Raw genomic sequence first — 56,402 nt, 5'->3', positions numbered from 1 at the left:
AATTCAGTTGCCAAAAATCCTCTGTACACTAGACGACCATTTTCTCCATCAACCATACTAATATCCGTTTTCAATATTTCTAAATCATTATTATTGGTTAATTTATTCACCACTAAATACCCCTTTGATTTTTATATAAAAATTATACATTTACACTTTTTGGTTCTCGTACTCTGCCAAGCATATGGTTATAAATTTCTTTCCCAAGTAATTCTCTTCCTATAAGTGATTTTAATGTATCTGTTGTTCCATCAGCAATCATCAAACCTCTGACGTCTCTAAGTCTTTGTTCCAATCCATATTCCCGAACATATCCTCTTGCACCATGAATTTGCATTGCATCATCAATAGCATGATAAGCAACAGTAGTTCCAAGCCACTTTGCCATTGCACTTTCTTTTACATCGGGTTTTCCTTTATCTATTAAATCAAGTGCTTTAAAACAAAGTAATCGAGCTGCTTCTATCAATGTAGCATGATCAGAAATCTTATGCATAACTGATTGGAATCTTCCTATTGGGCCACCGAAAGCGAAACGATTCTGAGCATATTCTATCGCTTGTTCAATGGCTTTTTGTGCTGCACCGAGACATATTATCCCCATTAACACTCGCCAATAAGTAAAATGTTCATTAAATATTTTAAAACCTTCACCTTCTTCACCTAATCGATTTTCTACAGGTATAACCACGTCATGCAGTTTAAAGCCACCGTAAGACCAACCTTTCATGCCCATAGGTTCAATTAAAAATTTCTCAATATTTGGATTGTCCATTTCAACAATAAAAGGTGTTAACCCTTTAACTCCAGAGCCAGGTTTTGTTTGAGCAAAGACAATAAAAATCCCAGATTCTTCTACTCTACTAACCCATTGTTTGATACCACGCAAGATATAATTAGAACCAACCCGTTCCGCTGTAGTTTCAGTTGCGGCAAGATCTGAACCACAATCAGGTTCTGTAAGCCCGACACCAACCAACAAATCTCCTTTAAGAAGAGGAGGTAAATACTTTTTCTTTTGTTCAAGGCTTCCATATTGTGCAATAAGCCTTCCATGTCCAGCTCCAAAAAGCTCTCTAGTATTTACGCTAATTTTCCCACATTCATGGTAAATATACCCCATAGTTAATGCAGAAACTCCCATGCCGCCATCTGCTTTGTTAACATCAAGTCCTATTAGATTTAACTTACCAGCTTCCTGTCTAATATGCCATGGAAACTTTTCTGAATTACTTTCGAGTAACTCTTTTTCAATGTTAGTCCTTTCAAAAAAATCCCGAATCTTGTGTAATAATTCCTCTCCTTCCTGATTTAATTCAAAACTCAATGCTAACCCCTCCTTAATTATTATCAGAATATTGTATTCAAATTAAATATAACCCTGATATTTTTGAATGTCAATATATTCAAAATATATTAAAAATTTAATTTTTTGTAAAAAAATCAACTTTTAAAAGATGATTCAAAAATATAGTTTCTTTTCCTTTTTAATATCTGCTCTACATCCACAATCGGATTAGAATCAAAATAGGTAGACTAAAATTCTCTATTTTTCTGCTAAAATATAAAAACACTGCCGCAATATTGTTACAGCCGATGATAAATCCGGAATAAAATTCCCCACTTACAATAGAACCATAGTGTCAATGAGAGGAGCTATGGTTCGTGATTACGAAGGGGTAATTTTTTATGATCAAAGAGATGTATGAAAGGGGAATGAGTATTTCCGATATTGCGAGGGAATTGGGGATCGATCGAAAAACTGTCCGAAAATAATTCACTCCCCCAATCCCCCTTCTAAATCCAAGCGAAAACAAAGAAAAAGCAAGTTAGATCCATTTAAACCGTATCTTCAAAAACGAATGTTAGAGGATGGGGTATTTAATAGCGAAAAGTTGTTTTTCGAAATTCGACAACAGGGATACACAGGAGGAAGGACGATCTTAAAGGACTATATGCAGCCCTTCCGAGAGACCGCGAAAAAGAAATACACCGTTCGCTATGAAACGCTTCCTGGCGAACAAATGCAAGTCGATTGGAAAGAAGTTGGGGAGGTCGTGATTGAATGGAGAAAATTCAAGTTATCGCTATTTGTGGCTGCGTTAGGCTATTCGCGGATGAAATACGCGGTATTTACGACCAGCCAGGACCAGGAGCACTTAATGGAATGCCTGATTCAAAGTTTCCAGTACTTTGGCGGGGTTCCGAAGAAGGTGTTATTGGACAATATGAAGACCGTTACAGACGGGCGAGAACAAGGAGTCGTGAAATGGAATAAGCGATTTTCCGAATTTGCGGATTACTGCGGATTTATTCCAAAAGTATGCCGGCCCTACCGGGCCCAGACAAAAGGAAAAGTTGAACGAGCCATTCAGTATATCATGGATCACTTCTATGTAGGAACATCGTTTGAAAGCATCGAAGAATTAAATTTCCTTTTGCATCGCTAGCTGGATCAAGTGGCGAATCGGAAGCCAAACGCCACTACCGGCATTCCTCCACAAGAACGTTGGGCCGAGGAGTCACTCAAACCTCTTCCCATCCATGATTACGATACGAGCTATCTTTCCTATCGGAAAGTGCATTGGGATGGCAGTTTCTCCTATAAAGGGAACAATGGCTTCTATCGCCAGAGTATGTGGGGAAAGAAATTCTGGTGAAGAAGCGATTGAATGGCGATATTCGATTGTACTATCGAGGGAAGGAGATTTCTAGCTTGAACCAACAGAAAAAAGTAATGGCATTTGCCGAAAAAATAAAAAAGAAACAGGCGGAAATGGCCGTCACCATTTCGCCTGTTTCGGTGGAAGTGGATACTCGTCCATTGTCCGTTTATGACGCATTCCTGCGAGGGGAAAGCTCATGAAAGAACAAATACACGAGTATTGCCACCGACTTCATTTGCCTGTCATGGCGGACCGATGGTCTGCCATGGCAGAATACGCATCTACTCATAATATACCATATTCGGAGTTTTTATTCCGCTTATTAGAGGCGGAAATCGTCGAAAAACAGGAACGATCGATCCAAACGCTCATCAAGCTGTCCAAGCTACCGTATCGCAAGACGATCGATACGTTTGATTTGACCGCACAGCCTTCGGTGGATGAACTCGGATTCGAGAGCTGCTTACCTTGTCGTTTATTGATCGCAAGGAGAATATTCTTTTTCTCGGTCCGCCGGGGATTAGAAAGACACACTTGGCGATTTCGATTGGAATGGAGGCGATCGCAGGAGGATATAAAACGTATTTTATTACCGCCCATGATTTGGTCACTCAGTTAAGAAGAGCCGACCAGGAAGGTAAGTTGGAAAAAAAGCTTCGGGTCTTTGTAAAACCAACGATTCTGATTATTGATGAAATGGGGTACTTAAAACTGAACCCGAACAGCGCTCATTACTTATTTCAAGTGATCGCCCGACGGTATGAACATGCCCCGATTATCCTCACCTCCAATAAAAGCTTTGGGGAATGGGGAGAAATCATGGGAGATTCGGTTCTAGCGACAGCGATGTTAGATCGATTACTGCATCATTCCATCATTTTCAACTTAAAGGGGGAAAGCTATCGATTACGGGAAAAAAGGCTCCAACAAGAAAAACAGAAGGATTTAATGAGGTCCTTCTGGGGAATTTTAAACCGGCGATTTTGGGGAGAAAATAGGTTCTTACGCTAATTTGGGGAGATGACTTTCTATTAACTACACTGATATAATAAAAAGAAAAGGAGTGTATGATGATGGCTCACCTTTCTTGGTCTCCTCTCAGTTCAACTATCGAACTGCTGGATATATCTGATGTCGGTAATAGTTTGCGTTTAACGGTAAAAAGCATCCGTGAGTCTTCTCCCTGTCCTGCCTGTCATCATGTTTCCTGCCGCCCGCATAGTCGGTATACACGCGTGATTCAAGATCTTCCTATCGCCGATCAGCCTGTTTCTCTTCTGCTTATTTCTCGAAAATGGTTTTGTGATTCTCCTGCTTGTCCCGTTAAAGTGTTTACAGAGCGTTATGATTGGCTGGCGCCGCATGGCCGCCGTACCCTTCGGGCAGAACACACCTTACAGCAAATTGCTTTTTCTACCAGCTGTCTCTCTGCACAAAAGGTGGCGCAATCGATCCATCTTCCTGTCAGTCATGATACGTTGTTAACCCTCATTCGGAAAACCCCTATTCCCGTAGAGGTGTCTCCCTTTCCTTGGAGTCGATGATTTTGCTTTTCGAAAAGGACATACGTATGGAACCATCATTTGCGACTTAGACAACCATCATCCTGTTGCGCTTTTACCTGATCGGCTGCCACCAACACTGACCGAATGGCTGAAACCATATTCTCATGTACAAGTGATGAGCAGGGATGGATTTACGGGATTTCGTCAGGGGATTACGAATGCCAACCCTTCCATCCTTCATGTATATGATCGGTGGCATTTTATCGGGAATGCGAAGAAGAGACTGGATTTCCTTCTTTTATCCCTCGTTCCCTCTTTGATGACATGGAGTGAACCTAACCCCTTTGTTCGTGAAATCGAAATGACCAAGGAAGAAAAAAGGAAAAAGCAGCGTCAGGCACAAAAATGGGCACTCATTCAAGAAATCCAAACAGCTCATCAATCAGGAAAGAACATTTCTAGGCTTGCGAGGGAATATGAGCTGGATCGGAAAACGGTGAAAAAATATCTCCAGATGACTACCCCGCCACTGATTCATCGGCGAAAAAGAAAAACACCGGTTTCCCCATTTTTGGACCGTGTCATCGAGTTAGAAGCAAAAGGCCAAACCGTCTCATCCATCGATTCCCTTCTTCGCAAAGAAGGATATGCCGGTACGTTTTCGGCGGTGCGAACCGCCATAGAAACGATTCGACGGAATCGGAAGAGGAATGATCCATCGACGTTGGAACATCGTATCACAAGAAAACAGTTGTCTTATTGGATATGGTCGCCGTATCATCGACTTTCAGAAAAAGAGAAAATGAATCTGGAACAATGCCTAAAAAGGTATCCAGTTGTCCGTCCTGTCTATGAAGTGGTGCAAGAATATCGGGAGGTCGTGGATCAAAGAGATTATGACCGTTTTCTTGTTTGGCTGCGTGGTCAGCTTTCAGATTCAAAACAGCCATTTTATTCTTATGCGAAACGCTTGCGAAGCGATTTGCAGGCAGTAAAACACGCTTTTCTTCTCCCATACAGCAATCGGGTACTAGAAGGACAAATAAACCGGTTAAAAACCATTAAACGAATGATGTATGGCCGTGCTGGATTAGACTTGTTAGAAAAAAGGGTTCTCTATAGACTTTAATTATTATTTTAATAAAACAATAAAAATCTCCAACAGGGATGATAGGAAGGCATTCACCAAATATACGTAAGAGCCAGAAAATAATCGGCCTTGACAGCGTACGCTCGTCATTGTTTCTGACTTCCAGTTGCTTTTTCACTATACGTATGCAGCTAATAGAAAGGATAGAAGAAAAACAACTATGTTCTCTCTAAAAAAGACACGCTCCGCCGGTTCATGTTCTTTTGTTCCCCACAATATTGCGCGGCGAGTCATTTCGGTAAAAATCACGTCTGAAAAGATAGAGATTTTAGACAATATTAGCCAAAAAATAGCCAAGACGCATAAACCATGTGTTCTTACAATCTAAAATTTTTCCAACGACAACTTTTTGTTTATAGTTAAAAAAGCTAAGATGGTTATTGATATTCCATACATCAAAGTTATAAATGACTTATCTACCAAATGTATAGCAGATAAAGAGTTATTAGTAAAAAAGAATATTTTGTGAACGCGTATTAAGTCTAATATACCTAATAAAGCAGCTGATAAATATAAAAAAGGAGTCAACAAAGTTAGCTCTAGGTTTCCAAAGATAGCATGAACAAGAAGAACCATACCGTTAAGAAAAATAACTTGTGGTATTACTTGAATGGAAAAGTTTATCCACTGCTTTTCAGCCAGAATCGGATAAAATAATAGCGCAATAAATACAATATAAAGAAACATGTTAATGAAATAGTTTTTCGAAATATATTTAATTAGTTTTTTTGGATAACTACGAAAAAGAATAATGTTAGACTGTTGAAATATCTCATTAAATAACCACACCTGCCACCAACAAGAGAGAGGTATGATGATAATCTCAATCAAAGTCATATTTATACTCGTAATCAGTGCATGCAACCATACTAAGACTGTGAATATAATAGGTATTAGCAAATTCTTTCCCATAATTCGGCAATTTATATAGAGTACCTTGATTATATACAAATAATCACCACCCAATTTTTTAACTAATGATTGATATATAACATTCCTCTAGAGTTGGAGTAACTGCTACGCCGCCATCTAATGATTCATCAGTTAGCACCCTTAACTCAAAGCTTGTTGCATTTATTTTTTTAAAAGAAGTAACCTGATATTTCTCAAAGTAATCATTTAACTCTTCACTTTTTACCCTAACTAATAAAACATTTGGTTTTGCTTTCATTATCCCTTTTAAATCACCATGCAAAAGAATTTTACCATCTTTTAAAATGGCAAAATGATCACTTACAGATTCCAATTCATTTAAATCATGGGAAGATAATATAATAGTTCTATCATCAACCAAACTCTTTATTAAATTTCTAAAACGAATCTTCTCCTCAACGTCTAAACCACTAGTTGGTTCATCGATAATTAATATTTCTGGATCACCTAAAATGGCTTGAGCTATTCCTAGTCTTCTTAACATCCCTCCGGAAATATGAGCGATTCTTTGGTTTATATGCTGATCCAGATTTACTTTACTTAATACATGGATCAGTTCCTTAGTAGAATATCTAACGCCTTTTAAAAAACTTAGATGTTTCAAAGCTTCGAGAACAGTTAACTGACTGTACATTGAAAAATGCTGAGGTAAATACCCTACTAGATTTCTCAGTCTATCCTTATTTGCTGAAACACCATTATATTTAATCTCGCCTGAAGAGAATGTATCGGCCGAAGCAAGAATACTCAAAAGAGTTGTCTTCCCAGCACCATTTGGACCTGTAATACCATAAATACCTTTAGGAATCTTTAAATTGATATCATCTAAAATTTTACGTCTTCGCTTCCATTTACTAAGATTGATAATTTCTAACAATTTATTCCCCCCTTTTCTTGTGATTATTATTATATTTGTCAATAAGTTCTTCCAATACTATCCAATCGTTTTGCTCTGTTTTTAGCATGTCATACCAATTTGTAAAAAATATTCTGTCAACTTGTTTAAATTCTTCCTTTTTTAATGCTTTTAACTTATAAAGAACTTGTGTTACTTCTTTTCGATTTTTGTAATACGAACTAAGACTGTCTAATGTATAGTTTAGATAGTCGTCATTATGAAATCCTATTTGATGCCCTAGCCAGTTAGAAAAACATGCATCAAACAAAGTCACCATTAATAAATTCTCTCTATAAATTCCATCGTTCTTCCAAGTCAGAGCAGGTACCAGAGAGTTTATTAGGTGTTCCTTATTTAATAAAGACTTATCATGAAAAGAAGTATATAAAGGATAACCAATAAGCCAATGATCAGAAAATGTCCAAATATCTTCGATGAAAGCTTCATCATAAATTCCAGTCGTAGGTATGATAAAAATTTTTTTAGGAATTTCAATTTTCTTATTAAAAGTCATATTTACTTCTTGTACGACTTTATTTAAAAACTTACGGAATGAACTATACTCCTTTAATCCTCTTTCCCAAGTTCGAGCGATATAGATGGTACTGCTAGACAAATTAACTTCCATTATATCACCAGAGATAATCGAGACTCCTTCAGTAGTTGATTTTCGATAAGTATTCGAGTCCTTCTTATCGAGGTTCGTAAATATCTTCATACTACCTAAATATTCAATTTCGTATTCTACATTTCCAGTATTCTGAGAATAATTCCGATGAAAATATCCTTCATGAATTTGAAGGGAAGGAGTTAAATTGAAAGAAGGTATCCATGCAAAATTACTTGGAAGAAAAATTGCCCTGCTATTTGCATAAAATAAAGGAGAACTTTTTCCTTCATAATCAATCATTAACTCGTTTATGTCTTTATGCTTATCAATTGGTATACTTATAATATCTCCTTTTCTTGTGAAGTTAACTTTTGTATTATTTAAGGTAATAGTGTTAATTCTAAATCCATGGTAAAGATTAATTTTTAACTCTTCTTTTACTTTTTCAATCTGAAATTTGATGCTCACCTTTGACTGTAAAAAACCTTTATCTGTATTAAACCTAATTTTATAATTTAATGGAGTAAAATATTCCCTTTGATTATTTAACTTCTTTATATTCGCATTTACATGTGATTCATAGAACCTATAGTCTTTAATAACTTCCCCATTCGGATCAAGCCCAAGATTAATCTTTTGTTCGTGTTGATTGTTTATTAGAAATTGATGAGACGTAACAACCGTGAACCCTAAACTAAATAGTAGTGGGATTACGATAGCTTTATACATTTTTTTATGATGATAAAGTTGAATTAATAAAAAAATAACAATTAAGAAACATAGAATAAACAATCTTTTGGAAATTTCCTCATTCTCAATTAAGTATCCATATAAAGGATGATAGAATTGGTCATTCTCTCTTTGGCCTAAATTAAGCAGCTCTGCTATTCTGTTATCGAGCAGTCTGTAGTTAACAGGACCAATAAAAAAACAAATGAATATTGAAATAAAATAGACTATTAAGCTGGGTATAAGCATTGAAAGAATGATGCCGATAAGAAATGCAATTAAGAATACTACTACCCAATAAACTAAAATATACATAAAGCTATCAATATAGAAAGGACTGACAGTCAATCCTTTAATCCTTATCAAGATAAAAAACAAAATCGCTAGGAATGAACAAAAAGTAATAATGACTAAGCTGATAAAACTTATTTTCCCTAAATATAGATAAACTGTATTCCTATAAAGAATAAATTCATGTTTCTTATGATTTCTATCTAGGTAAATCCCTAAAAGACCAAAAGTAAAAATACCACATTGAATAAAAAAACTAGACAAAGTCAGTGCACTCCCGGGATGAAAATAACGGTCATCTAAAATATACGAATAGAAAAGTATACAAACATAAAAAATAGAAATAGCTAACATTAATAATATAAATGGATTTCTAGAAAGAATTTTTTTATAAAGTGATATTGGTCTAATAAATTTATTCATTATACTCATCCCTTTATTATGTGGAGCCCTTAAGGGAACCTTAAGGGCTCCTTTTTAATTAAAATTAATAGTTTGAGATTTTTGTTGACCCAGTTGTATACCCTGTGCCAGTTACAGGATCAATGAAATAAGGTCTTGCTTCAGGGTAATATGAAGAGTGTGGGACTCCCGATTCGTAACCTATTTGGGTAGTTCCTGGAGTTACCACCATTTCTCCATATGCAACATCCCATAGAGGAAATCTTGCTTGCATCGCACGCGATACTAGCGCATATCTTCCCGTATTAGTACCTTCAACCTTTAAATAACCAGTAATAGTCATTGTATCTCCCTCAGCTTCTTTTTGGCCGTATTTTAAATAAACGATTCTAAAAGGCTCTGCGGCCAATGCATTACTTGAAAGTATCCCCATAGCAAGTGTTATGCCTAATAGAACTTTTCCGAAAAATTTCATATTTCATCCTCCTTTGCTTTTAGTAGACATTAATCGCAGAAATAAAGCTGAATGAATAGTGCTGCCCAATAAGAATATGGTTTTACGCATTCGCATAAGGAATCATCGCATCCATCTACAGTATTCCAATCATATCGATAGCAGTAATCATGTAGCATGCAGCATGCATCTACTTCATTAATTACTGAACCATCTCCACCACTATCTGGGTAATTATGACATTTTCCGCCGCACCATTTATAGCCACCTGGGAGACATCCATCTTTCCAAGAAATATGGGCCTCAACTTCGTTTTCATTATCTAGAATCCCATACTTAAAGTTTTCGTCATATTTAAATAACTTTTGATCAAAATTACTCAAATATTGTTCTTTAATCTTCCCATCAAATTCTGTTGCTAATACCAATTTAATATCCTGACCTTTAGCTTGAAATTTGTAAAAATACTGTTTATCGTTATCTTCCTGAATCACAAAACCGGTAATATGAACCTGTTTTTCTTGTCCCGATTCTGCAAAAAGAATATTCAATGAAACACTTTGATCTTTAAGGGCTAAAACAGCCCCTTCACCTCTTTTTAAAGAATTTTCTCGATCTTTAATCTTTCCTTCAAATTGATAAGCATCAAATACTTCTAATTCATGATCTGCAAAGTCACGATATTGCTTAATCTTCTTCACCATATTAGCTACAGTAGGGTTTTCTAAAAGTGTTTGTACTTTTACACTCTCTGGCTTAATGGCACTACCAACTAAAACTAATCCTTGCATAATCTCATTACCCCTTTTTTTAATATTTTTTTGATTCGCGAATCTACTTAGTAAAGAATTACAAAGCATTATAATAACAACCTAGACATAAAAAAATAAGAGCGTTTAAGCCCTTATTTTACAATAATTTTTCCGACATATTGGACATGACCTCGGTTACTTTTGATATTTAGTTCTAATACATAATTTCCTGGATTATTTGGCAGAATGAAAGTATGATTTCTCTTTACCTTTAACTTCTCTTTTTGATTTTCATTTCTCCACAAATAGGCTATTATTTGTTCAAGCTTAAATTCTTGATGCTTAATAAACTGAAGTTTCGCCATCTGCTTTTTATTTACTTCTATAGGGCTTTTCTTTTGCCCCAAAGCATAAACACTTATATTTTCTTCCATCTTATTTCCAGAGACACTATTCCCTACTTCCCATGTGTAAGCTTCTAAACTTAAAATGTATTCTTGGTTATTTGTAATTAATTTGGCTTCAGGTGGAAAAGTACTGTAGTCATCTGATATTAATCCATCTTTTTGAAATATGTATATTGCTCCAATAGTTATAATCGCCAAAATGATAAATATGGTAATAACAGCACCAAATAATATTTTTGATAATTTATCCATAACTGTCTCCCTCTATAAATGTTGATATGTCAAAGATGGTGGCCTTTATGTAGGGGGCAAAAAGATATTTTTCCTTTATTTCTAAATATGTGTATATATAATAGTGAATGTGTATGTTTCGTTGCCACTACTGGTTAAAGTAGATTGTAGTAAAAGGAAAGAGTATGGGATGCACGTTGGATCTCTGTACAACTTATAATGCCCCCAAGTCTTTTGGCATCTGTGTGACGACATTCCTTCGTTCGGTCTAGTCATAAAGGCTGGCGAAGCTCCTTTGGGGACTCAATATCAAATAAAATGACATTGTGCCAGCTTCTCCGTGTCATTTTTGTTGTCTAGGAAATCGGCTGTCTTATAGGCCTCAAGCTGCCTGTTTGAGACCGAAAACGTCCTTGATTATTCAATTTGCATTAAACGCTTGGTGCTTTGTACTTAACACATGCAGTACCTTTAGTAAATTCCTACATAGCTCAACAATCGATTGTTTCTCCGAAATAAGTTATTTGTCGTGTAATGGTTTTGCAACTGTCGAACCACTTCGTTGTGACGGATATCGGCATCATGACACGGAAAAGGAGAGGGGGCGAAATCTCCTTCTTCTACTTTTCTTGTTTCCGACTTTTGTGATGATTATAATCCCTCGCTTTGCCGGCAAGTACAAGGGCCTTCTCGATCTCTTTCCTGTTAAAATCAGACGGGTACGGTGTATATTTCAACGTAGCAAGCGCTATTTTTCTAAAATAAAGAAATTTTTACCATAACTCCTGATAATACCGATCGAACCAGCGAATCAACTGATTCGGAACCGCTCCTACTCTTTCGCGAGTCTGGATCGAAACGTTGCCTTACACGAAGCTCCACCTCCATCCCTTTAAAAATGCATGGATAGCTAAATCGGCTATCTTTCATGAGTTGGACAATGACGAGTACATCTTTCGCATCGTGCATGGTCGGAAAATTGTCGTCTAGTCTTTTTGAGCGCTTGACGTGCATTGGATTCGTCTTGACGAGAGGATTGTCCCTTTGTCTCAAGATAATTTCCTTATCCAGAGATACCCTTCCTACCTACATTTTAACATAAGAATATTTCTTGTCCATTATTACATTTTATTTACATTTTATTTAATTAGGCTCTGTTAACGTGAATATTGATTTTATTGTTTTTCCTTATTCGACCTAGTAGGAAGTTGTTAAACGAGGTGAAATATTGAAGCATAAAGATAATGCTACTATGTACGAAAAATGTTTTTGGCAATTAAAAAATGCATGAAATGGCAAATAAGAATATTCAATGATCTGTATAAAATTTCATACCTGTTGTCGCTTGACATGGAGCCTCTGCGGGCATGCTTTCTGGCAAAGGGGGCAAGCCACAGGACTTTGCAAGGCATATAAGCCTATCATACCCGCCACTCCATGTAAAGCGGTGAATATGCAATAAATTATGCATATCCTTAATTGCCAAACACTACAATTCTTAATTGCCACTAACAATGAAAAAAGAGGATATATGGGTCTTGAATCAACAACAAAGGATTAAGGAGCTTTTAAAAAAAGAAGAGGTTGACCGTTTAAAGGAATTTTTTGCTTCCTTTTGGTATTATCCCCTTATAGTAGACAGCGCAAAAAAAGGCTATACTGTCTAACTGATATTATCCCTCTTGTGTAGACAGTGTAGAAAAAGGACACACTGCTATGCAGGAGGGATTTTTTTGGATAAATCAGATGCAAAATACACAAGCTATAGTTTTGAATTTAAATTACGTGCAGTGACGATGTATTTGAATGAACAATTAGGGTATCGAAAAGTAGCCAAGAGAATGGGGATCAAAGATCCTAAAAGGGTACGCATTTGGGTAAAGAACTATCAACAGTATGGAGAAGAAGGACTAAAAGAACGTAGAGGAAAAACCATTTCCTCTAAACGGGGCCGCCCAAGAAAGAAGCCATTAACAGTAGAAGAAGAAAATCGAAAACTCAAAGCAGAAAATGAATTCTTAAAAAAGCTTATTGCCTTGAAAAGGAGGTGAAAACCAGAGACAAAACCGTCTTCTATTCCATCATTCATGATCTTAGTAGTTCCTATCCTATTTCTTTGTTATGCAAGATAGCTTGTGTTTCCAGAAGCGGTTATTATAAGTGGCTGAAACGAAAAAATGTAACAACAGTGAGGGATTTAAGAAATCAAGGCATCATGAATTTGATCGTGGAAGCCTATGAAGTATCCAATGGAACCTATGGTTATCCAAGAGTAAAGGCATACATTTTGCGGGAATACGGGTGGAGAATCAATCACAAATGTATTTATCGCTTAATGAAGCTAATGAATCTTCAGGCGAAAATTCGCAGAAAAAAGCAGGCCTACCGAAAAGGTTCAGAAAGAATGAAGGTACCGAACGTATTAAATAGACAATTTACAGCGAGTAAACCGAATGAGAAATGGGTGACAGATATTACCTATCTCCTTTGGGACAACCAGCGTCTATACTTATCCGTTATCTATGATCTCTTTAACGGAAGTGATTTCATACCGAATCAGTAAAAGAAATGATGTTCCACTGGTTCTTGATACCTTAGACGAAGCAATAAAAAAACGAGATGTGAATGGAACCATTTTACACAGTGACCAAGGGTTCCAGTACACATCCCATGAATACCACGCAACTCTCAAACAACATGGTATGATTCCAAGTATGTCCAGAAAAGCAGACTGTTTAGACAATGCTTGTATAGAAAGCTTTTTTAGCCATCTAAAAACAGAATGTATATATCTTAAGGAATTTCACTCCGTGGATGACCTGGAAGCAGCTGTTCATAAATATATGGAGTTTTATAATGATAGGCGCATTCAAAGGAAACTTACATACCTTAGCCCTGTACAATACAGAAAGAAGGTATGTGCATAACACAAGGAATCACGGATGACTAGAGTAGCTCCTCCATCAGCTTGTCTGCCAATTAGTTGATGGGCTGTCAGTGTCAAGTGATTTCCTTGACACTGACAAAGCCCAATCAACTATGATGGATGAAGCTGATGAGAGGGTCTTTTTAAACACTGTCTACTTGACAGGGGTAAGTTCAAAATAAGTTGCATAGCTTCCTTTTTATATTTTGGGGGGACAATAGAATATTCTTTAACTTTCTTTTTAGCTGGTAAGCAACATTTATTTAGTAGCAAAAATCTTAACCATATTTAACCTGTATACGTTTCTCCAAATTTCCCTTATGCTCCTAATAGCTTCTCGTATAAACGCCATTCTTTCTAATAAATCATCTACATACTCATCTTAACAGAGAATTAAAAAACTTTTCTTTATTCGATTTAGACCTTTCTCCTAAAAAATATAGCCTCTAACGCTAAAACGTTAGAGGCATAACTTTGCTCAAATCGTCGCCCTAAAATATTTAATTAATCAAAAGCGAGTATACAACTTTTTTGTCGAGTATACGACTTTTTTGTTCAGTATACAACTTTTTTGTAACTCGACAAAAACGGGACACATGTTTTCATCTTTTATTCGACCGTTACGCTCTTCGCCAAGTTGCGCGGTTTGTCGACATCGCAGCCGCGATGCAGTGCCGCGTAGTAGGCGATGAGCTGCAACGGCACGACGGAAACGAGCGGTGTAAGCATCGGATGAACCGCCGGGATGACGTAGCGGTCTTCGTCTGTTTCCAAGCCTCTCATCGAAATAATGCATGGATTGGCGCCGCGGGCGACAACTTCTTTGACATTGCCACGGATGCTTAAGTTGACGTGCTCTTGCGTCGACAAGGCAACGACTGGAGTGCCGTCTTCGATCAGAGCGATCGTTCCATGCTTCAATTCTCCGCCAGCGAATCCTTCCGCTTGAATGTAAGAAATCTCTTTTAATTTCAACGCACCTTCAAGACATACATAATAGTCAACGGCGCGGCCGATGAAGAAGCAGTTGCGCGTCGTTGATAAATATTCGCGGGCGATTTTTTCCATTTCTTCTTTCGCGTCGCACAACATTTCCATCACATTGGCGATAATGCCAAGCTCTTTTTTCAAGTCGAAGTCCAGCGCAATGCCTTTCGCTTTCGCCGCAGCTGTCGCTAAAATCGCAAGCACGGCGATTTGCGCTGTATATGCTTTCGTCGATGCGACGGCGATTTCCGGGCCGGCATGTAACAATAGCGTATAATCTGCCTCACGGGAAAGAGTAGAGCCCGGTACGTTTGTAATCGTAATCGCTTTATGGCCGAGTTTCTTCGTTTGAACAAGCACCGCACGGCTGTCCGCCGTTTCCCCGCTTTGAGAAATGTAAATGAATAGCGGTTTTTCAGACAACAGCGGCATATTGTACGAAAACTCGCTGGCAACATGCACTTCGACAGGGATTTTCGCCCATTTCTCGATCAGCTGTTTTCCGACTAATCCCGCATGATAACTTGTACCACAAGCGATAATATATAAACGATCCGCATTGACCACTTCCGCGACCACTTCTGGTGCAATCGTAAGCTGGCCGTTTTCATCTTGATATTTTTGAATGATGCGGCGCATGACAAACGGCTGCTCATCGATTTCTTTCAACATGTAATGCGGATATGTCCCTTTTTCGATGTCACTCGCGTCTAACTCCGCGGTATATGGAGCGCGTTCAATGATATCGCCGTTCAAATTTTTAATCGTAATGCTTTCTCTCGTCACTATGACCATTTCTTTATCCATCAATTCGACAAATTGGTTTGTCACTTGCAGCATCGCCATCGCGTCGCTCGCCACAACATTGAAGCCATTGCCAATTCCGACAAGCAACGGGCTTTTATTTTTTGCGACATAAATAACTTCTTGATTTTCCGCATCAATCATCGCGATCGCATAAGAACCTTTCAGCAAGGTTAACGTTTTGCGGAACGCTTCTTCAACAGAAAGGCCGTCATTCACAAACTTTTCAACAAGCTGCACGACAATTTCCGTATCCGTGTCGCTTTTCAGCGCCACATCTTGTAAATACTCCTGTTGCAAAATCGCATAGTTCTCAATAACCCCGTTATGCACGAGCGTAAAGCGGCCAGAAGCGCTTTGGTGCGGGTGCGCATTGATGCGGCTCGGAGCACCGTGTGTCGCCCAGCGCGTATGGCCGATTCCAAGAGTGGCGCTGACTTTCGGATCAACGACAGCCCGCAAATCGGCAATCCGTCCTTTTTCTTTAAAAAGATGAATTCCTTCTTCGTTCAACATCGCGATGCCTGCGGAGTCATACCCGCGATACTCCAATTTTTCTAATCCGCGCAATAAAATTTCCTTGACGTCATGTTGACCGATGTAACCGACAATTCCGCACATAACCGTTTTCCTCCCTTATGATTTGGGGAGGCTGCCGCACAAAAGATCCTTCACTATATTCTTTTTTCAAGGAACGACGCCAGGGGTCTAGTCCTTTTGCGCAGACAGACTCCCCCGTTTCCGTGCTTTTGCGATTATGTCCTTCCCTTTGTCCAAAGGGTCACCCCTTTGTTTTAAGAAAGGACTTGCGGCTGTAATCGCAACAACCGGGAGGCATCCGCCGAAACCTCGATAAACCTCCTCCTCGTCAACTAAGCGTTCTTCCGTCCACGCTTAGTCCAGGCGCTTTGCAAATAAATGACAGAATAAAACCCTCTACCCACCTTTCTTTTTTAAAATAATAACAAAATAATATTACAGTACGTTTCTTAAAACGTCAACTGCCATATTATTTCATAAAATAACCTATGCATAAACAGAATAGAATGTTCCATTTATGCATAGGCTGGTGATGAGCTTTCATTCTTAATTTGATTCTATTCGATTCCCATTTCCTCGCGAATGACAGAGGCAATCCGTTCAACATAGTTCCGGCATGATTCTTCCGTCGGCGCCTCTACCATCACGCGCACAAGCGGTTCCGTTCCGGACGGCCGGACAAGAACACGGCCGTTTTCGCTCATTTCTTTTTCCACTTCTTGAATTACGGCTTTCACTTTTTCGTTTTCCATCACTTTATGTTTATCGGCAACTTTTACATTCATGAGCTGTTGCGGATATTTCTTCACTTCACTCGCGAGCTCAGAAAGTGGTTTTTCTTTGATTTTCATAATATTTACAAGCTGCAGCGCTGTCAGCAGCCCATCTCCCGTCGTATTGTAATCAAGGAAAATAATATGTCCCGATTGTTCTCCACCTAAGTTATATCCATTTTTCCTCATTTCCTCTACGACGTAACGATCGCCGACAGCCGTTTGCACACTTTGAATTCCTTGCGCTTCAAGTGCTTTGTAAAATCCGAGATTGCTCATCACAGTGGAAACGACCGTTTGCTGTTTAAGACGGCCAATTTCTTTTAAATATTTCGCGCAAATGTACATAATTTGGTCGCCATCCACAATATTTCCGTATTCATCCACCGCAATCAAGCGATCCCCGTCGCCGTCAAAGGCGAGCCCGACGTCCGCGCCTTTTTCTTTTACAAACGACGCTAACGCTTCCGGATGGGTCGAGCCAACCCCTTCATTAATGTTAATGCCATTCGGCGATGCCCCCATTGTCACAACATCCGCTTCCAAATCAGCGAATAAATGGGTGGCAAGGGACGAGGTGGCCCCATGCGCACAATCGAGCGCAATCTTCATTCCGGAAAAATCTTCGTCAATGGTCTGTTTTAAATACTGCAAATACTTTTGACCACCTTCAAAATAATCGTTCACTTGTCCTAACGCTTTTCCGATCGGTCTTGGCAACATATCTTCCGGGCTATCAATCAGCGCTTCAATTTCTTGTTCTTGTTCATCGGAAAGCTTAAAACCGTCCGGGCCAAAAAACTTAATTCCATTGTCTTGAACAGGGTTATGTGATGCGGAAATCATAATTCCCGCTTGCGCTCCTAACGCTTTTGTCAAATAAGCAACGCCTGGGGTGGAAATAACACCAAGGCGCATTACTTCCGCCCCGATCGAAAGTAATCCGGCGACAAGCGCTCCTTCAAGCATATGTCCAGAAATGCGTGTATCGCGGCCAATCAATACTTTTGGCCGTTCTTCGCTTTTTGTTAATACATAGCCTCCGCAGCGGCCAATTTTAAATGCTAGTTCCGGTGTCAACTCGCGATTCGCAACTCCGCGAACGCCATCAGTACCAAAATATTTACCCATTATGTCAATCTCTCCTTACGTAAATGAAATTATCGTTCATTAATTTTAATTTTTACGTTTTTTTTCGGCAATTCCCATTTGATATTTTGCGGACCATTTAATTCCGCTTTTACTTCATGCTCACCAACGCCTAAATCACTGACATCGACATACAACTTAACATCGTTCGTTTGAATATTGTCTAATACGTCTGGCGCTCCATATAGTTGAACATCCATCGCTCCTTTTTGTGGATCGATAAAATCAACTGTATATTGATCTCCTAATCCTACTACATGAATTGGCACTTCCTTTAATATTTTCGTTTTTTCTTCTTGCACGTCAACCACTACTTTTATTTTTGAAGGATCAACGCTTTTTACTCCTTCGGGCAATGGAACATCCATTTCCAACGTTGTATCTTTTGTAATTTCGTCCAAATTAATCGTAATGCCGTCAATAAATTCAATGGAATCGATTTTTTCTTTTTCACCAAAAATCGTCACTTGATTTGGGATCGTTTCTATTTTGACAATGCTTAATCCTTTTCGCAGCGATCCTGTCCGATTAATTTTCAGCGGAACCGTTTTGCTTGGGCTTTTAATCGGAACAGTTACTTCCACTACGGAAGGCTGCACATCTAAATTTAGCACGTTCCCGCGACTGTCGTAAACGGTTACCCTTGATTCTTGTGTTACAGTATCTGTTGCTCCACCTAAATCAATTCTCGCTCTTACGGATGATATGCTATCAATCAACTGTTTGGCACCAGTGATGGTGACAGAGTTCGGTTTGACAAGCGGCTGTTCAATCATATAGCCTTCCGGCACTTTATTTTTATTGATCAAATCAACCCCAACAGAGAAATTTTTAGAAACTTTCTCCTGAATTGTTACTCTTGCTGTTGAAGGGTGAATTTGAACCTTTAGTTTATCAGAGATGTCTTTATATTTTATTGGAACGGTATACGTTCCTAACGGTAAGTCTGTTAAATCAATATACACTTCAAAGTCGCGCTGCAAAGCAGTCGGCTTTACGATGCTTGCAGGCCCTTGCAAAGTGATATTCACATATTTCGGAATACCAGAGACAATTAAATTTTCCTCATCATAATAAACGACGACAGGAACATTCGTCAGCGTTTCTGTATCCTCCTGCCCCACCGTATTGCGGGTAATCACTCCCGATTTTGTTTCTTTTTCAATATTCGCTGACATATAAAGCATAATCGCTAACAGCAAAGAAAATATTTTAATAAACCAATGGTTATTCATTAACCTATCCATCATGTTTCTTCCCCCTCCATTGCCAACGGGATGAGGAAGTCGCCTTTGTGGCTGGCACTAGCTCCTTTGTAAGCAACTCCCGAAACTGTTCCGGAGTCAAATCTCGGTGCAGCTCCCCGTTTTTGGTGATCGATACCGCGCCGGTCTCTTCTGATACAACGACCGTTATACTATCTGTCACTTCGCTGATCCCTAACGCAGCACGATGCCGAGTCCCGAGCTCTTTTGAAATAAATGGGCTTTCGGAAAGCGGCAAATAGCAGGCAGCCGCTGCAACATGGTTTTTCTGAATGATGACGGCCCCGTCGTGCAACGGAGTGTTAGGGATAAAAATATTAATTAATAGTTCAGAAGAAACACGGGCATTCAAAATAATGCCTGTTTCAATATAATCTCCCATTCCCGTTTCCCGTTCAATGGAAATTAACGCGCCAATCCGCCGTTTTGCCATATATTCTGTCGCTTTAATAATCGCCTCAACCATTTTCGTTTGTTCTTCGTCATCATTTGCGCTGCTTCGCGAAAACAGCCTTCCCCGCCCTAACTGCTCAAGCGCGCGCCGTAATTCCGGCTGGAAGATAATAATAAGCGCGAGAAACCCCCATGTGATTGCCCGATCCATTAACCATTGCAATGTGCTAAGGCCGAGAAAGTTACTAACGAGATGCACGAGCATAATAAGAATAATTCCTTTTAAAAGCTGGACCGCCTTCGTCCCGCGAATCATCATAATGAATTTATATATGACATACCAAACAACTAGAATATCAACGATCTTGCCTAAATAGCTTAAAATCGGGAGCTCTCCGAAAGGCATTTTCACACTTCCTTTATTATCTAATTCCAACATATTGTATTTAAACAGCTCTTTTATTATAACATATCATACAAAAAAGCCATCGAAAAAGATGGCCCTCTATTCGAACGCTTCCACAGCATCCTTTACTCGCTCCTTAATATTATACCAAATCCATTCAAATACTTGGTTAATTTCTTCCAATTCTCCTGTTACTTGCCCCGCGGAAGCTAAATATTTTTCACCATGAATGACGGTAACATTGCCCTCGACTTTCCCTTCGATCTTTATAGAACCGTTGCGAACGACGATGTCTCCTTGGACAACTTCTCCTTTCGGAACAATAACCGTATGGCCACGAATGATGACATTTTCACGTGTCGAAACAGAAAACTGTTTTTGTTCATTCCATGTGGTAAATAGGCTTCCGATCGTCAAAATAACAAATAAAGACGCGGCGGTAATGAACGGATGGTTTTGCAGCCACCTTCTCATACGAATTATCTTCTTCTCTTTCGGCAGCTTTGCCATCACACGCGCCGTAAAGTCAGAAGGAGGGATGAGGTGGGACGCATGCTGAATAAACGCCACTGTTTTCTTTAATCCATTAAAATGGTCAGCGCATGCCGAACATTGCTGCAAATGCTCCCTTAATATTTTCGCATCATGCGGCTCAATATCACCATCTAAGTAATCGTGCATAAGGTTTATAATGTTATGTGGACATTTCATGTTCTTCCCTCCTCTCATAAATGGCCCAAATGCTTTCGTAACGCTTCTCTGCCACGGTGAATTCTTGTTTTTACGGTGCCGAGCGGCAAATCCAAAATTTCGCTAATCTCCTGTAACGATAAATCTTCTATATACTTTAACACAATAACGCTGCGATACTTTTCTGGAAGTTTTTCAATCGCTTTCTGTACGGTTTCCTGTAGCTCCATGCTTTCTAATGTTTCTTCCGGAGAAGCTTCATTAGAGGAAAGCTGCGAATACATCGTAAGTCCGTCCGTGCCGCTTATCTCTTCGTCTAAATAGGCGTCGGGTTTTTTCTTCCGGATTTTATCAATTGCTAAATTGGTGGCAATTCGGTAAAGCCACGAAGAAAACTTCATGTTTGGATTATACGTATGAATATTAACATAAGCGCGAATAAATGCCTCTTGGGCGGTATCTTCCGCCTCGTGACGGTTTCCGAGCATACGGTAACATAAGCGGTATATTTTGTCTTTATAAAGGTCTACAATATCTGCATAGGCATTTTGATCCCCTTTTTTGATCGCTTTGATGCGTTTTTTCACGAATATCTCCATATAATACGATACCTCCGCACACTGCGGCTACAGTGTATTACGTTCATGCATAAAAAAAGTTTCAGGCAAGCACGTACAATTATTTTACCATATCTGCTTAATCTTTCACTAAACAAAAATAAAACAGCAGATTCTATAAAATCTGCCGTTTTCTGCCTCTACACTAACTTTTCTCCAAAAAGGGACCCTATCAATCCTACCGCGACGGAGGCAGTCTTATTGCGTTCATCTAAAATCGGATTGACTTCTACAAATTCCGCTGATGTAATTAGTTGCGCTTCTGCAAGCATTTCCATTGCCAAATGGCTTTCGCGATAAGTAAGCCCCCCGATAACCGGCGTGCCCACTCCCGGAGCATCGTGCGGATCCATCCCATCTAAATCGAGTGATAAATGCACGCCGTCCGTCTGTCCCTTCAAATAAGCAATCGTTTCTTGCATCACTGTCGTCATGCCGAGGCGATCTACTTCATGCATTGTATATACCTTAATTCCCTTGTCATGGATTAATCGCTTTTCCCCCTCATCAAGAGAGCGGACACCAATAAGAACAATATTTTCCGGTTTCACTTTTGGGCTGTAACCACCGATATTCGTCAAATGTGGATGCCCCAAGCCAAGACTCACAGCGAGCGACATCCCATGAATGTTCCCAGACGGAGAAGTTTCCGCCGTATTTAAATCGCCATGGGCATCATACCAAATAACTCCCAAATTTTGATAATGCTTTGCGACACCTGCTAATGTTCCAATGGCAATGCTATGGTCGCCGCCTAATACAAGAGGAAAGCGCCCTCTTTGGACTACATCGTCCACCATCTCGGCTAATTTTTCATTTATTTCTGCAATCGCTTTCAAATTACGTAAGTTAAGTCGTAACTCTTCATCATCAGACCGTTCCGCTTTTCCAATTGAAATATCGCCTAAATCTTCAATTTCATAATGAAGGCGTTCTAGCCTTTCGATTATTCCCGCATAACGCATGGCACTCGGTCCCATATCCACACCGCGGCGTGTCTGCCCTAAATCCATTGGCACCCCAATAATCGATATCTTCTTCATGCTGCCTCCCCTTTCCATCGTACTACTTCACTATTGTAGACGAAAATATCATATTGACTCAACTTAACAATTTTTTGAATATTTATTCTTGACAGACAAAAAATCTGAGATCAGCACAAACAAAAAACATCCCATTTCGGAATGAAACGAAATGGGATGTTAGTCAATGGAGCCTATCGGGATCGAACCGATGACCTCCTGCGTGCAAAGCAGGCGCTCTCCCAGCTGAGCTAAGGCCCCATATTTATTTGTAAAAAAGCGGAAGACGGGACTTGAACCCGCGACCCCCACCTTGGCAAGGTGGTGTTCTGCCACTGAACTACTTCCGCATGTCGATGAGCCATGGAGGATTCGAACCTCCGACCCTCTGATTAAAAGTCAGATGCTCTACCAACTGAGCTAATGGCTCATATAGCTAAATGAAGACACTCATGATTTTCGATGCCTCTTCCCCTGTCAGCAAACTCAAAGATGTTAAATGCGTTGGACAACATATCGGAATTTTCCGGCCCGTTGCCTCTTCCTCTACTAGCTATTCAAAGATGTTAAATGCGTCGAGGCAACTCGGAGCGGATCCATAGAAGCTTAGGCTCGTTGCTTCCTGCCAATTCTAACTAATGAGTGATGGCTGGGCTAGCTGGATTCGAACCAGCGCATCACGGAGTCAAAGTCCGTTGCCTTACCGCTTGGCTATAGCCCAACAATCCAGAAGTACCAACCGAAAATATTATCACACATAACATAAAAATTTATACTTGTTTAACTACGAAGATGGAGGGGGACGGATTCGAACCGCCGAACCCAAAGGGAGCGGATTTACAGTCCGCCGCGTTTGGCCACTTCGCTACCCCTCCACATTGCGATGCCGGCTGCAGGACTTGAACCCGCAACCTACTGATTACAAGTCAGTTGCTCTACCAATTGAGCTAAGCCGGCATAAAAAAGATCGACATATACGCTAAGTTCCTTTGTTTTCCTTCTTCTAGCTGATCAACGATGTTAGATAAATGGGAACGAACCCATGGATGTAATGCTTGCCTTTACCAACAAGCTTAAGGCTGACATAAAAAATTACCAAACCTTAATTATTGAACTAAGGTGGCATGAAAGGTAATGGAGCGTACTTTGACTCTCCATCTACCTTTCACTTCTAGCTAGTATTAGCGTGTCGGGGGCAACTTACAACTGCTCACAATCCAATAAAATATTATATAGTGGAGGATGACGGGATCGAACCGCCGACCCCTTGCTTGTAAGGCAAGTGCTCTCCCAGCTGAGCTAATCCTCCACAAAAAGAAAGTGACCCGTACGGGATTCGAACCCGTGTTACCGCCGTGAAAGGGCGGTGTCTTAACCACTTGACCAACGGGCCAAAAAACAAGAGAATTACAAAAGCTTCCAACCGGACTTGAACCGGTGACCTCTTCCTTACCATGGAAGTGCTCTACCAACTGAGCTATGGAAGCATGGCTCCGCAGGCAGGATTCGAACCTGCGACCGATCGGTTAACAGCCGATTGCTCTACCACTGAGCTACTGCGGAATAACAAGTTATTGGTTTATACTCTATTTTTGTTGCCTCTTCCTCTTCTAGCTAATTCAAAGAGGTCAAATGCGTCGAGGCAACTCGCAGCTTATTCGATGAAGCTTAGGCTCGTTGCTCCCCACTGAGCTACTGCGGAAGATTTAACTTGCCTAGCAACGACCTACTCTCGCAGGGGCGCTGGCCCCAACTACCATCGGCGCTGGAGAGCTTAACTTCCGTGTTCGGAATGGGAACGGGTGTTTCCTCTCCGCTATTGTCACTAGGCAAGTATTCTGACAGGTATTATTATATTTTAATCATCTCTTTTGTCAAGAGAGATTCGTTCCCTCAAAACTAGATAACCGTCCATTTGGAAGAAACCGTTTCGCTGGGCGGCTTCCTTTGCTTTTCCGTTCCGCTTGGTTAAGTCCTCGATCGATTAGTATCCGTCAGCTCCACGTGTCGCCACGCTTCCACCTCGGACCTATCGACCTCGTCATCTTCGAGGGATCTTACTCGCTTTTCGCGATGGGAAATCTCATCTTGAGGGGGGCTTCACGCTTAGATGCTTTCAGCGCTTATCCCTTCCGCACATAGCTACCCAGCGGTGCCCCTGGCGGGACAACTGGTACACCAGCGGTGCGTCCATCCCGGTCCTCTCGTACTAAGGACAGCTCCTCTCAAATTTCCTGCGCCCGCGACGGATAGGGACCGAACTGTCTCACGACGTTCTGAACCCAGCTCGCGTACCGCTTTAATGGGCGAACAGCCCAACCCTTGGGACCGACTACAGCCCCAGGATGCGATGAGCCGACATCGAGGTGCCAAACCTCCCCGTCGATGTGGACTCTTGGGGGAGATCAGCCTGTTATCCCCGGGGTAGCTTTTATCCGTTGAGCGATGGCCCTTCCATACGGAACCACCGGATCACTAAGCCCGACTTTCGTCCCTGCTCGACCTGTCCGTCTCGCAGTCAAGCTCCCTTCTGCCTTTGCACTCTCCGAATGATTTCCAACCATTCTGAGGGAACCTTTGGGCGCCTCCGTTACCTTTTGGGAGGCGACCGCCCCAGTCAAACTGCCCACCTGACACTGTCTCCCACCCCGATAAGGGGTGCGGGTTAGAATTTCAATACCGCCAGGGTGGTATCCCACCGCCGCCTCCACCGAAGCTGGCGCTCCGGCTTCCCAGGCTCCCACCTATCCTGTACAAGCGATACCAAAATTCCATATCAGGCTGCAGTAAAGCTCCACGGGGTCTTTCCGTCCTGTCGCGGGTAACCTGCATCTTCACAGGTAGTATGATTTCACCGGGTCTCTCGTTGAGACAGTGCCCAAGTCGTTACACCTTTCGTGCGGGTCGGAACTTACCCGACAAGGAATTTCGCTACCTTAGGACCGTTATAGTTACGGCCGCCGTTTACTGGGGCTTCGGTTCGCACCTTCAGCCTTGCGGCTTAAGCGCTCCCCTTAACCTTCCAGCACCGGGCAGGTGTCAGCCCCTATACTTCGCCTTTCGGCTTCGCAGAGACCTGTGTTTTTGATAAACAGTCGCTTGGGCCTTTTCACTGCGGCTCCCTCGGGCTTGAGACCCAAGAGAGCACCCCTTCTCCCGAAGTTACGGGGTCATTTTGCCGAGTTCCTTAACGAGAGTTCTCCCGCGCACCTTAGGATTCTCTCCTCGCCTACCTGTGTCGGTTTGCGGTACGGGCACCTCCCACCTCGCTAGAGGCTTTTCTTGGCAGTGTAGGATCGGGGACTTCGGGACCAAAGGTCCCTTCGCCATCACGGTTCCGCCTTATTGCCAGACGGATTTGCCTATCTGGCGGCCTAACCGCTTGGACAGGCTATTCCAGCAGCCTGCTCGCCCTACCTTCCTGCGTCCCCCCATCGCTCAAACGGTGAGGAGGTGGTACAGGAATCTCGACCTGTTGCCCATCACCTACGCCTTTCGGCCTCGGCTTAGGTCCCGACTAACCCTGAGCGGACGAACCTTCCTCAGGAACCCTTAGGCTTTCGGTGCAGAGGATTCTCACCTCTGTTTTCGCTACTCACACCGGCATTCTCACTTCTAAGCGCTCCACGAGTCCTTCCGGTCTCGCTTCGGCGCACTTAGAACGCTCCCCTACCGATGACCATCGGTCATCCCACAGCTTCGGTGGTACGTTTAGCCCCGGTACATTTTCGGCGCAGAGTCACTCGACCAGTGAGCTATTACGCACTCTTTAAATGATGGCTGCTTCTAAGCCAACATCCTGGTTGTCTGGGCAACTCCACATCCTTTTCCACTTAACGTACACTTAGGGACCTTAGCTGGTGGTCTGGGCTGTTTCCCTCTCGACTACGGATCTTATCACTCGTAGTCTGACTCCCAAGGATAAGTCGTTGGCATTCGGAGTTTGACTGAGTTCGGTAACCCGATGAGGGCCCCTAGCTCAATCAGTGCTCTACCTCCAAGACTCTTCCCTTGAGGCTAGCCCTAAAGCTATTTCGGGGAGAACCAGCTATCTCCAGGTTCGATTGGCATTTCACCCCTACCCACACCTCATCCCCGCACTTTTCAACGTGCGTGGGTTCGGGCCTCCAGTAGGTGTTACCCTACCTTCACCCTGGGCATGGGTAGATCACCTGGTTTCGGGTCTACGACGACGTACTATGCGCCCTATTCAGACTCGCTTTCGCTGCGGCTCCGTCTTTTCGACTTAACCTCGCACGTCATCGTAACTCGCCGGTTCATTCTACAAAAGGCACGCCATCACCCATCAACGGGCTCTGACTACTTGTAGGCACACGGTTTCAGGTTCTCTTTCACTCCCCTTCCGGGGTGCTTTTCACCTTTCCCTCACGGTACTGGTTCACTATCGGTCACTAGGGAGTATTTAGCCTTGGGAGATGGTCCTCCCTGCTTCCGACGGGATTCCCCGTGTCCCGTCGTACTCAGGAGCCACTCGGGAGGGAACGAAGTTTCGACTACAGGGCTGTCACCTTCTCTGGCGGGCCTTTCCAGACCGCTTCGTCTACCCCGTTCCTTTGTCACTCCCATCTGAGTGGTCCTACAACCCCAAGAGGCAAGCCTCTTGGTTTGGGCTGTTCCCGTTTCGCTCGCCGCTACTCAGGGAATCGCGGTTGCTTTCTTCTCCTCCGGGTACTGAGATGTTTCAGTTCCCCGGGTGTGCCCTCCATACCCTATGGATTCAGGTATGGATACTGCCCCATTACGGGCAGTGGGTTCCCCCATTCGGACATCTCCGGATCAACGCTTGCTTACAGCTCCCCGAAGCGTTTCGGCGTTTGCCCCGTCCTTCATCGGCTCCTAGTGCCAAGGCATCCACCGTGCGCCCTTTCTAACTTAACCATGCGAAACCCGGCTTTATCTTCGCCGCCTTCGCTTCCCGGCTTCTTCCTTTCGGTTATCTAGTTTTCAAGGAACCAATTGATTTCTCCTGCATCCGTTCATAGACGCAGGCGCAAAGCATTTGAAGGAACAACCAATGTTCCTTCAAAACTGAACAAAACTCCGCGTCCACTTTATTTTCACGATGATGTCCTTAGAAAGGAGGTGATCCAGCCGCACCTTCCGGTACGGCTACCTTGTTACGACTTCACCCCAATCACTTGCCCCACCTTCGGCGGCTGGCTCCCTTGCGGGTTACCTCACCGACTTCGGGTGTTGCAAGCTCTCGTGGTGTGACGGGCGGTGTGTACAAGGCCCGGGAACGTATTCACCGCGGCATGCTGATCCGCGATTACTAGCGATTCCGGCTTCATGCAGGCGAGTTGCAGCCTGCAATCCGAACTGAGAGCGGCTTTTTGGGATTCGCTCCCCCTCGCGGGTTCGCAGCCCTTTGTACCGCCCATTGTAGCACGTGTGTAGCCCAGGTCATAAGGGGCATGATGATTTGACGTCATCCCCACCTTCCTCCGGTTTGTCACCGGCAGTCCCCCTAGAGTGCCCAACTGAATGCTGGCAACTAGGGGCGAGGGTTGCGCTCGTTGCGGGACTTAACCCAACATCTCACGACACGAGCTGACGACAACCATGCACCACCTGTCACCCTGTCCTCCCGAAGGGAGGAACGCCCTGTCTCCAGGGTTGTCAGGGGATGTCAAGACCTGGTAAGGTTCTTCGCGTTGCTTCGAATTAAACCACATGCTCCACCGCTTGTGCGGGCCCCCGTCAATTCCTTTGAGTTTCAGCCTTGCGGCCGTACTCCCCAGGCGGAGTGCTTAACGCGTTAGCTACAGCACTAAAGGGATAACCCCTCTAACACTTAGCACTCATCGTTTACGGCGTGGACTACCAGGGTATCTAATCCTGTTTGCTCCCCACGCTTTCGCGCCTCAGCGTCAGTTACAGACCAGAGAGCCGCCTTCGCCACTGGTGTTCCTCCACATCTCTACGCATTTCACCGCTACACGTGGAATTCCGCTCTCCTCTTCTGCACTCAAGTCCCCCAGTTTCCAATGACCCTCCACGGTTAAGCCGTGGGCTTTCACATCAGACTTAAGGGACCGCCTGCGCGCGCTTTACGCCCAATAATTCCGGACAACGCTCGCCCCCTACGTATTACCGCGGCTGCTGGCACGTAGTTAGCCGGGGCTTTCTCGTTAGGTACCGTCACCGTGCCGCCCTGTTCGAACGGCACTTCTTCTTCCCTAACAACAGAGCTTTACGATCCGAAGACCTTCTTCGCTCACGCGGCGTCGCTCCGTCAGACTTTCGTCCATTGCGGAAGATTCCCTACTGCTGCCTCCCGTAGGAGTCTGGGCCGTGTCTCAGTCCCAGTGTGGCCGGTCACCCTCTCAGGCCGGCTACGCATCGTCGCCTTGGTGAGCCGTTACCTCACCAACTAGCTAATGCGCCGCGGGCCCATCCGTAAGTGGCAGCCGAAGCCGCCTTTCAACCGAAGACCATGCGGTCTTCGGTGTTATCCGGTATTAGCCCCGGTTTCCCGGAGTTATCCCGGTCTTACGGGCAGGTTACCCACGTGTTACTCACCCGTCCGCCGCTAACCAAGCGGAAGTAAGCTTCCGCCCGGTCCGCTCGACTTGCATGTATTAGGCACGCCGCCAGCGTTCGTCCTGAGCCAGGATCAAACTCTCCATAGAAAGTGGATTGGCTTATCTTCAGCTTCGGCTCCGACACCGAAAGGTGCCGTTCGCCTCCGCTTTTCTTATTGTCTAGCTCCGGCTCCTAGCCCCTCGGGACGCCTCGGTCTCGCTGTGGCGGCAACCGCCTCCTCGCGAGCCCTCCAGCGCCTGTCGGGGCTATTCAGTCGCCTTCGCTTTTCTATGTGGACGCTTCGTTTTGTTCAGTTTTCAAGGAACATTTTCTCCTCTTTGCGACTTTTTCATACTAACATATTCATTAATACGATGTCAACATTATTTTTTCTATCATTAGCGACGGATTTAATTTTATTATGATTAAATTTTATTGTCAATACTTTTTTCGGCATTTTGTTGAATGCTGCTTATTGCGTAGAAATTCCCTCTCCATCCAGTAGACTTGGACCACTAAAAAAAAGAAATCGCTTTTTGCCTCTTTCTTTTTACAAAGTTTCCGAAACTCCATCTGCATTTTGACCTTCACCGAAAAGCAAAACAGAAAAATATTTTTCATAACCTCCCTCTTGACAAGCATAAGATGATCACAGAAAAACTTTCGGACAAAGGAGGAAAAATCGTGAATTTTTTCTATACATTAAATGGACGCTCGTTAAAAAAAACGCTTATTGTTGTTTTATCTGCATTTTTTACGGCAACCATTTTATATGCCCAAGGAATTGCTAACCCTACACTTTCTCTTTCCACTGGTCCAAAAGCGGTCTATAAAGTGAAAAAAAGCAAAGAAGAAATATCGCTAACTTTTGACATCAGCTGGGGAGATCAAAACGCTTTACAAATTCTTGACGTATTAAAACAAAACGGCATAAAAAACGCGACATTTTTTTTATCTGCTTCCTGGGCTGAACGTCATCCGAATATCGTGAAACGAATTAAGGAGGACGGTCATGAAATTGGAAGCATGGGGTATAACTTCGTCAATTATACAGAGCTAGAAAGCTCAAAAATACGTCAAGATCTTATGCAAGCAAAGAAAGTATTTGACATGCTTGGAATAAAAGAAATCATATTACTGCGCCCTCCAAGCGGCAACTTCAACAAAAATGTATTAAAGATTGCCGATTCACTAGGCTATACCGTCGTTCATTGGAGCATTGATTCAAAAGATTGGCTTAACCCTGGAGTAAAGACTATCGTTGAAAATGTCGTAAACAACATGGAAGCAGGAGATATCGTTTTGCTCCACGCGTCAGATTCCGCCAACCAAACAGCAAAAGCACTTCCCAAAATTATTGAAGCAATGAAAAAAAGCGGTTACCGCAATGTTAGCGTTTCGCAATTGATCGCTAACGGGGATGCAAATAGCAAAGAAATAAACTAAGACAAACGGATTTTCAGCGCACATACAATTAGGGAATACAAAACCCCTTTGTTTCCAAGAAAACGCGCTGTCTTATCTTTTAAACAAAAAAGAAAGGGAGGAGCATCCTCCCGATTATGACTTTGTAACACCAGTTAGTTTATGCAGTATAAGAAGCTGATAAGCGTTGCAAATTAATAATGGAAGTAACATTAAATAAAGCCAATCCTTATCATTAATGCGCAATACTGGGAACCATTCAATAACCGTTACGACAACCATAAAAAACAACGCTGGTATAAACGCTCCTCTATTCGTTTGGACGCTTTTTACATAAGCAACGGCAAGTCCAACAACCAAAATAAATAAAGCGACTAGTATGTAGCCGACAATAGATTCTCCTTTACCCGCAAACACTTGATAGCGGAAATACACTAAATCGAAAAGCACAAACAAAATTAGCACAACTTGCACTGAATTCCAAAGAGAGGCAGATCGAAACATTCCAAGTCCAAAGCGATGAATAGTCAAATAGGCGAAAAACCCCATTTGACTAATGACACTAAAAATAAAGCCGACACCGATGTGCCACATTAACACCGCCGCGATTTCCAATACGTCCAGCCGCGAAAACAGCTTCTCATATTCACCCCAGTTAAGTATAACCCCTATAACTGCCGTCGTTATGCCGCCAATGGCCAATGTTGTTAAAAATAAACGCACCCATTTCCGGCTGTTCACAGCTCCATCCTCCATCGTTTTTTCAAAATGATTCGTTTAAAATTTTACCAATCACTTTGAAAAAAAGCCAGCTTGGAATAAGGTGAATGCATATTTTTTTGCTGAAACTTCATATTAAGGGTAAGGGATTTTTGTAGAAAGGAGCTTATTCACACATGAAAAAAAGCACATTGCTCCTCTTATTTAGTTATTTCCTTATCCTTGGCTCTTGCGCCCCTCAAGACGTTAGCCCGCCTGCCCCAGATTATGATTATGACCGAACGAAAAAAATGGTCGTGGATATTTTAAAAACGGATGAGGGGAAAAAGGCGATTCAGGAAATTATGGCAGATGAAAAAGTGAAACAGCAATTAATCATTGAGCAAGCCGTTGTCAAAGAAACACTCCAACAAGTGCTAACATCGGAAAAAGGAATAAAATTTTGGGAAAAAGCCATGCAAGATCCAAAGTTTGCTGAAAGCTTTGCCAAAAGTTTGAAAACGGAGCAAGAAAAAACGATCAAAGCGTTAATGAAAGACCCTGAATATCAAGGGATGATGATAGATATTTTAAAAAATCCAGAAATGGAAAAAGCAATGATGGACGTTCTAAAAAGCAAACAATTTCGCCAGCACCTTCAACAAGTCATCACAGAAACGCTGAATAGTCCTTTGTTTCAGGCAAAAATTCAAGACATATTAGTAAAATCCGCCGGAAACATACAACAAGAGACAAAAAAACAAAATGAAGATCAAGAAGAAACAAGCGGCAATCAGCAGGAGCAATGAGAAAGAGACAAAGGAGCCACCTCATGCGAGATGTGCTCCTTCTTTCTTAGCACTTCTCTATAATTTTCCGCGCAATATCCATATATATTTTGCCAATCGGATGTTCTTCCGCATAAACAGATGGGGCGAAATCGTTATCATTCCAATCTGGCTGTTGAAGTGGCAGCTGCCCTAAAAGCTCCGTTTGCAATTCTTTAGCAAGCTTTTCGCCGCCGCCTTTACCGAAAACATATTCTCTTTCTCCTGTTTTTTTGCTTTCAAAATACGACATATTCTCAATGACGCCAATGATTTCATGCTCCGTGCGAAGCGCCATCGCCCCCGCGCGAGCCGCGACAAACGCTGCTGTCGGATGCGGGGTAGTGACAATGATTTCCTTGCACGACGGCAGCATTGTGTGCACATCCAGCGCAACGTCACCCGTTCCCGGAGGCAAATCTAATAATAAGTAATCTAAGTCACCCCATTCGACTTCTTTGAAAAAGTTGTTTAACATTTTCCCCAACATTGGACCGCGCCAAATGACAGGGGCATTATCTTCGACGAAAAAGCCCATTGAAATGACTTTTACGCCAAACCGCTCAACCGGAATAATTTTTTCGCCGCGCACGCTTGGCCGCTCGACAATGCCCATCATATCAGGAACACTAAATCCATAAATATCGGCATCAATAAGTCCTACTTTTTTTCCGAGCCGGGCGAGAGAAACGGCAAGATTCACGGAAATCGTCGATTTTCCGACGCCGCCTTTTCCGCTGGCAATCGCAATGTATATTGTTTTTGCCTTTTCTCCTTGATATTTTGCTACTATTTCTTCAGGAAGCTGTGCAAATCGCAAACCGACCGAAGCTGCGCCGGCATCTTTCAATAGCTGAACAATCGTTGTTTGGACGCGAAGCTGCTCGGCTGTTCCCGTTTTTGCCAATGCGATTTTGACGCTAACGTGCTTTTTATCTTCTTTAATTTTAATTTCTTGAATCGCGTTCGTTTCTTTAAACGTTTTGTTTAAAAACGGGTCTTTAATATTTTCCAGCAATCCTCTAACCTCGTTTTCTGTTAGCATCGATCATCACCAATCCTTATGTATTGCATTTGATATTTTTACTATAACACATATAATTATTGTATATCTATTATGTAAAAAAAAGGAAATCCTCTATTCAGGAGGATTTTTTTCATTAGAAAAATATCGTAATACGCCTTTGTATACAGATGCGGCCAGCTTCGTTTGATAATGATCGGAAGCTAGCAGCTTCCTTTCTTCCGGATTAGACAGAAAACCAACTTCGACAAGCGCACCTGGCTTTTTCGCATACTTCAGCAAATAAACCGTATCAATCCTTTTTGCAACACGATCCGTATTTTCCAAATTGCGTCGCAGTTCCGCTTGAATAAACTTAGCAAGACGCTCATTCTCTACCAGTGAACCATAATAAAACGTTTGCGCTCCACGCCAACGCGGGGAAGGAATGGCATTAAGATGGATGCTAATAAATAAATCCGCCTCTGATTCGTTAATCAACGCGACGCGCTTTCGTAAATCTTCTACTTTTCGCCGTCTGTAACCTCGTGTGTCTTTATCAGCAAGGTCGCTGTCCATTTCCCTTGTCATCAACACGAGCGCACCTTGCTGCTGCAAGTAGTCGCGCAATTTCTCCGCCACTTTCAGCGCCACTTCTTCTTCTACCACATCACCGCCGACAGCTCCCCCGTCCGGCCCGCCATGACCAGGATCTAAAACGATAATCCTTCCAGAGAGAGGAAGGTTCCACGATTTGGTTGAAGTCGTGTTAGCAAAGATATATTGGAAAAGAACAATAACGATAATGGAACTAATGAGAGCGCCCAACCATTTTGCTTTCATTGTTTCTCCTCCTGCGTTTCCCCTTCTTTATCTTATATGGGACAAGAAACAAAAATAGAACTTTTTCAATGAAGTTTAAGACGACGGCGCCTTTTTCCTTTTTCAAATCCTTCCATCCACCAATAAGCAATATAGTGTTCACACGCCAAATAAAGCGACTCATTCGCCAATCCGTCGTCGATGTTTCCCCAAAAGCAGAGAAAATCAAATAATGCATCGATCAAATATTTTTCTTCTTGGGCGCATCGCCGTTTTACGCTTTCCGCCGGTTCTCCGTAATAGCCAAATCGGCTGTAGTTGGCTCCAAGCAAATATGCTTCGATCGCGATATCGATGCATCCTTCTTCAATGACGGAGGAGAATACGCGGTACGTGCGATAAAACGGGCTAAAATGCTCTATTGCCTGCGTTTTCAGCCTTTCGAAAGACAGCTCACGCAACATTTTTCGTTCATACAGCATTTGTTTTTCCTGTTTCTTTTCTTTAAATGAAGTAATGACATTCATGTTCTTTCACGCTCCTTAGGATGTAGTTTTTAACGATTCATCCTAAACATGCGCGAAAGAAAAAGAAAAAAATCCCAACCAATATCGGCTGGGATTTGTGGAAAAATATCATTAACGTTTCGAGAATTGCGGCGCGCGGCGAGCACCTTTGAGACCGTATTTTTTGCGTTCTTTCACACGAGCATCGCGCGTTAATAAACCTGCGCGTTTTAGTATTGGACGATAATCTGGATCTACTTGCAATAACGCGCGAGCGATCCCGTGGCGAATCGCGCCCGCTTGACCAGAGAATCCGCCGCCTTTTACGTTCACTAATACATCGTAATTCCCCAACGTTTCCGTTAATACTAACGGTTGTTTCACAATCTCAATCAACGCTTCCGACGGAATATAGTCACGAATGTCGCGATTGTTAATCACAATGCGCCCGTCACCAGGAACTAGACGTACACGCGCGACAGAGGTTTTACGACGACCTGTGCCATAATATTGTACTTGTGCCAAAATAATGCCCTCCTTCTATCGATTATCCGCGAAGTTCATAAACTTCTGGTTTTTGTGCTTGATGTGGATGTTCGCTTCCACGATATACGTGCAATTTTTTAAACATTTGGCGACCTAAACGACCTTTTGGCAGCATTCCACGTACCGCTCTTTCAAGCATTTGTTCTGGATAATTTGTGCGCATTTCTAATGCCGTTCTCACTTTTAATCCGCCTGGATGCAAGCTATGACGGTAATATAGTTTCTTTGTCAGTTTTTTTCCGGTCAGTTCGATTTTCTCAGCGTTGATAATGATGACATGATCGCCGCAATCCACATGTGGCGTGAATGTCGGTTTATGCTTGCCGCGCAAGATGGCCGCTACTTCGCTTGCAAGGCGTCCTAACGTTTTACCAGCAGCGTCGACAACATACCATTTACGTTCTACTTCATTCGGCTTCGCCATGTAAGTTGTGCGCATAAATGTCCCTCCTATAAATAAAAAATAAACAAAATGACATATTCATTTATCTCAACACGATTATTTTTCCGGGGCTAATCGTGGAAAAATACATACCATATGATATAATATCTCTTCAACATACCAATGTCAAGAAAATGTTACACCGGGATTAGTTGTCATAATATACTTTCCACAAATACAATCCTTGAGGCGGAGCCGTTTTCCCGGCAAACCGGCGGTCTTTTGCCGCCAAAGCGCTCGAGATGCTATCTACACTCCGTTTTCCTTGTCCGACTTCTAAAATCGTTCCGACGATAATCCGCACCATATTGTATAAAAACCCATTGCCAATAAAGCGAAATTCCAACAAATCATCCTGCACCGTCATATCCGCTGTATAAATCGTACGCACGCGGTCATCGACATCCGTCTTTGCCGAACAAAAGCTCGTAAAATCATGCGTCCCTTCGATAAGCGACAGTGATCGCCTCATCGCGCCTATATCCAGAGGATAAGGAAAATGATAGCAATAATTACGCAAAAATACGTCTCGTTCTTGGGCAATTCGCACTTTATAGCGATATTCTTTCGCCTTGGCGCTAAAACGCGCATGAAACGAAGGGGCAGCTTCTTGTGCATCTTTAATGACGATATCGTCAGGCAACAAGGCGTTTAACGCTTTTTTCCATTGATCCGGGGAAAGCGATAAGAACGTATCGAAATGAACCACCTGACCGTATGCATGAACACCCGCATCTGTCCTTCCCGAAGCGGTAATGCGAATCGCCTCCCCCTTATGGATCCGTTCCAGCGCTCGTTCCAGCTCGCCTTGCACCGTTCGCTTGCCTGGCTGAATTTGATAACCGGAAAAATGTGTACCGTCATAAGAAAGCGTGCATTTAATCCGTTTGCTCATTTTCCCCCTCCCTGTTATGAACGTAGTACAAACAAAACAACCGCTAATACTAATACCGCCGCTAAAAACGCGGTATCCGTCCATTTCCATACAAGCTGGCGAAATTTCGTTCTTCCTTCGCCGCCGCGATAACCGCGCGCTTCCATCGCTGTCGCCAATTCTTCGGCACGTTTAAACGAACTGATAAACAACGGAACGAGCAAGGAGACGATCGCCTTGATCCTCTCGGAAAACGCCCCCCCTGTAAAGTCGACGCCGCGAGCGGTTTGCGCCTTTATAATTTTTTCCGTCTCTTCCATTAACGTCGGAATAAAACGAAGGGAAATAGACATCATCAATGCCAGTTCGTGAACGGGAACATGGACTTTTTTCAACGGTCCAAGCAAACTTTCCACACCATCCGTTACTTCAATCGGCGTCGTCGTCAACGTTAATAATGTCGTGATCATAATGAGCAGAAGAAAGCGAAGGGAAATAAAAACTCCTTGTTTAACACCGCCTTCGTAAATAGAAAATGAGCCAATCTGGTACAGCACGCCTCCTTCTTTCGTCATAAAAACATGCAATAAGAAAGTGATCACGACAATCCATATGATTGGTTTTAAACCTTTTAACACAAAGGAAAGCGGGATGCGCGATAACGCTACTAGACTAAATGTAAACATCGATAAAATGGCATAAGTGATGCTGTTATTCGCCAGAAAAACAATAAATACGTATATAAAGATGACGAGCAACTTCACACGCGGGTCCATGCGGTGAATGACGGAATCGCCGGGTACATATTTGCCGATAATCATGCTATTCATCATGAGCATTCACCTTGGAAAACAATTTTTGAATAGCGTCTACGGTTTCTTCGATCGTCAAACACGGAGACGGCACGGTAATCCCTAATTTTTTTTCCAATTCTCTTTTCAGCTGCACTGTCTCCGGCACATTGAGCCCAATTTCCGCCAAAGAATCGCTATCTTGAAAAATTTGCTGTGGTGTTCCCGTTTTCCATACGGTCCCTCTATGCATGACGACCATATAATCGGCATACGCGGCAGCGTCTTCCATGCTATGGGTCACTAACACGGTCGTTAGCCGCTTTTCTTGATGAAGTCGGTAAAACATTTCCATAATTTCTTTGCGACCGCGTGGGTCTAAGCCGGCCGTCGGTTCGTCTAACACAATCACATCTGGTTCCATCGCAAGCACTCCGGCAATCGCAACGCGGCGCATTTGCCCGCCGCTTAAATCGAACGGCGACTTGGATAACACATCTTCCGGAAGCCCGACTAGCTTAATCAGCTCTCTCGCCTTCTTTTTTGCTTCTTCCTCAGGAACACCAAAATTCATTGGCCCGAAACATATATCTTTCTCCACCGTTTCCTCAAACAGTTGGTGTTCCGGAAATTGAAAGACAATGCCAACTTTTTTGCGGAGCGGTTTTAAATCCCTCTGACGTTTTTTATTTGTAATCGTTTGATTTCCTACCGTCACGGTTCCGCTTGTCGGCTGAAGCAACCCGTTTAGATGCTGCAGCAACGTTGATTTCCCTGAGCCAGTATGACCAATAACCGCCACATAAGAGCCGCTTTCAATCATGATGTTCACGTCGTATAACGCTCGGCGGGCAAACGGTGAGTTGGCATTATATACATGTTCTACCTTTTCAAATATAATGTCCATAATTCTTCCACCAACTCCTCTATCGTAAAGTAGCTTGAAGATAGCGGGATGCCGCGCTGCTTTAGCCGGTCTCTTACTTTTACCGCAAACGGCAAATCTAAACCAATCCGTTCTAGTTTTGTTCCAAGCGCAAAAATTTGTTTCGGCGTCCCTTCTGCCATCATCTCCCCTTTATTCATGACAATAACGCGGTCGGCTTTGGCGACTTCCTCTAAATCATGGGTGATGGATAACACGGTAATCCGCTGTTTTTTGTTTAAATCACGGACCGTATCCAATACTTCCTGTCTTCCTTTCGGATCGAGCATCGATGTTGCCTCATCTAAAATGATAAGATCCGGTCGCAATGCAAGGATGCCGGCAATCGCGACGCGTTGCTTTTGACCGCCGGAAAGATGATGTGGCTCATGACGCAAAAACTCTTCCATCCGCACTTGGCGAATTGCTTCATGCACTCTTTTTACCATTTCGTCGCGGGGAATTCCATTGTTTTCGAGAGCGAAAGCGACGTCATCTTCCACTGTCGTTCCGACAAACTGGTTATCGGGATTTTGAAACACCATGCCAACGCGGCGGCGAATCTCCCAAACCGTCTGTTCATCGAGCACCGTGTGAAATAGTTTAATGACGCCACTTTCCGGTCTTAACAATCCGATAAGCAACTTGGCGATCGTTGACTTTCCCGAACCGTTATGCCCGACAATCGCCAGCCACTCCCCGCGTTTCACTTGAAAAGTAACGTTTTGCACCGCGTAATCCGATTGATTCGGATAACGGAAATATAGTTTTTCTACTGATAAAATGGTATCTTCCATTCTTCTTCCCCTTGCCTCTAAACATTCTCATCTCTACTCTACTACAAAAAGGGAAAATAAAAAAAGGGCATAGATCCAGTTCAAAACAAACTGTCTCGCCCTTGTTAGTCAACCGAATCGTTTTACACTAATTCGATAATCACCATTGGTGCCCCATCACCGCGACGAGGACCAAGTTTCATAATGCGAGTGTAGCCACCTTGACGGTCTTGATAACGCGGTGCAATATCGCTAAATAACTTTTGCAGCGCGTCTTGACCAGTTTCGCTATTGGCTACTTCTTTGCGGATAAATGCAGCAGCTTGGCGGCGTGCATGCAAATCACCGCGTTTGCCAAGCGTAATCATTTTTTCGACAACAGAGCGCAATTCTTTCGCGCGCGCCTCTGTTGTTTCAATACGCTCGTTAATAATTAAATCAGTTGCTAAATCACGAAGCAATGCCTTGCGCTGAGCGCTTGTACGTCCCAATTTTCTATATGACATGAAAGTGTCCCTCCTTTTTAACATTTTTACTGCATATTCCATTTCTATATTTAGAATCAGTAACGTTCATGTGTCTAGTAACATGAAAATACTAGTTAAACAAACGTTAACTAGTCATCTTTACGCAAACTGAGACCGAGTTCCGCAAGTTTTGCTTTCACTTCTTCGAGAGATTTGCGACCGAGGTTGCGCACTTTCATCATATCTTCTTCCGTTTTTTGCGTAAGCTCTTGAACGGTGTTAATGCCAGCACGTTTTAAACAGTTGTAGGAACGAACAGAAAGATCAAGTTCTTCGATAGTCATTTCAAGCACTTTTTCTTTTTGATCTTCCTCTTTTTCTACCATGATTTCTGCATTTTGCGCTTCATCTGTCAGGCTGACGAAAATATTTAAGTGCTCCGTTAAAATTTTCGCGCCGAGAGCAATTGCTTCTTTCGGCCCAATGCTCCCATCTGTCCACACATCTATCGTTAACTTATCATAGTCCGTCACTTGACCGACACGCGTATTTTCCACTTGATAGGCAACGCGTGAAACAGGTGTGTAAATCGAATCGATAGGGATAACGCCTATTGGCTGATCTTCTCGTTTATTGGCCTCAGCTGGAACATACCCACGCCCTCGTTTTGCCGTCATTCTCATGCGTAAGCGGCCGCCTTCTGCTAACGTAGCAATATGAAGGTCTGGGTTTAAAATTTCCACATCGCTGTCGTGAGTAATATCAGCAGCTGTGACAACCCCTTCGCCCTGTGCATCAATTTCCAGCGTTTTTTCTTCATCCGAATAAATTTTCAACGCTAATTTTTTTATATTTAAAATGATCGCTGTCACATCTTCCACGACGCCATCAATTGTTGAGAACTCATGCAGCACGCCATCTATTTGAACAGATGTCACAGCAGCGCCAGGGAGTGAAGATAATAGGATACGACGCAAGGAGTTACCCAAAGTTGTTCCATATCCACGCTCAAGCGGTTCGACGACGAATTTGCCATATTTGGCATCTTCGCTGATTTCAACCGTTTCGATTCTCGGTTTTTCAATTTCAATCATTAGTTATTATACCCTCCTTCAAAACGTCGAAACCCCGACCAAACGATACACGCCTAATCGAAATTCCCCCATGAATAAGTTCCCAAATGTGCGAATGGCTACACAATGTTTCCCTGTACCTTATAATATTCCATTATTGACAAGGACACAAATTCTAATACAGGGTATTACACACGACGACGTTTTGGCGGACGGCATCCATTATGCGGGATAGGAGTTACGTCTTTAATCGCTGTAATTTCCAATCCAGCTGCTTGCAACGCGCGAATCGCTGCCTCACGACCAGCACCAGGGCCTTTTACGTTTACCTCTACCGTTTTCATTCCATGTTCCATAGACGCTTTTGCGGCCGCTTCTGCTGCCATTTGTGCTGCAAACGGCGTCGATTTACGAGAACCTTTAAAACCTAATGCTCCAGCGCTTGACCAAGCAATCGTGTTACCATGAACGTCGGTAATTGTTACGATCGTATTATTGAATGTGGAACGGATATGCGCGATACCAGTTTCAATATTTTTTCTTACACGGCGTTTGCGTGTATTTGTTTTACGTGCCATTCGTGGAATTACCTCCTTTGCTTAATTATTTTTTCTTATTCGCTACTGTACGGCGTGGGCCTTTACGTGTACGAGCATTGTTTTTCGTATTTTGACCGCGAACTGGCAAGCCGCGACGATGGCGAAGACCACGATAGCATCCGATTTCGATTAAGCGTTTAATATTTAGCGATACTTCGCGGCGAAGATCTCCTTCCACTTTCAAGCGGCTGACGATCTCGCGAATTCTTCCTAATTCTTCTTCCGTCAAATCACGAACGCGAGTATCTTCGGAAACGCCAGCCTCCGCTAAGATTTTTTTTGCAGTAGATTTGCCGATTCCATAGATATATGTTAGCGAAATGACTACACGTTTGTCACGAGGAATATCCACACCTGCAATACGTGCCATATACTATACACCTCCTTGAAGATTAACCTTGTCTTTGTTTATGTTTTGGATTTTCGCAAATTACCATAACTTTGCCGCGTCTGCGAATAACTTTACATTTTTCGCACATTGGTTTTACAGATGGTCTTACTTTCATGTTTTTTACCTCCTTATGAATGCGGAGTATTCGTTTATTTATAGCGATACGTGATTCGACCGCGAGTTAAATCGTACGGAGATAATTCTACCGTAACTTTATCTCCAGGTAAAATCCGAATGAAATGCATGCGAATTTTACCAGAAACATGTGCCAATACCGTATGGCCGTTTTCTAATTCGACACGGAACATGGCATTTGGCAATGTTTCGACAACGGTGCCTTCCACTTCAATTACATCGTCTTTAGCCATCGAGCGGCTCTCCCTCCTTCGAATGAGTAACATAGCGTTAGGCAAAAATACAGCACATGCGGCATTTGCCAATTGTTACACGACCAGTATTCATCATGATTATATTAGAGGGTTGTTAAAATTTCATAGCCGTTTTCTGTAATGGCGATCGTATGCTCAAAATGTGCACACATTTTCCCGTCTACCGTAACGACCGTCCAGTTATCAGCAAGTGTTTTAACATAACGGCTTCCCGCATTTACCATCGGTTCAACGCATAGCGTCATTCCCGGTTTCAAACGCGGCCCTTTATTTGGCGGGCCATAATGTGGTACTTGCGGGTCTTCATGTAAGTCTTGACCAATTCCGTGCCCGACATACTCACGAACGATCGAAAAATGATGGGATTCCACATATGTTTGTATCGCATGAGAAATATTGGACAAACGGGCACCTGGTTTTGCTTCCTCTAATCCTATATATAAAGATTTTTCCGTTACTTCAAGAAGCTTTTTTGTTTCTTCCGCAATCTCCCCAACAGGATACGTCCATGCGGAGTCGGCGTGATAGCCATTATATTTGGCACCGACATCAATGCTAATAATATCGCCTTCCTTCAGCACCCGGTCACCGGGAATTCCGTGGACAAGTTCTTCGTTCACCGAAGTGCAAATGCTTCCAGGGAATCCATTGTATCCTTTAAACGAAGGAATGGCGCCATGTTCCCGGATGACTGTTTCGGCGATCTGATCCAATTCTTTTGTCGTAATTCCAGGACGAATATGTTTTTCTAACTCTTGGCGAGTCAAAGCAACAATTTTTCCTGCCTCGCGCATGATTTCAATTTCACGCGGAGTTTTACAAATAATCATTATTGTAAGCCTCCAAGAAGTTCGCGAATGTCCGCAAATACTTTTTCAATGTCCTGCTGTCCGTCAATGTGGCGCAAATACCCTTTGCTTTCGTAAAACTCAAGCAAAGGCTGCATTTGTTTTACGTTCACTTCAAGGCGATTGGCCACCGTTTCCTCATTGTCATCCGCGCGCTGGTACAGCTCACCGCCGCATTTGTCGCAAACACCGGGCTTTGCTGGCGGATTAAACACGAGATGGTACGTTGCACCACAGTTTTTGCAAATTCGTCTTCCCGTCAGACGTTCCATTAAAATGTCTTTGTCGACTTGAATATGAATGACATAGTCGATCGAACGATTTAATTCGGCAAGAATGTTTTCCAGCGCTTCCGCTTGAGCAACCGTCCGCGGAAACCCGTCAAGCAAAAATCCTTTCTGGCAGTCATCTTTACTTAAACGTTCGCGAACGATGCCGATTGTCACTTCATCAGGAACAAGATCGCCTCGGTCCATATATTCTTTTGCTTGCAAACCTAACGGCGTCCCTTCTTTAATGGCGGCGCGAAACATATCACCAGTCGAAATATGTGGAATCCCATATGTTTCAACGATTTTCTCCGCTTGAGTACCTTTTCCAGCGCCAGGCAATCCCATTAATACTAAGTTCATCCTCGCTCCCCCTCAGCTCTACAGAGGTAAGGGGCAATGCACCTAACCTCTTTATTTAATAAATCCTTTGTAATGACGTTTCACAAGCTGACTTTCAAGCTGTTTCATTGTCTCAAGCGCAACACCGACAACAATAAGCAAACTTGTTCCACCGATTCGAGCGGAAGGCGGCAAATTAGCGAATTTCACAAAGAACACGGGAAGAATCGCAACAGCTGCTAAAAATAGCGAACCGACAAACGTAAGCCGGTAAAGAATTTTTGTCACATATTCCTGCGTATTTTTTCCTGGACGTATTCCTGGGATATAGCCACCTTGTTTTTTCAAATTGTCCGCCATCTGTTCTGGATTAACTTGGACAAAAGCGTAGAAATACGTAAACGCAATAATGAGCAGTACATAAATAACCATGCCAACTGGTTGTGTATAATCAAACGTTTTTCGAATCCACAATGTTACGTCATTCGAACCAAAAAACGATGCAATTGTCGGTGGAGCAATAATAAACGACACAGCAAAAATAACCGGAATCACTCCCGCTGGATTCACTTTTAGCGGCAAGTGAGTAGAATGCCCGCCAACCGGGCTGCGTCCTTCAAGCCGTTTTGCGTATTGAATCGGAATTTTCCGGAACGCTTGTTGAATATAAATTACGCCAACGATAACGACAATCACCGCTACCACGACAAGCAGAAGCGCAACAATTCGCAAGAACAAATCTTCACCGGCATTTTCAAACTGCTGTGCGTAAACTTGGTTTAACACGGCAGGAATACCGGAAATAATCCCAGCAAAAATAATGATCGAAATGCCGTTTCCGACACCTTTGGCGGTAATTTGCTCACCTAGCCACATTAAAAATGCGGTTCCTGCTGTTAACACCGTCGCAATTAATAAATATGTCGGTATGCCAGGATTTTTAATGAGCGCTCCTGAAGCCAAGTTGTTAAAGCCGTATGACATCCCAAGCGCCTGAATAAAACCTAAAACGACCGTAAAATAGCGGGTAAACTGAGCTAATTTACGTCGTCCAACCTCGCCTTGCTTCGACCATTCCGTAAATTTAGGGACAACATCCATCTGCAAAAGCTGCACAATGATGGATGCTGTAATATAAGGCATGACGCCCATCGCAAAAATCGAGAAGTTTTGCAACGCCCCGCCGCCGAATATATTCAGAACGCCGAAAGCGTTCATTTGATCTTGCACTTTTAACACATCGGCGTTTACATTCGGCACAGGGATAAACGTGCCAATGCGAAACACAATGAGCATAAGAAGGGTAAAAATAATTTTTTTCCTTATATCACCGACGCGCATAAAGTTGGAGATTGTCCGAAACATTAAATCACCTCAGTTTTACCGCCAGCAGCTTCAATTGCCTCTTTCGCTGAAGAAGAGAATTTATGGGCTTTTACCGTTAATTTTTTCTCAATTTGACCTTTCCCTAAAATTTTCACACCCGATTTTAGTTTGCTGATAACCCCTGTTTCGAGCAACAACTCAGGTGTTACTTCTGTTCCGTCCTCAAAACGGTTTAACTTTTCAAGGTTAACAATTGCATATTCTTTACGATTGATATTGGTAAAGCCACGTTTTGGAAGGCGACGGAATAAAGGAGTTTGACCACCTTCAAAACCGAGGCGTACACCTCCACCAGAGCGAGCATTTTGACCTTTTTGACCTCTACCAGACGTTTTGCCTTTACCAGAACCGATACCGCGACCGACGCGAGTGCGTTCTTTGCGGGAACCTGGCGCTGGTTGTAGTTCATGAAGTTTCATCGCGAAGCACCTCCTTATACGATTATTGTTCGATTTCTTGCACTTTTACAAGGTGAGCGACTTTGTTAATCATACCGCGAATAGCAGGATTATCGTTATGAACGACTGTTTGGTGCAACTTGCGCAAACCTAGCGTTTTCACCGTAATTCGTTGGTCTTGCGGACGACCAATGACGCTGCGAGTGAGGGTAATCGCCAATTTTTTTGCCATTGTATTTCCCTCCTTATCCTAACAGTTCCTCAACTGTTTTACCGCGCAATCTCGCTACATCTTCTGCACGTTTTAATTGTTTTAACCCGTCAACAGTAGCTCTCACCATGTTAATTGGCGTGTTCGAACCGATCGATTTGGAAAGAATGTCGCTGATACCTGCTAACTCTAACACAGCGCGCGCCGGACCACCAGCGATAACCCCTGTACCTTCGGATGCAGGTTTTAAAATGATTTTCCCTGCGCCAAAATGGCCGATTACTTCGTGAGGAATCGTTGTGCCGACAATCGGTACTTCAATTAAATTTTTCTTCGCATCTTCAATCGCTTTGCGAATCGCGTCCGGAACTTCTTGTGCTTTTCCTGTTCCAAAACCGACATGACCATTTTTATCGCCGACAACGACTAACGCGGAGAAGCGTAAACGACGTCCACCTTTTACTACTTTTGCAACACGGTTAACAGATACCACGCGCTCTTCAAGCTCAAGTTTATTTGGATCGATACGACGCATCGTTGTCCCTCCTTTATAATTAGAATTCTAAACCAGCTTCACGAGCAGCATCGGCAAGCGCCTTTACACGACCATGATATAAATAGCCGCCGCGGTCGAAAACGACCTTTTTAATGCCTTTTGCTAATGCTCGTTTCGCCACTAGTTCACCGACTTTTTTTGCTGCTTCGATATTTCCAGTCGATTCTAAGTCAAATTCTTTATCTAACGTAGAAGCGCTGACAAGCGTTACTGCTTTCATGTCATCAATAATTTGCGCATAAATGTGTTTGTTGGAACGGAACACATTTAAGCGTGGACGTTCAGCAGTTCCGAATATTTTTTTGCGAACGCGCGCATGTCTTCTTTTACGAACTGCGTTTCGGTCAACTTTTGTGATCATTTATGTCACTCCTTTCATCTCGCTAAGCTGCATTATTTACCAGTTTTACCTTCTTTAAGACGCACAACTTCGCCTTCGTAGCGAATTCCTTTGCCTTTATATGGCTCAGGTGGACGTACGGCGCGAATATTCGCTGCAAGTTCGCCGACACGTTGTTTATCTGCGCCTTTTACGACGATTCTTGTTTGCGAAGGAACTTCAATTTCTAATCCTTGTTCCGGTTCAATTTCTACTGGATGAGAAAAACCGACGTTCAGTACAAGCTTTTTCCCTTGTTTCGCCGCACGGTAACCGACACCGACTAATTCAAGCGCTTTTTCGTAGCCTTTCGATACGCCTTCTACCATGTTTGCAAGCAAACTGCGAGTCGTACCATGAAGCGCCCGATGATGTTTTTCATCGCTTGGGCGAGTAACCGTTATTACGTTATTTTCCACTTTGATTGTCATATCTGGATGAAAAGTGCGAGTTAATTCGCCTTTCGGTCCTTTTACTGTAACGGTATTGCCGTTCACCGTTACTGTTACGCCGGACGGAATTTCGATTGGCTTTTTACCAACACGTGACATGCACGAACACCTCCATTCTTAACGAAATGAATTACCAAACATATGCTAATACTTCGCCGCCAGTTCCTTTTTGACGCGCTTCTTTATCGGTTAAAATGCCTTGAGACGTAGAAAGGATCGCAATCCCTAAACCGTTCAATACACGAGGCACTTCATGTGCTTTGACATAAACGCGCAAGCCAGGTTTGCTAATGCGTTTTAAGCCAGTAATTACACGTTCATTGTTCGGACCGTATTTTAAGAAAATACGGAGAATACCTTGTTTATTATCTTCAATGTATTCGACATCACGAATGAATCCTTCGCGTTTTAAAATTTCCGCGATTTCCCGTTTAATTTTCGAAGCAGGCACTTCTAGCTTCTCGTGACGCACCATATTCGCATTGCGAATGCGAGTAAGCATATCTGCAATTGGATCTGTCATCACCATATGTTTTACCTCCTTCCCAACTCATGGGTTGATTACCAGCTTGCTTTTTTAATGCCTGGAAGTTGACCTTTATATGCTAATTCACGGAAACAAATACGGCAAAGTTTAAATTTGCGATAAACCGAATGCGGACGACCGCAGCGTTCGCAACGGGTGTACGCTCTTACTTTAAACTTTGGCGTACGTTTTTGTTTCGCGATCATCGATTTTTTAGCCACGATTTCGCCTCCCTTGTTTTACAGATGGGATTCATTATTTTTGGAATGGCATGCCGAGCAATGCCAATAGTTCACGAGCTTCTTCGTCCGTTTTCGCCGTGGTAACAATCACGATATCCATTCCGCGAACTTTGTTTACTTTATCGTAATCAATTTCAGGGAAAATTAATTGTTCTTTAATGCCTAACGTATAGTTGCCGCGACCATCAAACGATTTTTTCGATACGCCACGGAAGTCACGAACACGCGGAAGCGATACGGAAATCAGCTTATCTAAAAATTCATACATACGTTCTCCACGCAATGTCACTTTCGCACCGATTGGCATTCCTGCGCGAAGGCGGAAACCAGCGATCGATTTTTTCGCACGAGTCACAACAGGTTTTTGACCAGCGATTAATGTTAATTCTTCTACCGCGCTGTCAAGCGCTTTTGGATTTTGTACCGCATCACCAACACCCATGTTGATGACGATTTTTTCGATTTTTGGAACTTGCATTATAGATTTATAGTTGAACTTGCTCATTAAAGCAGGTGTCACTTCTTTTAAATATTTCTCTTTCAGGCGGTTCATAAGAGTACCTCCTTTCTGACATCACGATTATTTATCTAAAATCTCGCCAGATCTTTTTGCGTAACGTACTTTTTTACCATCTACAAACTTGTATCCAATGCGAGTTGGAAGCCCTGTTTTTGGATCTAAAGGCATTACTTTTGATACGTGAATCGGTGCCTCTTTTGTGATAATGCCGCCTTGTGGATTTGCTTGAGATGGTTTCGCGTGTTTTTTAATGATATTGACACCTTCGACAATCACACGGTTTTTCTTAGGAAATGCAGCAAGGACCACACCTTGTTTTCCTTTGTCTTTACCGGAGATTACTTGGACTTTATCACCTTTTTTTACATGCATCGCAGTTCGCACCTCCTTGAAAGGCTTTTCCCTTTCGTTAAATTACTTCTGGAGCTAAAGAAATGATTTTCATAAAGTCTTTGTCGCGCAATTCGCGTGCGACCGGCCCAAAAATACGTGTGCCGCGCGGACTTTTATCGTCACGAATAATGACGCAAGCATTTTCGTCAAAGCGGATATAAGAGCCGTCAGAACGACGAACGCCACGTTTTGTACGGACAACGACTGCTTTCACCACTTGACCTTTTTTAACAACGCCACCTGGTGTCGCTTCCTTAACTGTCGCAACAACCACGTCGCCAATGTTTGCGTAGCGGCGTCCAGAACCACCTAACACTTTAATGACAAGCACTTCGCGTGCTCCTGAATTATCAGCCACTTTTAAACGAGATTCTTGTTGAATCATTGACGAAACCTCCTTTCGGAATTATATCACGTCCGAACGTATATAGAATTAAACGGTAACTGCTTTTTCAACGATTTCGACTAAACGGAAACGTTTCGTTGCCGAAAGTGGACGAGTTTCCATAATTTTTACGATATCGCCGACTTTCGCAATGTTGTTTTCATCATGCGCTTTATATTTTTTCGAATATTTCACGCGTTTGCCGTAAAGCGGATGTTTTTTGTATGTTTCGACAAGAACGGTAATCGTTTTGTCCATTTTATCGGATACAACGCGGCCTACATACACTTTGCGTTGATTGCGCTCACTCATGTCGCAAACCTCCTCTCAAACGGTTATTTTTTTGCGTTCGCAGCAATCTCTCTTTCACGGATGATTGTTTTCATGCGCGCGATATCTTTACGTACTTGACGGATACGTGCTGTGTTTTCCAATTGTCCTGTTGCCAGTTGGAAGCGAAGGTTGAATAATTCTTCTTTTAACGCTTTAATTTTTTGTTCGATTTCGGCAGTGGTAAGTTCACGAATTTCTTTAGCTTTCATTTGCTTCACCACCACTTTCTTCGCGTTTTACAAACTTACATTTGATTGGAAGTTTGTGAGAAGCAAGACGCAATGCTTCACGTGCTACTTCCTCTGAAACACCGCCAACTTCAAACATGACTTTGCCTGGTTTGACAACCGCTACCCAACCTTCAGGAGCACCTTTACCGGAACCCATCCGCACTTCCAACGGTTTTGCTGTGTATGGTTTAGAAGGGAAAATTTTAATCCAAACTTTACCGCCACGTTTCATATAACGAGTCATCGCACGACGAGCTGCCTCAATTTGGCGGTTGGTAATCCAAGCGGATTCTAACGCTTGTAGTCCGTATTCACCAAAATGTACTTCCGTACCGCCTTTTGCGCGACCTTTCATGCGTCCGCGATGTTCACGACGATATTTTACGCGTTTTGGCATTAACATGATTATTTTCCTCCTTCCTCAGTTTTCTTTTTTTTCGGAAGGACCTCTCCACGATAAATCCATACTTTCACGCCGATTTTTCCGTATGTTGTATCCGCTTCTGCCGTTGCATAATCGATGTCTGCACGGAGCGTATGGAGTGGAACAGTTCCTTCGCTGTAGTGTTCGGAGCGCGCGATATCGGCACCGCCAAGACGACCGGATACCATTGTTTTAATTCCTTTTGCCCCTGCGCGCATTGCCCGTTGAATCGCTTGTTTTTGCGCACGGCGGAAGGAAACGCGGTTTTCCAATTGGCGCGCAATGTTTTCCGCGACAAGTTTCGCATCTAAATCTGGTTTTTTGATCTCAACGATGTTAATGTGAACACGTTTGCCAGTTAATTGCGTTAACGCTTTGCGAAGCGCTTCTACTTCTGAACCGCCTTTTCCGATCACCATACCTGGCTTCGCTGTATGGATCGTAATGTTGACGCGGTTTGCTGCACGCTCAATTTCAATGCGAGATACTGCGGCGTCTTGCAAACGTTTTGTGATGTATTCACGGATTTTAAGATCTTCATGCAAAAGGTCCGCATAATCTTTTTCAGCGTACCATCTAGAGTCCCAGTCACGAATAATGCCGATGCGGAGACCGATCGGATTTACCTTTTGACCCACTGATTATCCCTCCTTCTTTTCTGAAACAACGATGGTGATATGGCTTGTGCGTTTATTAATCGCGCTTGCACGTCCCATTGCGCGCGGGCGGAAACGTTTCAACGTTGGACCTTCGTCCACGTACGCTTTCGTAATAACTAAATTGTTCACATCCATATCATAATTATGTTCAGCGTTTGCCACCGCGGATTTCAGCACTTTCTCAATAATTGGGGAAGCCGCTTTTGGCGTATGGCGGAGAATAGCAAACGCCTCACCAACTTCTTTTCCTCGAATTAAGTCAATCACTAAACGTGCTTTACGAGGAGCAATACGGACTGTTCTTGCGACAGCTTTAGCTTCCATGTGTTGAACCTCCTCTCATTAACGCTTTGTTTTCTTATCGTCGCCAGCATGACCTCTGAACGTACGTGTTGGTGCGAACTCGCCAAGTTTATGTCCCACCATATCTTCCGTAATATAAACCGGCACGTGTTTGCGTCCATCATATACGGCGATCGTGTGACCAACAAATTGCGGGAAAATTGTCGAACGACGAGACCATGTTTTAATCACTTGTTTTTGACCTGTTTCATTTAATTTTTCGATTTTTTTCATTAAATGTTCATCACAGAACGGACCTTTTTTTAAGCTGCGACCCATAAATGAACCTCCCTTCGTGATTGTTCTACGGTTCTTAAGAACCGTAGTTCAACCCCGTTATTTTTTACGACGACGTATAATAAATTTATCCGATTTGTTATTCTTTTTGCGTGTTTTAAAGCCAAGTGTCGGTTTACCCCAAGGAGTCATTGGCGATTTGCGTCCGATTGGCGCTTTACCTTCACCACCACCGTGTGGGTGATCAACAGGGTTCATAACCGAACCGCGAACTGTTGGACGAATACCTAGCCAACGAGCGCGACCTGCTTTACCGATGTTCACAAGTTCGTGCTGTTCATTGCCTACTTCGCCAACCGTTGCCCGGCAAGCACCTAAAATCATGCGCACTTCGCCGGATGCGAGGCGAACGATGACATATTTTCCTTCTTTCCCAAGCACTTGTGCAGATGTACCAGCAGCGCGAACTAATTGTCCGCCTTTTCCTGGTTTTAATTCAATATTATGCACAAGCGTACCGACTGGGATATTTTCAAGCGGCAATGCATTGCCAACTTTAATGTCTGCGTCTGGTCCAGACATGATTTCCATGCCTACTTTAAGGTTTTTCGGCGCAATAATATAACGTTTTTCACCGTCCGCATAGTGAATTAACGCAATGTTTGCAGAACGGTTTGGATCATACTCGATTGTAGCAACGCGACCTGGAATTCCATCTTTATCACGCTTAAAATCGATGATGCGATATAGACGTTTATGACCGCCACCTTGGTGACGCACTGTAATTTTTCCTTGGTTGTTGCGGCCAGCTTTTTTCTTTAACGGCGCAAGCAATGATTTTTCTGGCTTATCCGTCGTAATTTCTGAGAAGTCAAGAACTGTCATACCACGGCGACCGTTTGAGGTCGGTTTGTATTTTTTAATTGCCATGTTGGTTTCCCTCCTTCGCTTTTAAACTTATACTTCGAACAGTTCGATCTCTTTGCTATCTGGCGTTAACGTTACGATCGCTTTGCGGCGACGGTTCGTATAACCGCTGTAACGGCCAACGCGTTTGAATTTTCCTTTATAGTTCATAATGTTGACTTTCGCTACTTTCACGCCAAAAATTTTCTCTACAGCATCTTTCACTTCTGTTTTATTCGCATTTACGTCGACTTCAAATGTATATTTTTTTTGTGAAATTAAGTTCATCGTGTTTTCCGTGATAATGGGCCGTTTAATAATATCGCGAGGATCTTTCATTATGCAAGCACCTCCTCTACTTTCTCCACGGCCGCTTTCGTGATTACAAGCTTGTCATGGTTTAACACATCAAGAACGTTAATGCCGTTCGCCGTAACCACGGTAACGCCAGGAATATTGCGTGCAGATAGCGCGACATTTTCGTTCGCAACATCTGTTACAATTAGCGCTTTGCGATCAACGGAAAGATTATTTAAGATTTTCACCATTTCTTTCGTTTTTGGCGCTTCTAATGTTAAATTGTCTAAAACAACAATGTTGTTTTCAAGAACTTTAGAAGATAACGCTGACTTAATTGCTAAACGGCGAACCTTTTTCGGCAATTTATAGCTGTAGCTGCGCGGAACCGGACCGAACACCGTACCACCGCCACGCCATTGCGGAGCGCGAATCGAACCTTGACGAGCGCGTCCTGTACCTTTTTGGCGCCATGGTTTGCGGCCTCCGCCACTTACTTCAGCACGATTTTTTGTTTTATGCGTTCCTTGACGTAAAGAAGCGCGTTGCATGATAACTGCTTCGAATAACACATATTTATTTGGCTCAATACCAAAAACGGAATCGTTCAGCTCGATTTCTCCGATAGTTTCTCCGTTCTGGTTATACAATGCTACTTTTGGCATTGGATAGTTCCTCCTTTCCTAGCAAAATGTTATTTTGCTTTCGCTTTCACTGCGCTTTTTACGATCACTAAACCTTTTCTTGGACCAGGCACGTTCCCTTTAATAAGAAGCAGGTTGCGTTCAGGGTCCACTTTCACAATTTTTAAGTTTTGAATCGTAACACGTTGGCCACCCATGCGGCCTGGCAATTCTTTCGACTTAAATACGCGGTTTGGAGCAATCGCACCCATCGAACCAGGACGACGATGATAGCGAGAACCGTGTGCCATTGGTCCGCGCGATTGACCATGACGTTTGATTGCGCCTTGGAAGCCTTTCCCTTTTGAAATTCCAGTTACATCGACAATATCGCCTTCAGAAAAAATATCTACTTTGACTTCCTGACCAACTTCATATTCATCAATATTTGCGCCGCGAATTTCGCGGATGAAGCGCTTAGGTGTCGTATTCGCTTTAGCGGCGTGGCCAATTTGCGGCTTATTGGCGCGTTTTTCGCTTAAATCCTCAAAACCTAATTGAATCGCTTCGTAACCGTCTTTTTCAATCGTTTTCTTTTGCAGCACGACGTTTGGAGTTGCTTCAATGACGGTTACAGGAATTAAATCGCCGTTTTCCGCGAATACTTGCGTCATACCAATTTTTCTCCCTAAGATTCCTTTGGTCATTCGTCACACCTCCTGCTAAATTAAAGTTTAATTTCAATATCAACACCAGACGGTAAGTCAAGGCGCATTAATGAATCTACTGTTTGCGGAGTAGGATTCACGATATCGATCAAGCGTTTATGTGTACGCATTTCGAATTGTTCACGAGAGTCTTTATACTTGTGAACAGCGCGTAAAATCGTATAAACAGTTCTTTCCGTCGGCAACGGAATCGGACCAGATACTTTTGCACCGGAACGTTTCGCTGTTTCTACGATTTTTTCCGCAGATTGATCAAGAATTCGATGATCATAAGCTTTTAAACGAATACGAATTTTTTCTTTTGCCATTGTTTTCCCTCCTTCTTCGCCTATTTTGAAAATAGACATTCTCCATGGAAATTTCCTGCACACTCGCCATGGCAAAGCAACCGGGTGTGTCAGCAACCTTCCACTTCATCGCAGTCAAAGACCAACATTTGATATTATACAGATATGTAAACGAGATTGCAAGCTATTTCTTCGCTTTTCTACGCACTTCTTAATTATACATAGCTAACTTCCTATTTTCAACTTGTCAAAAAATTATACAAAAAAAGCAGGTTTGCAAACGCAAACCTGCTTTTCGGCCTGTCAACATTATTCAATGATTTCAGATACAGAACCAGCGCCTACTGTACGTCCGCCTTCACGGATCGAGAATTTTGTACCTTCTTCGATCGCGATCGGCGCGATTAATTCTACTGTCATTTCAACGTTGTCGCCAGGCATAACCATTTCAACGCCTTCTGGAAGCGTGATGATACCTGTTACGTCCGTTGTACGGAAGTAGAATTGTGGACGATAGTTAGAGAAGAATGGAGTATGACGTCCACCTTCTTCTTTTGTTAGGACGTAAACTTGTGCTTTAAATTTTGTATGTGGCGTAATTGTTCCTGGTTTTGCAAGCACTTGACCGCGCTCTACTTCATCACGGGATACACCGCGAAGAAGCGCACCGATGTTGTCACCAGCTTCTGCTTGGTCAAGAAGTTTGCGGAACATTTCTACACCAGTGACTGTTGTAGATTTTGGTTCGTCAGAAAGACCAACGATTTCTACAGCGTCGCCAACTTTTAGAGTACCGCGTTCTACACGGCCAGTTGCTACTGTACCGCGACCAGTGATCGAGAACACGTCTTCGATTGGCATCATGAACGGTTTGTCAATTTCGCGTTGCGGAGTTGGAATGTATTCGTCAACAGCATTCATCAATTCAACAATTTTTTCTTCCCATTGCGGATCGCCTTCAAGCGCTTTTAATGCAGAACCTTTGATAACAGGCACTTCGTCGCCAGGGAAGTCATATTCGGATAATAGATCACGAACTTCCATTTCAACAAGTTCTAACAATTCTTCGTCGTCAACCATGTCGCATTTGTTCAAGAATACAACGATGTATGGCACACCTACTTGGCGAGAAAGAAGAATGTGCTCACGAGTTTGTGGCATTGGACCGTCAGCTGCAGACACAACAAGGATTGCGCCGTCCATTTGCGCTGCACCTGTGATCATGTTTTTCACGTAGTCTGCGTGGCCAGGGCAGTCAACGTGAGCGTAGTGGCGTTTGTCCGTTTCATACTCAACGTGCGCAGTAGAGATAGTAATACCGCGTTCACGTTCTTCTGGAGCCGCGTCGATTTGATCGTACGCTTTTGCTTCTGCTTTACCTTGTTTAGCAAGAACCGTTGTAATCGCAGCAGTCAACGTCGTTTTACCATGGTCAACGTGGCCGATAGTACCGATGTTGACGTGTGGTTTCGTACGTTCGAATTTCGCTTTAGCCATGAGAATATCCTCCTTAAAATTAGAATGTATATAATTTTATTATAATAGAATGCCTGGGAGCAAATAGTGAGCATATTTGCTCCCAAGTCTTACATAAGTAATTTATAGCGAAACTATGCACAAAAATCAATTATTCACCTTTATTTTTTTTGATGATTTCATCTGCAATGTTTTTCGGAACTTCTTCATAATGGTCAAAGACCATCGTGAACGTTCCGCGGCCTTGTGTATTAGAACGAAGCGAAGTAGCGTATCCAAACATTTCCGCCAGCGGAACCATCGCGCGAACGACTTGCGCGTTGCCGCGGGCTTCCATACCTTCTACGCGTCCACGGCGAGAAGTGATGTCGCCCATAATATCGCCAAGATATTCCTCTGGAATAATTACTTCGACTTTCATGATTGGTTCAAGCAACACAGGATCGCATTTTTCCGCTGCATTTTTCAACGCTAAAGACGCAGCGATTTTAAATGCCATCTCGCTGGAGTCAACATCATGGTATGAACCATCAAATAGTTTCGCTTTAATATCGACAACCGGATATCCAGCAAGAACGCCGTTTTGCATCGCTTCTTCAAGACCAGCTTGGACCGCCGGAACATATTCTTTCGGAACGACTCCACCGACAATCGCGTTTTCGAATTCGAAACCTTTTCCGCGTTCGTTTGGCGAGAACTCGATCCAAACGTGGCCGTATTGACCGCGACCTCCAGACTGGCGGATAAATTTCCCTTCGACTTGCGCCGACTTACGGAATGTTTCGCGGTAAGCGACTTGCGGAGCACCGACGTTTGCTTCCACTTTAAATTCACGGCGCATACGGTCAACGATGATGTCTAAATGAAGCTCACCCATACCAGCAATGATCGTTTGGCCGGTTTCTGGGTCGGTCCAAGCGCGGAATGTCGGGTCTTCTTCTTGCAATTTTTGCAACGCTTGTCCCATTTTATCTTGGTCCGCTTTTGACTTTGGCTCGATGGCTACGTTGATTACTGGTTCTGGGAATTCCATTGATTCTAACACAACAAGGTTCTTTTCGTCACATAGAGTATCGCCTGTTGTTGTATCTTTTAAACCTACAGCTGCCGCGATGTCACCGGCATATACTTTTGAAATCTCTTGACGGTGGTTCGCATGCATTTGTAGGAGACGACCGATACGTTCGCGTTTGCGTTTTGTCGAGTTCATGACATACGAACCAGAATCTAGCGTACCAGAATATACACGGAA

At 43.0% G+C, this 56,402-nt stretch carries 63 protein-coding genes, 10 tRNA genes, 3 rRNA genes and 3 pseudogenes (2 of these 79 only partly in view); 9 read left to right on the top strand and 70 right to left on the bottom strand.

Going from position 1 to position 56,402, the window contains the following annotated elements:
* Positions 1–110, bottom strand: the 5' portion of a protein-coding gene (locus MWM02_RS01045) for a citrate synthase/methylcitrate synthase (RefSeq protein ID WP_256462200.1). Its footprint begins 982 nt before the window's first position; 110 of the gene's 1,092 nt are visible here — the first part of the coding sequence; it begins with the start codon at positions 108–110; its stop codon lies off the left edge, out of view.
* A gap of 32 nt (positions 111–142) precedes the next feature.
* Complete coding sequence (locus MWM02_RS01040) at positions 143–1,327, bottom strand: acyl-CoA dehydrogenase family protein (protein ID WP_244402745.1); 1,185 nt, start codon at positions 1,325–1,327, stop codon at positions 143–145.
* A gap of 362 nt (positions 1,328–1,689) precedes the next feature.
* Here MWM02_RS01040 and istA point away from each other — a divergent pair.
* From istA to MWM02_RS01020, 4 genes and pseudogenes are all read left to right on the top strand, one after another.
* Positions 1,690–2,866: pseudogene (gene istA, locus MWM02_RS01035) on the top strand (IS21 family transposase).
* Positions 2,863–3,677, top strand: a pseudogene (gene istB / locus MWM02_RS01030) (IS21-like element IS5376 family helper ATPase IstB). The pseudogenes istA and istB overlap by 4 nt, the downstream one beginning before the upstream one ends.
* Before the next feature lie 62 nt (positions 3,678–3,739).
* Positions 3,740–4,210, top strand: coding sequence for a transposase family protein (locus MWM02_RS01025; RefSeq protein WP_081260353.1), 471 nt, complete (start codon positions 3,740–3,742; stop codon positions 4,208–4,210).
* Positions 4,211–4,244: 34 nt separating this feature from the next.
* A complete protein-coding gene (locus tag MWM02_RS01020) occupies positions 4,245–5,300 on the top strand; it encodes a transposase (protein WP_346015942.1) in 1,056 nt (351 codons plus the stop codon).
* Between the two features lie 345 nt (positions 5,301–5,645).
* Here MWM02_RS01020 and MWM02_RS01015 read toward each other — a convergent pair whose 3' ends face one another.
* From MWM02_RS01015 to MWM02_RS00990, 6 genes are all read right to left on the bottom strand, one after another.
* Positions 5,646–6,158, bottom strand: coding sequence for a hypothetical protein (locus MWM02_RS01015; RefSeq protein ID WP_157778161.1), 513 nt, complete (start codon positions 6,156–6,158; stop codon positions 5,646–5,648).
* Between the two features lie 133 nt (positions 6,159–6,291).
* Positions 6,292–7,131, bottom strand: a complete 840-nt coding sequence (locus MWM02_RS01010; RefSeq protein ID WP_064551501.1) for an ATP-binding cassette domain-containing protein — start codon at positions 7,129–7,131, stop codon at positions 6,292–6,294.
* Between the two features lies 1 nt (position 7,132).
* A complete protein-coding gene (locus MWM02_RS01005; RefSeq protein WP_244402744.1) occupies positions 7,133–9,205 on the bottom strand; it encodes an MFS transporter in 2,073 nt (690 codons plus the stop codon).
* A 64-nt stretch (positions 9,206–9,269) separates the two neighbouring features.
* The gene (locus tag MWM02_RS01000) at positions 9,270–9,659 is read right to left on the bottom strand and encodes a hypothetical protein (RefSeq protein ID WP_064551506.1); all 390 of its coding nucleotides are present in this window, start codon (positions 9,657–9,659) and stop codon (positions 9,270–9,272) included.
* 29 nt (positions 9,660–9,688) lie between these two features.
* Complete coding sequence (locus MWM02_RS00995; RefSeq protein ID WP_157778162.1) at positions 9,689–10,429, bottom strand: phospholipase A2 family protein; 741 nt, start codon at positions 10,427–10,429, stop codon at positions 9,689–9,691.
* Positions 10,430–10,542: 113 nt separating this feature from the next.
* The gene (locus MWM02_RS00990) at positions 10,543–11,049 is read right to left on the bottom strand and encodes a hypothetical protein (RefSeq protein ID WP_064551510.1); all 507 of its coding nucleotides are present in this window, start codon (positions 11,047–11,049) and stop codon (positions 10,543–10,545) included.
* A 1,517-nt stretch (positions 11,050–12,566) separates the two neighbouring features.
* Here MWM02_RS00990 and MWM02_RS19345 point away from each other — a divergent pair.
* The 3 genes and pseudogenes from MWM02_RS19345 (at position 12,567) to MWM02_RS19520 (ending at position 13,955) form a co-directional block, all read left to right on the top strand.
* On the top strand, positions 12,567–12,695 hold the full coding sequence (locus MWM02_RS19345) for a hypothetical protein (protein ID WP_256462199.1): 129 nt from the start codon (positions 12,567–12,569) through the stop codon (positions 12,693–12,695).
* A 66-nt stretch (positions 12,696–12,761) separates the two neighbouring features.
* On the top strand, positions 12,762–13,079 hold the full coding sequence (locus MWM02_RS00985; RefSeq protein ID WP_244402447.1) for a transposase: 318 nt from the start codon (positions 12,762–12,764) through the stop codon (positions 13,077–13,079).
* A pseudogene (locus MWM02_RS19520) lies at positions 13,076–13,955 on the top strand (IS3 family transposase). Before MWM02_RS00985 ends, MWM02_RS19520 begins: the two are co-directional and overlap by 4 nt.
* A 608-nt stretch (positions 13,956–14,563) precedes the next feature.
* On the opposite strand, the gene glmS reads toward MWM02_RS19520, so the two are convergent.
* The 20 genes from glmS to MWM02_RS00880 all read right to left on the bottom strand — a co-directional run bounded on the left by glmS (position 14,564) and on the right by MWM02_RS00880 (position 29,253).
* Positions 14,564–16,366, bottom strand: coding sequence for a glutamine--fructose-6-phosphate transaminase (isomerizing) (glmS, locus tag MWM02_RS00975; protein ID WP_064551467.1), 1,803 nt, complete (start codon positions 16,364–16,366; stop codon positions 14,564–14,566).
* Positions 16,367–16,842: 476 nt separating this feature from the next.
* Positions 16,843–18,189, bottom strand: coding sequence for a phosphoglucosamine mutase (glmM, locus tag MWM02_RS00970; RefSeq protein ID WP_244402742.1), 1,347 nt, complete (start codon positions 18,187–18,189; stop codon positions 16,843–16,845).
* A gap of 29 nt (positions 18,190–18,218) precedes the next feature.
* A complete protein-coding gene (locus MWM02_RS00965; protein WP_064551480.1) occupies positions 18,219–19,454 on the bottom strand; it encodes a CdaR family protein in 1,236 nt (411 codons plus the stop codon).
* A complete protein-coding gene (gene cdaA / locus MWM02_RS00960; RefSeq protein WP_064551471.1) occupies positions 19,447–20,271 on the bottom strand; it encodes a diadenylate cyclase CdaA in 825 nt (274 codons plus the stop codon). The genes MWM02_RS00965 and cdaA overlap by 8 nt, the downstream gene beginning before the upstream one ends.
* A 99-nt stretch (positions 20,272–20,370) precedes the next feature.
* Positions 20,371–20,982 (bottom strand): anti-sigma-W factor RsiW, encoded by a 612-nt coding sequence (gene rsiW / locus MWM02_RS00955; RefSeq protein ID WP_064551473.1) that lies wholly within the window; start codon positions 20,980–20,982, stop codon positions 20,371–20,373.
* A 14-nt stretch (positions 20,983–20,996) separates the two neighbouring features.
* Positions 20,997–21,560: an RNA polymerase sigma factor SigW gene (gene sigW, locus MWM02_RS00950; protein WP_064551475.1), complete on the bottom strand. Its 564-nt coding sequence runs from the start codon at positions 21,558–21,560 to the stop codon at positions 20,997–20,999.
* A gap of 158 nt (positions 21,561–21,718) precedes the next feature.
* On the bottom strand, positions 21,719–22,621 hold the full coding sequence (rocF, locus tag MWM02_RS00945) for an arginase (protein ID WP_244402741.1): 903 nt from the start codon (positions 22,619–22,621) through the stop codon (positions 21,719–21,721).
* A gap of 167 nt (positions 22,622–22,788) precedes the next feature.
* Positions 22,789–22,861 (bottom strand) — tRNA-Ala (locus MWM02_RS00940).
* Between the two features lie 17 nt (positions 22,862–22,878).
* Positions 22,879–22,950 (bottom strand) — tRNA-Gly (locus MWM02_RS00935).
* Between the two features lie 7 nt (positions 22,951–22,957).
* Positions 22,958–23,030: transfer RNA gene (locus tag MWM02_RS00930), tRNA-Lys, on the bottom strand.
* Positions 23,031–23,246: 216 nt separating this feature from the next.
* Positions 23,247–23,321: transfer RNA gene (locus MWM02_RS00925), tRNA-Gln, on the bottom strand.
* 72 nt (positions 23,322–23,393) lie between these two features.
* A tRNA-Tyr gene (locus MWM02_RS00920) sits at positions 23,394–23,475 on the bottom strand.
* A 9-nt stretch (positions 23,476–23,484) separates the two neighbouring features.
* A tRNA-Thr gene (locus MWM02_RS00915) sits at positions 23,485–23,557 on the bottom strand.
* Positions 23,558–23,836: 279 nt separating this feature from the next.
* Positions 23,837–23,909: transfer RNA gene (locus tag MWM02_RS00910), tRNA-Val, on the bottom strand.
* Positions 23,910–23,921: 12 nt separating this feature from the next.
* Positions 23,922–23,993: transfer RNA gene (locus MWM02_RS00905), tRNA-Glu, on the bottom strand.
* A gap of 21 nt (positions 23,994–24,014) precedes the next feature.
* Positions 24,015–24,087 (bottom strand) — tRNA-Thr (locus tag MWM02_RS00900).
* 1 nt (position 24,088) lies between these two features.
* A tRNA-Asn gene (locus tag MWM02_RS00895) sits at positions 24,089–24,163 on the bottom strand.
* A gap of 150 nt (positions 24,164–24,313) precedes the next feature.
* Positions 24,314–24,430: ribosomal RNA gene (gene rrf / locus MWM02_RS00890) — 5S ribosomal RNA — on the bottom strand.
* 134 nt (positions 24,431–24,564) lie between these two features.
* A 23S ribosomal RNA gene (locus tag MWM02_RS00885) occupies positions 24,565–27,499 on the bottom strand.
* A gap of 197 nt (positions 27,500–27,696) precedes the next feature.
* A 16S ribosomal RNA gene (locus MWM02_RS00880) occupies positions 27,697–29,253 on the bottom strand.
* Together the 16S, 23S and 5S rRNA genes with 10 tRNA genes alongside form the textbook arrangement of a ribosomal RNA operon.
* Before the next feature lie 577 nt (positions 29,254–29,830).
* Between MWM02_RS00880 and pdaB the strand changes: the two genes are divergently transcribed.
* On the top strand, positions 29,831–30,592 hold the full coding sequence (pdaB, locus tag MWM02_RS00875) for a polysaccharide deacetylase family sporulation protein PdaB (RefSeq protein WP_244402740.1): 762 nt from the start codon (positions 29,831–29,833) through the stop codon (positions 30,590–30,592).
* 114 nt (positions 30,593–30,706) lie between these two features.
* On the opposite strand, the gene MWM02_RS00870 is transcribed toward pdaB, so the two are convergent.
* A complete protein-coding gene (locus MWM02_RS00870; protein WP_244402739.1) occupies positions 30,707–31,312 on the bottom strand; it encodes a KinB-signaling pathway activation protein in 606 nt (201 codons plus the stop codon).
* 155 nt (positions 31,313–31,467) lie between these two features.
* Between MWM02_RS00870 and gerD the strand changes: the two genes are divergently transcribed.
* On the top strand, positions 31,468–32,079 hold the full coding sequence (gerD, locus tag MWM02_RS00865) for a spore germination lipoprotein GerD (protein ID WP_064550525.1): 612 nt from the start codon (positions 31,468–31,470) through the stop codon (positions 32,077–32,079).
* Between the two features lie 46 nt (positions 32,080–32,125).
* Here the strand turns inward: gerD and MWM02_RS00860 are convergent, their stop codons facing one another.
* From MWM02_RS00860 to fusA, 41 genes are all read right to left on the bottom strand, one after another.
* Positions 32,126–33,142 carry an Mrp/NBP35 family ATP-binding protein gene (locus MWM02_RS00860; protein WP_064550526.1) on the bottom strand — a complete coding sequence of 339 codons (1,017 nt, stop codon included), beginning with the start codon at positions 33,140–33,142 and terminating at the stop codon, positions 32,126–32,128.
* 93 nt (positions 33,143–33,235) lie between these two features.
* Entirely contained in the window at positions 33,236–33,943 is a 708-nt protein-coding gene (gene cwlD, locus MWM02_RS00855; protein WP_064550527.1) for an N-acetylmuramoyl-L-alanine amidase CwlD, read from the bottom strand.
* Positions 33,944–34,008: 65 nt separating this feature from the next.
* Positions 34,009–34,449 carry a YbaK family protein gene (locus MWM02_RS00850; protein WP_244402738.1) on the bottom strand — a complete coding sequence of 147 codons (441 nt, stop codon included), beginning with the start codon at positions 34,447–34,449 and terminating at the stop codon, positions 34,009–34,011.
* Positions 34,450–34,560: 111 nt separating this feature from the next.
* Positions 34,561–34,953: a 30S ribosomal protein S9 gene (rpsI, locus tag MWM02_RS00845; RefSeq protein WP_064550529.1), complete on the bottom strand. Its 393-nt coding sequence runs from the start codon at positions 34,951–34,953 to the stop codon at positions 34,561–34,563.
* Between the two features lie 22 nt (positions 34,954–34,975).
* Positions 34,976–35,413: a 50S ribosomal protein L13 gene (gene rplM / locus MWM02_RS00840; RefSeq protein ID WP_003247632.1), complete on the bottom strand. Its 438-nt coding sequence runs from the start codon at positions 35,411–35,413 to the stop codon at positions 34,976–34,978.
* 151 nt (positions 35,414–35,564) lie between these two features.
* Complete coding sequence (gene truA, locus MWM02_RS00835; RefSeq protein ID WP_244402737.1) at positions 35,565–36,311, bottom strand: tRNA pseudouridine(38-40) synthase TruA; 747 nt, start codon at positions 36,309–36,311, stop codon at positions 35,565–35,567.
* A gap of 14 nt (positions 36,312–36,325) precedes the next feature.
* On the bottom strand, positions 36,326–37,123 hold the full coding sequence (locus tag MWM02_RS00830) for an energy-coupling factor transporter transmembrane component T family protein (protein ID WP_244402736.1): 798 nt from the start codon (positions 37,121–37,123) through the stop codon (positions 36,326–36,328).
* A complete protein-coding gene (locus tag MWM02_RS00825; protein WP_064550532.1) occupies positions 37,113–37,988 on the bottom strand; it encodes an energy-coupling factor ABC transporter ATP-binding protein in 876 nt (291 codons plus the stop codon). The genes MWM02_RS00830 and MWM02_RS00825 overlap by 11 nt, the downstream gene beginning before the upstream one ends.
* A complete protein-coding gene (locus MWM02_RS00820) occupies positions 37,964–38,803 on the bottom strand; it encodes an energy-coupling factor ABC transporter ATP-binding protein (RefSeq protein ID WP_064550533.1) in 840 nt (279 codons plus the stop codon). The genes MWM02_RS00825 and MWM02_RS00820 overlap by 25 nt, the downstream gene beginning before the upstream one ends.
* Before the next feature lie 122 nt (positions 38,804–38,925).
* Positions 38,926–39,288, bottom strand: coding sequence for a 50S ribosomal protein L17 (gene rplQ, locus MWM02_RS00815; protein ID WP_012748904.1), 363 nt, complete (start codon positions 39,286–39,288; stop codon positions 38,926–38,928).
* 110 nt (positions 39,289–39,398) lie between these two features.
* Positions 39,399–40,343, bottom strand: a complete 945-nt coding sequence (locus MWM02_RS00810; protein ID WP_003247622.1) for a DNA-directed RNA polymerase subunit alpha — start codon at positions 40,341–40,343, stop codon at positions 39,399–39,401.
* A gap of 167 nt (positions 40,344–40,510) precedes the next feature.
* Positions 40,511–40,900, bottom strand: coding sequence for a 30S ribosomal protein S11 (rpsK, locus tag MWM02_RS00805; RefSeq protein ID WP_003247621.1), 390 nt, complete (start codon positions 40,898–40,900; stop codon positions 40,511–40,513).
* Positions 40,901–40,925: 25 nt separating this feature from the next.
* Complete coding sequence (rpsM, locus tag MWM02_RS00800; RefSeq protein WP_003247620.1) at positions 40,926–41,291, bottom strand: 30S ribosomal protein S13; 366 nt, start codon at positions 41,289–41,291, stop codon at positions 40,926–40,928.
* Positions 41,292–41,313: 22 nt separating this feature from the next.
* Entirely contained in the window at positions 41,314–41,427 is a 114-nt protein-coding gene (rpmJ, locus tag MWM02_RS00795) for a 50S ribosomal protein L36 (RefSeq protein WP_064550534.1), read from the bottom strand.
* Between the two features lie 34 nt (positions 41,428–41,461).
* Positions 41,462–41,680, bottom strand: a complete 219-nt coding sequence (gene infA / locus MWM02_RS00790; RefSeq protein WP_003247618.1) for a translation initiation factor IF-1 — start codon at positions 41,678–41,680, stop codon at positions 41,462–41,464.
* A gap of 104 nt (positions 41,681–41,784) precedes the next feature.
* Complete coding sequence (gene map / locus MWM02_RS00785; RefSeq protein WP_244402735.1) at positions 41,785–42,531, bottom strand: type I methionyl aminopeptidase; 747 nt, start codon at positions 42,529–42,531, stop codon at positions 41,785–41,787.
* Positions 42,531–43,181, bottom strand: a complete 651-nt coding sequence (locus tag MWM02_RS00780; protein ID WP_064550536.1) for an adenylate kinase — start codon at positions 43,179–43,181, stop codon at positions 42,531–42,533. Before MWM02_RS00780 ends, map begins: the two co-directional genes overlap by 1 nt.
* A gap of 51 nt (positions 43,182–43,232) precedes the next feature.
* Entirely contained in the window at positions 43,233–44,525 is a 1,293-nt protein-coding gene (gene secY, locus MWM02_RS00775; RefSeq protein WP_064550537.1) for a preprotein translocase subunit SecY, read from the bottom strand.
* Positions 44,525–44,965 (bottom strand): 50S ribosomal protein L15, encoded by a 441-nt coding sequence (gene rplO, locus MWM02_RS00770; protein WP_003247610.1) that lies wholly within the window; start codon positions 44,963–44,965, stop codon positions 44,525–44,527. The genes secY and rplO overlap by 1 nt, the downstream gene beginning before the upstream one ends.
* Before the next feature lie 22 nt (positions 44,966–44,987).
* Positions 44,988–45,176, bottom strand: coding sequence for a 50S ribosomal protein L30 (gene rpmD, locus MWM02_RS00765; protein ID WP_064550538.1), 189 nt, complete (start codon positions 45,174–45,176; stop codon positions 44,988–44,990).
* A gap of 13 nt (positions 45,177–45,189) precedes the next feature.
* Positions 45,190–45,690, bottom strand: coding sequence for a 30S ribosomal protein S5 (gene rpsE, locus MWM02_RS00760; protein ID WP_003247606.1), 501 nt, complete (start codon positions 45,688–45,690; stop codon positions 45,190–45,192).
* Positions 45,691–45,709: 19 nt separating this feature from the next.
* The gene (gene rplR / locus MWM02_RS00755) at positions 45,710–46,072 is read right to left on the bottom strand and encodes a 50S ribosomal protein L18 (protein WP_064550539.1); all 363 of its coding nucleotides are present in this window, start codon (positions 46,070–46,072) and stop codon (positions 45,710–45,712) included.
* Between the two features lie 32 nt (positions 46,073–46,104).
* Positions 46,105–46,641 (bottom strand): 50S ribosomal protein L6, encoded by a 537-nt coding sequence (gene rplF, locus MWM02_RS00750; RefSeq protein ID WP_064550540.1) that lies wholly within the window; start codon positions 46,639–46,641, stop codon positions 46,105–46,107.
* A gap of 31 nt (positions 46,642–46,672) precedes the next feature.
* Positions 46,673–47,071 carry a 30S ribosomal protein S8 gene (gene rpsH, locus MWM02_RS00745; RefSeq protein ID WP_003247601.1) on the bottom strand — a complete coding sequence of 133 codons (399 nt, stop codon included), beginning with the start codon at positions 47,069–47,071 and terminating at the stop codon, positions 46,673–46,675.
* Positions 47,072–47,103: 32 nt separating this feature from the next.
* Positions 47,104–47,289: a type Z 30S ribosomal protein S14 gene (locus MWM02_RS00740; RefSeq protein WP_003247599.1), complete on the bottom strand. Its 186-nt coding sequence runs from the start codon at positions 47,287–47,289 to the stop codon at positions 47,104–47,106.
* A 34-nt stretch (positions 47,290–47,323) separates the two neighbouring features.
* Positions 47,324–47,863: a 50S ribosomal protein L5 gene (gene rplE / locus MWM02_RS00735; protein ID WP_064550541.1), complete on the bottom strand. Its 540-nt coding sequence runs from the start codon at positions 47,861–47,863 to the stop codon at positions 47,324–47,326.
* A gap of 27 nt (positions 47,864–47,890) precedes the next feature.
* Complete coding sequence (rplX, locus tag MWM02_RS00730) at positions 47,891–48,202, bottom strand: 50S ribosomal protein L24 (protein WP_064550542.1); 312 nt, start codon at positions 48,200–48,202, stop codon at positions 47,891–47,893.
* A gap of 37 nt (positions 48,203–48,239) precedes the next feature.
* Entirely contained in the window at positions 48,240–48,608 is a 369-nt protein-coding gene (rplN, locus tag MWM02_RS00725; RefSeq protein ID WP_003247583.1) for a 50S ribosomal protein L14, read from the bottom strand.
* Between the two features lie 48 nt (positions 48,609–48,656).
* Positions 48,657–48,920, bottom strand: coding sequence for a 30S ribosomal protein S17 (gene rpsQ, locus MWM02_RS00720; protein ID WP_064550543.1), 264 nt, complete (start codon positions 48,918–48,920; stop codon positions 48,657–48,659).
* A 23-nt stretch (positions 48,921–48,943) separates the two neighbouring features.
* On the bottom strand, positions 48,944–49,150 hold the full coding sequence (gene rpmC / locus MWM02_RS00715) for a 50S ribosomal protein L29 (RefSeq protein WP_003247579.1): 207 nt from the start codon (positions 49,148–49,150) through the stop codon (positions 48,944–48,946).
* Positions 49,140–49,574, bottom strand: coding sequence for a 50S ribosomal protein L16 (rplP, locus tag MWM02_RS00710; RefSeq protein ID WP_003247576.1), 435 nt, complete (start codon positions 49,572–49,574; stop codon positions 49,140–49,142). Before rplP ends, rpmC begins: the two co-directional genes overlap by 11 nt.
* 2 nt (positions 49,575–49,576) lie before the next feature.
* A complete protein-coding gene (gene rpsC, locus MWM02_RS00705) occupies positions 49,577–50,233 on the bottom strand; it encodes a 30S ribosomal protein S3 (RefSeq protein ID WP_064550544.1) in 657 nt (218 codons plus the stop codon).
* A 3-nt stretch (positions 50,234–50,236) separates the two neighbouring features.
* Positions 50,237–50,578, bottom strand: coding sequence for a 50S ribosomal protein L22 (rplV, locus tag MWM02_RS00700; RefSeq protein WP_003247572.1), 342 nt, complete (start codon positions 50,576–50,578; stop codon positions 50,237–50,239).
* Positions 50,579–50,596: 18 nt separating this feature from the next.
* Positions 50,597–50,875: a 30S ribosomal protein S19 gene (gene rpsS / locus MWM02_RS00695; protein ID WP_003247570.1), complete on the bottom strand. Its 279-nt coding sequence runs from the start codon at positions 50,873–50,875 to the stop codon at positions 50,597–50,599.
* Between the two features lie 57 nt (positions 50,876–50,932).
* The gene (rplB, locus tag MWM02_RS00690) at positions 50,933–51,763 is read right to left on the bottom strand and encodes a 50S ribosomal protein L2 (RefSeq protein WP_003247566.1); all 831 of its coding nucleotides are present in this window, start codon (positions 51,761–51,763) and stop codon (positions 50,933–50,935) included.
* A 27-nt stretch (positions 51,764–51,790) separates the two neighbouring features.
* Positions 51,791–52,078: a 50S ribosomal protein L23 gene (gene rplW, locus MWM02_RS00685; protein ID WP_003247564.1), complete on the bottom strand. Its 288-nt coding sequence runs from the start codon at positions 52,076–52,078 to the stop codon at positions 51,791–51,793.
* Positions 52,078–52,701, bottom strand: a complete 624-nt coding sequence (gene rplD / locus MWM02_RS00680; RefSeq protein WP_064550545.1) for a 50S ribosomal protein L4 — start codon at positions 52,699–52,701, stop codon at positions 52,078–52,080. The genes rplW and rplD overlap by 1 nt, the downstream gene beginning before the upstream one ends.
* Before the next feature lie 29 nt (positions 52,702–52,730).
* Complete coding sequence (gene rplC, locus MWM02_RS00675; RefSeq protein ID WP_064550546.1) at positions 52,731–53,366, bottom strand: 50S ribosomal protein L3; 636 nt, start codon at positions 53,364–53,366, stop codon at positions 52,731–52,733.
* A 20-nt stretch (positions 53,367–53,386) separates the two neighbouring features.
* Positions 53,387–53,695, bottom strand: coding sequence for a 30S ribosomal protein S10 (rpsJ, locus tag MWM02_RS00670; RefSeq protein WP_003247558.1), 309 nt, complete (start codon positions 53,693–53,695; stop codon positions 53,387–53,389).
* A gap of 288 nt (positions 53,696–53,983) precedes the next feature.
* Entirely contained in the window at positions 53,984–55,171 is a 1,188-nt protein-coding gene (gene tuf, locus MWM02_RS00665) for an elongation factor Tu (protein ID WP_003247557.1), read from the bottom strand.
* A 130-nt stretch (positions 55,172–55,301) separates the two neighbouring features.
* On the bottom strand, positions 55,302–56,402 hold the 3' portion of the coding sequence (gene fusA, locus MWM02_RS00660; protein WP_064550547.1) for an elongation factor G. 978 nt of this gene lie beyond the right edge of the window; the window shows 1,101 of its 2,079 coding nt (coding positions 979–2,079); its start codon lies beyond the right edge, outside the window — the gene reads right to left on this strand; its stop codon occupies positions 55,302–55,304.

Origin of the sequence: Parageobacillus sp. KH3-4, from assembly GCF_022846435.1 — a bacterium.
Taxonomy (GTDB): Bacteria; Bacillota; Bacilli; order Bacillales; family Anoxybacillaceae; genus Parageobacillus; species Parageobacillus thermoglucosidasius_A.
This window is presented reverse-complemented; position numbering and strand designations above follow the sequence as displayed.

What these genes read in the sequence shown, in the direction of transcription:
- MWM02_RS01025 (WP_081260353.1), top strand. Translation starts at nt 3,740, where the DNA reads ATGGCTCACCTTTCTTGGTCTCCTCTCAGTTCAACTATCGAACTGCTG.
- MWM02_RS01015 (WP_157778161.1), bottom strand. Translation starts at nt 6,158, where the DNA reads ATGACTTTGATTGAGATTATCATCATACCTCTCTCTTGTTGGTGGCAG.
- MWM02_RS01005 (WP_244402744.1), bottom strand. Translation starts at nt 9,205, where the DNA reads ATGAATAAATTTATTAGACCAATATCACTTTATAAAAAAATTCTTTCT.
- MWM02_RS01000 (WP_064551506.1), bottom strand. Translation starts at nt 9,659, where the DNA reads ATGAAATTTTTCGGAAAAGTTCTATTAGGCATAACACTTGCTATGGGG.
- MWM02_RS00995 (WP_157778162.1), bottom strand. Translation starts at nt 10,429, where the DNA reads ATGCAAGGATTAGTTTTAGTTGGTAGTGCCATTAAGCCAGAGAGTGTA.
- MWM02_RS00990 (WP_064551510.1), bottom strand. Translation starts at nt 11,049, where the DNA reads ATGGATAAATTATCAAAAATATTATTTGGTGCTGTTATTACCATATTT.
- glmS (WP_064551467.1), bottom strand. Translation starts at nt 16,366, where the DNA reads ATGTGCGGAATTGTCGGTTACATCGGTCAACATGACGTCAAGGAAATT.
- glmM (WP_244402742.1), bottom strand. Translation starts at nt 18,189, where the DNA reads ATGGGTAAATATTTTGGTACTGATGGCGTTCGCGGAGTTGCGAATCGC.
- MWM02_RS00965 (WP_064551480.1), bottom strand. Translation starts at nt 19,454, where the DNA reads ATGGATAGGTTAATGAATAACCATTGGTTTATTAAAATATTTTCTTTG.
- cdaA (WP_064551471.1), bottom strand. Translation starts at nt 20,271, where the DNA reads ATGCCTTTCGGAGAGCTCCCGATTTTAAGCTATTTAGGCAAGATCGTT.
- rsiW (WP_064551473.1), bottom strand. Translation starts at nt 20,982, where the DNA reads ATGAAATGTCCACATAACATTATAAACCTTATGCACGATTACTTAGAT.
- sigW (WP_064551475.1), bottom strand. Translation starts at nt 21,560, where the DNA reads ATGGAGATATTCGTGAAAAAACGCATCAAAGCGATCAAAAAAGGGGAT.
- rocF (WP_244402741.1), bottom strand. Translation starts at nt 22,621, where the DNA reads ATGAAGAAGATATCGATTATTGGGGTGCCAATGGATTTAGGGCAGACA.
- gerD (WP_064550525.1), top strand. Translation starts at nt 31,468, where the DNA reads ATGAAAAAAAGCACATTGCTCCTCTTATTTAGTTATTTCCTTATCCTT.
- MWM02_RS00860 (WP_064550526.1), bottom strand. Translation starts at nt 33,142, where the DNA reads ATGCTAACAGAAAACGAGGTTAGAGGATTGCTGGAAAATATTAAAGAC.
- cwlD (WP_064550527.1), bottom strand. Translation starts at nt 33,943, where the DNA reads ATGAAAGCAAAATGGTTGGGCGCTCTCATTAGTTCCATTATCGTTATT.
- MWM02_RS00850 (WP_244402738.1), bottom strand. Translation starts at nt 34,449, where the DNA reads ATGAATGTCATTACTTCATTTAAAGAAAAGAAACAGGAAAAACAAATG.
- rplM (WP_003247632.1), bottom strand. Translation starts at nt 35,413, where the DNA reads ATGCGCACAACTTACATGGCGAAGCCGAATGAAGTAGAACGTAAATGG.
- truA (WP_244402737.1), bottom strand. Translation starts at nt 36,311, where the DNA reads ATGAGCAAACGGATTAAATGCACGCTTTCTTATGACGGTACACATTTT.
- MWM02_RS00830 (WP_244402736.1), bottom strand. Translation starts at nt 37,123, where the DNA reads ATGATGAATAGCATGATTATCGGCAAATATGTACCCGGCGATTCCGTC.
- MWM02_RS00825 (WP_064550532.1), bottom strand. Translation starts at nt 37,988, where the DNA reads ATGGACATTATATTTGAAAAGGTAGAACATGTATATAATGCCAACTCA.
- MWM02_RS00820 (WP_064550533.1), bottom strand. Translation starts at nt 38,803, where the DNA reads ATGGAAGATACCATTTTATCAGTAGAAAAACTATATTTCCGTTATCCG.
- rplQ (WP_012748904.1), bottom strand. Translation starts at nt 39,288, where the DNA reads ATGTCATATAGAAAATTGGGACGTACAAGCGCTCAGCGCAAGGCATTG.
- MWM02_RS00810 (WP_003247622.1), bottom strand. Translation starts at nt 40,343, where the DNA reads ATGATTGAAATTGAAAAACCGAGAATCGAAACGGTTGAAATCAGCGAA.
- rpsK (WP_003247621.1), bottom strand. Translation starts at nt 40,900, where the DNA reads ATGGCACGTAAAACAAATACACGCAAACGCCGTGTAAGAAAAAATATT.
- rpsM (WP_003247620.1), bottom strand. Translation starts at nt 41,291, where the DNA reads ATGGCACGTATTGCAGGTGTGGATATTCCTCGTGACAAACGTGTAGTC.
- rpmJ (WP_064550534.1), bottom strand. Translation starts at nt 41,427, where the DNA reads ATGAAAGTAAGACCATCTGTAAAACCAATGTGCGAAAAATGTAAAGTT.
- infA (WP_003247618.1), bottom strand. Translation starts at nt 41,680, where the DNA reads ATGGCTAAAGACGATGTAATTGAAGTGGAAGGCACCGTTGTCGAAACA.
- map (WP_244402735.1), bottom strand. Translation starts at nt 42,531, where the DNA reads ATGATTATTTGTAAAACTCCGCGTGAAATTGAAATCATGCGCGAGGCA.
- MWM02_RS00780 (WP_064550536.1), bottom strand. Translation starts at nt 43,181, where the DNA reads ATGAACTTAGTATTAATGGGATTGCCTGGCGCTGGAAAAGGTACTCAA.
- secY (WP_064550537.1), bottom strand. Translation starts at nt 44,525, where the DNA reads ATGTTTCGGACAATCTCCAACTTTATGCGCGTCGGTGATATAAGGAAA.
- rplO (WP_003247610.1), bottom strand. Translation starts at nt 44,965, where the DNA reads ATGAAACTTCATGAACTACAACCAGCGCCAGGTTCCCGCAAAGAACGC.
- rpmD (WP_064550538.1), bottom strand. Translation starts at nt 45,176, where the DNA reads ATGGCAAAAAAATTGGCGATTACCCTCACTCGCAGCGTCATTGGTCGT.
- rpsE (WP_003247606.1), bottom strand. Translation starts at nt 45,690, where the DNA reads ATGCGTCGTATCGATCCAAATAAACTTGAGCTTGAAGAGCGCGTGGTA.
- rplR (WP_064550539.1), bottom strand. Translation starts at nt 46,072, where the DNA reads ATGATCACAAAAGTTGACCGAAACGCAGTTCGTAAAAGAAGACATGCG.
- rplF (WP_064550540.1), bottom strand. Translation starts at nt 46,641, where the DNA reads ATGTCACGTGTTGGTAAAAAGCCAATCGAAATTCCGTCCGGCGTAACA.
- rpsH (WP_003247601.1), bottom strand. Translation starts at nt 47,071, where the DNA reads ATGGTGATGACAGATCCAATTGCAGATATGCTTACTCGCATTCGCAAT.
- rplE (WP_064550541.1), bottom strand. Translation starts at nt 47,863, where the DNA reads ATGAACCGCCTGAAAGAGAAATATTTAAAAGAAGTGACACCTGCTTTA.
- rplX (WP_064550542.1), bottom strand. Translation starts at nt 48,202, where the DNA reads ATGCATGTAAAAAAAGGTGATAAAGTCCAAGTAATCTCCGGTAAAGAC.
- rplN (WP_003247583.1), bottom strand. Translation starts at nt 48,608, where the DNA reads ATGATTCAACAAGAATCTCGTTTAAAAGTGGCTGATAATTCAGGAGCA.
- rpsQ (WP_064550543.1), bottom strand. Translation starts at nt 48,920, where the DNA reads ATGAGTGAGCGCAATCAACGCAAAGTGTATGTAGGCCGCGTTGTATCC.
- rpmC (WP_003247579.1), bottom strand. Translation starts at nt 49,150, where the DNA reads ATGAAAGCTAAAGAAATTCGTGAACTTACCACTGCCGAAATCGAACAA.
- rplP (WP_003247576.1), bottom strand. Translation starts at nt 49,574, where the DNA reads ATGTTAATGCCAAAACGCGTAAAATATCGTCGTGAACATCGCGGACGC.
- rplV (WP_003247572.1), bottom strand. Translation starts at nt 50,578, where the DNA reads ATGGAAGCTAAAGCTGTCGCAAGAACAGTCCGTATTGCTCCTCGTAAA.
- rpsS (WP_003247570.1), bottom strand. Translation starts at nt 50,875, where the DNA reads ATGGGTCGCAGCTTAAAAAAAGGTCCGTTCTGTGATGAACATTTAATG.
- rplB (WP_003247566.1), bottom strand. Translation starts at nt 51,763, where the DNA reads ATGGCAATTAAAAAATACAAACCGACCTCAAACGGTCGCCGTGGTATG.
- rplW (WP_003247564.1), bottom strand. Translation starts at nt 52,078, where the DNA reads ATGAAAGATCCTCGCGATATTATTAAACGGCCCATTATCACGGAAAAC.
- rplD (WP_064550545.1), bottom strand. Translation starts at nt 52,701, where the DNA reads ATGCCAAAAGTAGCATTGTATAACCAGAACGGAGAAACTATCGGAGAA.
- rplC (WP_064550546.1), bottom strand. Translation starts at nt 53,366, where the DNA reads ATGACCAAAGGAATCTTAGGGAGAAAAATTGGTATGACGCAAGTATTC.
- rpsJ (WP_003247558.1), bottom strand. Translation starts at nt 53,695, where the DNA reads ATGGCAAAAGAAAAAATTCGTATTCGTTTAAAAGCTTATGATCATCGA.
- tuf (WP_003247557.1), bottom strand. Translation starts at nt 55,171, where the DNA reads ATGGCTAAAGCGAAATTCGAACGTACGAAACCACACGTCAACATCGGT.